Source organism: Methylobacterium soli (assembly GCF_008806385.1).
In the GTDB taxonomy this organism is placed as follows: domain Bacteria; phylum Pseudomonadota; class Alphaproteobacteria; order Rhizobiales; family Beijerinckiaceae; genus Methylobacterium; species Methylobacterium soli.
Map to the genome: position 1 here is coordinate 55144 of NZ_VZZK01000026.1, position 43328 is coordinate 98471.

The following is a 43328-nucleotide window of genomic DNA, read 5'->3' on the forward strand; positions in this document are numbered from 1 at the left end:
ACCAGCCGGTGCGCAAGGTGGTGCTGAGCGGGCGCCCGGTGCTGCGAGGCTCGACCCGGCGCGGGGCCCCGGGATCGGGGGCCCGCGCCTGAGCCTCAGGCGCGGCCTGCGCGGCTCCCGAGCCGCAGCAGCACCGCGACCGGGATCAGCCCCACCAGCACGATCAGGAGCGCCGCCACGGTGCCGTCCTCGTAGGTGCCCCGCGCGGCCTCGCCGTAGAGATGCGTCGCCAGGGTCTCGACGTTGAGGGGGCGCAGCAGCAGGGTCGCGGGCAGTTCCTTGACGCAATCGACGAAGACCAGGAGGGCGCCGCTCATCAGGGCCGGCCAGGTCAGGGGCAGCTGCACCCGCGCGAGGGTCGCCAGCGGCCCGCGGCCGAGCATCCGGGCGGCGTCGGGCAGGCTGGCGGGCAGCCGCGCGAGCCCGGCCTCGCAGGTGCCGATGGCGACCGCGAGGAAGCGCACCAGGTAGGCGATGACGAGGGCGCCCCCGGTGCCGAGCCCGATCAGGGCGGGGGCGGCGCCGAACATCGCCGTGGAGGCCGAGGCGAAGGCCGAATCGGCGAGCGCCAGGGGCCCCAGGAGGCCGATCGCCAGGATCGTGCCCGGCAGGGCGTAGCCGAGGCTCGCGACCCGGATCAGCCCGGGCCCGAGGCGCCGCGACAGCAGCCTCGGGCTCGCCGCCACCAGGAAGCCGATGGCCCCCGCGATCAGGGTGGCGCTGCCGGCATAGAGCACGGTGCTGAGGATCTCGCCGGGCAGGCGCTCGGGCAGGCCGGCGCGGGAGAGGCGCCCCGCGGCGGCGTGGGCGAGGTAGGCGGCCGGGATCAGGAAGCCGAGGGCGACGGGGGCGAGGCCGAGGCCGAGGGCCGCGAGCGCCCGGGCGCCCGTCAGCGGCTGGCGGGCCAGGGTGCGGGGGCGCTGGGCCGAGCCCGAGAAGCCGCGCCCGCGCCGGGCCCAGCGCTCGGCCGCCACGAGGCCGATCACCACGACGAGCATCACCAGGGCGATCTGGGCCGCCCCCGCGAGATCCTGGCGGTTGACCCAGGTGGCGTAGACCTGGACCGTCAGGGTGCGCACCCCCAGGAATTCGGCCGCCCCGATGTCGTTGAGCGCCTCCATCAGGGCGAGGCTGGCTCCGAGCGCGATGGCGGGGCGCGCGAGCGGCAGCGCCACCCGGGCGAACACCCCGGCCGGCCCCCGGCCGAGGGTGCGGGCCGCCTCCAGCAGGTTGCCGGTCTGCATCAGGAACAGCGCCCGCGTCGGCAGGTAGACGTAGGGGTAGAGCACGAAGCCCAGCAGCAGGATGCAGCCGGGCAGCGAGCGCAGCTCCGGCAGGCGCAGGTCGCGCGGGCTCGTCAGGCCGAGGAGATCCCGCAGCCCACCCTGGACCGGCCCGAGGGGGTGGAGCAGGTCGAGATAGGCGTAGGCGACGATGTAGGTCGGGACGGCGAGCGGCAGCAGCAGCCCGATCTCGAGGAGGCGCCGGCCCGGGAACTCGTAGGCCGCCACCAGCCAGGCCGTGCCGGTGCCGATCACCGTCACCACGAGCCCGACCCCGAGGAGGAGCCCGGCCGTCTGCGCCACCGCCTGCGGCAGCACGTAGGCGAGGAGGTGCGGCCACAATTCGCCCGAGCCCTGCACGGCTTCGAGGGTGAGCGACACCAGGGGGCTGAGGATGAGCCCGCACAGCGCCAGCGCCGCGAGGGCCCAGGGAACGGGCAAATGGACGGACCAAGGAACGGACCAAGGGGCGAACCGGGGGCGCGCCGAAAGATCGGCCGGCCGCCGGGCGCCCTGGGCCGCCGGCGCCGTCATCTCCGGCTTCGGCGCAGGCGGCCCCGTCTCCCGGACCGGAGCGGGGATCGGCGCCGGGCGCGATCCCGCCATGGTTCCGGGCTCACTGATCGAAGCCGACCTTGTCGACCAGCAGGCTCGCGGCCTTGCGGTTGCGGGCGATCTCGGCGACCGGCACGGCGTCGATGGTCAGCGGGCCGAGGGCGGTGAGCAGCGGGTCGATGGGCGCGCCGGCCTTCACCGGGTACTCGTAATCGGTCTTGGCGTAGAGGCCCTGCGCCTCGTCCGAGACGAGGTATTCGAGGAGCTTCACGGCGTCGGCCCGGTTCGGGGCGTTCTTGGCCACCGCCGCGCCCGAGACGTTCACGTGGGTGCCGCCGCCCGCGAAGGTCGGCAGCACCACTCGGATGGCCTCGCCCCATTTCTGCTGCTCGGGGCCGCCGCGCCCGGAGCGCATCAGGCCGACATAGTAGGAATTGCCGAGGCCGAGCTCGCAGCTCTCGGCCAGGATGTCGCGGGCGACGTCCCGGTCGCCGCCGGCCGGCTTCTTGGCGAGGTTCGCCTTGACGCCGCGCAGCCACGCCTCGGTCTTCTCCGCCCCGTGCTTGACGAGGTGGTGGGCGATCAGCGCCGTGTTGTAGGGGTGCTGGCCCGAGCGCAGGCAGAGCTTGCCCTTCCATTTCGGGTCAGCGAGGTCCTCGTAGGTCAGCGCCTTCAGGTCGGCGAGGTCCTTGGCGTCCGCGTAGGCGACGCGGGCGCGGGTCGAGAGGGCGAACCAGCGCCCGTCCGCGTCCCGGAGCGCGGCCGGCACGGCGGCCTCGAGGGTGGGCGATTGCACCGGCTGGGCGAGGCCCCGATCGACGATGTCGATGAGGTTGCCGATATCGACCGTCATCAGGACGTCCGCATTGGCGCGGGCGCCCTCGGCGGCGACGCGCTCGGCCAGGCCCTTCTCGACGAAGACGGTGTTCACCGTGGTGCCGGTCCGGGCCGTGAAGGCGTCGAGGAGCGGGCGGATCAGGCCCGGCTCGCGGGTGGTGTAGAGGTTGACCTCCGCGGCCCCGGCCGGGGCGGCGCCGAGCGCGAGGCCGAGCGCGAGGCCGGCCGCCCCGACGGGATGGCGCGAGACGAGGCCTTGCAAGAACTGGCCCTGCAAGAACCGGCTCGGCCGGAGCCGGCTTTGATCGAATCGAACCCGCATGAACCTGCCCCGCATGATGCGTCTCCCCGCACGTGTTGCGGCAGGTTCAGACGGATCGCGCGCGGAAAATCAAGCGCGAAGTCTTTGATTTATTACAGTTAAAAACTAAACCCGCCTGAAACCCGAGAAAACCCGTCCCACGTCGGCAGGTTTGCTTTTAATCCGCCGCGTCGGGGAAAATAAAGGCGCCGGTCTCGGCCCGCGCGAGCCCGACCGCGTCGCCCTCCTGCCGCGCATCGTCGGCGCCCACCGCGAGGAGGAGGGGCTCGGCGAGGCCCGCGACGGCGATCTCCAGGCGGGCCTGCGCGCCGAGATAGCGGCGGCTGAGGACGCGCCCGGGCGCGCCCGTGCCGGCCGAGGCCAGGCGGATCGCCTCCGGGCGCAGGCAGACCCGGACGGGCGCGCCCTCCGGGAAGCCCGGCGCCGGCAGGGTGCCGAAGGGCGTGTCGACGCCCCCGTCGCGGCAGCGGCCCGGCATCTCCACGAGGTCGCCGAAGAAGCGGGCGGAAAAGCGCGAGGTCGGGCGCTCGTAGAGGTCGGGGCCGGTGCCGGCCTGGACCACGCGGCCCCCGCGCATCAGGGCGATGCGGTCGCAGAAGGCCAGGGCCTCCTCGGGGTCGTGGGTGACGAGGAGCGTCGTCGTGCCGGCGGCCCGCACCACCGCGAGGGTGTCGGCCCGGACCCGATCGCGGGTGCGCCGGTCGAGATTCGAGAACGGCTCGTCGAGGAGGAGGATGCGGGGGCCGGGCGCCAGCGCGCGGGCGAGCGCCACCCGCTGCCCCTCGCCCCCCGACAGGGTCGCGGGGTAGCGGTCCGCCCGGTCGGCGAGGCCGACCTGCGCGAGGCGCGCCGCCGCGATCGCCTCCGCCTCGCGCCGGGGGCGGCGGGCGAGGCCGAAGCGCACGTTCTCGGCCACCGTGAGATGGGGAAACAGCGCGTAATCCTGGAACATCAATCCGACGCCGCGCGCCTCGGGGGGCGTCCCGGGATCGATTGCGTGCCCATCGAAGCCGATCTCGCCCCGGTCCGGCCGCTCCAATCCGGCCACGATCCGCAGCAGGGTGCTCTTGCCGCAGCCGGAATCCCCGAGGAGGCCGAGGATCTCCCCCGGCCGGGCGCTGAGCGAGACGCGGTCGAGGGCCCGCACCGGCCCGAACCGGCAGCCGATTCCGACGAGCTCCAGGCGGGACGGCGCCTCGGCGGCCTCCGGCTCGGGGCGGGCAGGGGAGATCAATCTGGACATGGCCCGCCGGTCCATAGCGGATGGGCGGCGCGAGGCAATGCGGGGCGCGGCGCGGGATCCGGGATAGGCCGGCCGCCGAGGACGGCGTGCCGGTTGGACGCATCCGCGCCCGATGCTCTAAGGCAAGGGCCAAGGGATGAGGCAAGGGCTGAGGGACGAGGCAGGGGGCATGTCCGGGGCATGAGGCATGTCGGGGGCGGCGCAGCGGCGGGCGCGGGCGGGGGGCTCGCCCGCTTCCTCCTGCTCTACGGCGCCCTCTACGGGGCCTATGGCAGCCTGTCGCCGGTGATGCCGAACGTGCTGGCCGGGCGCGGCTTGTCGCCCGCCGAGATCGGCCTCGTCCTGGCGGGCGCGACCCTGACGCGGCTCGTGGCCGGGCCGCTCGCGGGCCGCGCCGCGGACCGGCGGGGCGCGGCGCGGACGATCCTGGCGGCGGCGGCCGGGCTCGCGGGGCTCGCCGCCCTGGCGCATCTTGCCGGGCACGGCTTCCCGGCTCTGCTCGCCCTCGGCCTCGCCTACGCGGTGGCGACCGCGCCGCTGGCGCCGCTCGCCGACGCGCTGGCGCTCGCCGGGGCGCAGGGCGGGCGCGCCTTCCAGTATGGCTGGGTCCGGGGGGCGGGCTCGGCCGCCTTCATCGGGGCGACGATCCTCGTCGGCTGGCTGATCGCGGCGCAGGGCCTCGCGGCGGCCCTGATCGTCGGCGGGATCCTGTTCCTCGCCACCGGGCTCGCCGCCCGTCTGCTGCCGGCGGGGACGGGTTCGGGGGTGGGTTCGGAGCCCGGATCCGAGCCCGCGCCCCCCGAGGGGATCTGGCGGGGCTTTGCCGCATTGCTGCGGCTGCCGGGCTTTCGCCGCACCGTGCTGGTCGCGGGCCTCGTGGTCGGGGCGCACGCGATGCACGACGCCTTCGCGATGATCCTCTGGCGCGCCTCCGGCATCGGCCCGGCGCTTGCGGGCCTGCTCTGGTCCGAGGCCGTGGCCGCCGAGGTGCTGGTGTTCCTCGCCGTCGGCCCCTGGCTCCTCGCCCGGATCGGGCTTGCCGGCGGCCTCGTCCTGGCGGCGGGGGCGGGGGCCCTGCGCTGGGGCGTGATGGCCGAGACCACGGCCTTGCCCTGGCTCGCCGCGGTCCAGCTCCTGCACGGGCTGACCTTCGCGCTCCTGCACCTCGCCTGCCTCGGCCTGATCGAGCGGGCGGTGCCGGCGCGGTTGCGCGCCACCGCCCTGACCCTCTACGGCACCGTCGGGCTCGGCCTCGCGGGGGCGGCGTTGACCCTCGCCTCCGGTCCCCTCTACGCGGGATTCGGGGCGCGCGGCTTCTGGGTCATGGCGGCGCTGAGCCTGCTGGCCGTGCCGCTCGCCATCCGCTTGCGATTGCAACCATGAGCGAAACAGTGCCGTTCTGGCGAACGTCTCGCGTCCATATATAGAACAAAACGCTTACAGAGCTCAGACCTGATGTTGCAGCAGCGCCCATGCCCGTCACCGCCGAGATCCTGATCCCCCTGGCGATCGACACGGCCTACAGCTACGCCGTGCCGGAGGGGCTGGCGCTGGCCGAGGGCGACATCGTGCAGGTGCCGCTGGGCCCCCGCGAGACGGTCGGCGTGGTCTGGGGGCTGGCCGAGAGCCCGGGCGGCTCGAACCTGCGGCCCGTCACCGGCCGGCTCGCGGTGCCGCCCCTGTCCGAGCCCCTGCGCCGGCTCGTCGACTGGCTTTCTCGCTACACCCTGGCGCCGAAGGGCTCGGCGCTCGCCATGGCCCTGCGCCTGCCCGACGAGGCCGCCGCCCGCGAGAGCCTGCGGGTCGGGGTGCGCGCCAGCGGGAAGCCCCCCGCCCGCGCCACCCCGGCGCGCGGCAAGGTCCTGGCCGTGGCGGCCGACGGCGCGCTGCGCGGCAAGAGCGCGCTCGCCAAGGAGGCCGGCGTCTCGCTGAGCGTGGTCGACGGGCTGGTCGACGACGGGGCGCTGGAGGCGGTGGCCCTCGAGCCCGAGCCCGTGGCGCTGCCCCCCGATCCCGACCATCCCCGGGTGCCTCTCTCCGAGGCGCAGGGCCGGGCCGCCGCCGAGCTCCTGCCCCCGGAGGGCGATCCCGGGGCGACGCTCCTCGAAGGCGTCACGGGCTCGGGCAAGACCGAGGTCTATTTCGAGGCGGTGGCGGAATGCGTGCGCGCCGGGCGCCAGGCCCTGATCCTGATGCCCGAGATCGCCCTGACGGCGCAGTTCCTCGACCGCTTCGCGGCGCGCTTCGGCGTGCGCCCCGCCGCCTGGCATTCGGGCATCGGCGGCAAGCGCCGCGAGCGCATCCGGGCGGGCGTGGCGGCGGGCGAGATCGGCGTCGTGGTCGGCGCCCGCTCGGCCCTGTTCCTGCCCTTCGCCCGGCTCGGCCTCATCGTGGTCGATGAGGAGCACGAATCCGCCTACAAGCAGGAGGACGGGGTGCATTACCACGCCCGCGACATGGCGGTGGTGCGCGGGCGCCTCGAGGGCTGCCCGGTGGTGCTCGCCTCCGCCACGCCCTCGATCGAGACCCGGGTGAACGCGGCGCGCGGGCGCTATCGCCACGTCGCCCTGCCGGAGCGCTTCGGCGGGCGCCGCCTGCCCGACATCCGGGCGATCGACATGCGCCTCGACAAGCCCGAGCGCGGCCGCTTCCTGGCGCCGCCGATGATCCACGCCCTCAAGCACAACCTCGCGGCGGGGGAGCAATCCCTGCTGTTCCTGAACCGGCGGGGCTACGCGCCGCTGACGCTGTGCCGCGCCTGCGGCCACCGCTACCAGTGCCGCAACTGCTCGACCTGGCTCGTGGAGCACCGCTTCCGCCGGGCCCTGGTCTGCCACCAATGCGGCTATGCCGAGCGCAAGCCGGAGGCCTGCGTCGAATGCGGCGCCTTCGAGCACCTCACCCCCTGCGGCCCCGGCGTCGAGCGCATCGCCGAGGAGGTCGCCGAGCTGTTTCCGCAGCAGCGCATCGTCGTCCTGTCGAGCGATTTTCCCGGCGGCGCCGAGCGCCTGCGGGCCGAGTTGCAGATGGTGGCGGACGGCGCCTGCGACATCGTCATCGGCACGCAGCTCGTGGCCAAGGGCCACAACTTCCCGCACCTGACGCTGGTGGGCGTGCTCGACGCCGATATCGGCCTCACCTCGGGCGATCCGCGGGCGGCCGAGCGCACCTTCCAGCTGCTCCAGCAGGTCACCGGCCGGGCGGGGCGCGGCGAGAGGCCCGGCCGGGCCCTGGTCCAGACCTACCAGCCCGAGCACCCGGTCATCGCCGCGCTCCTCTCGGGCGATGCCGAGCGCTTCTACGAGGAGGAGATCGCGGCCCGGGAACTCGCCGGGCTGCCGCCCTTCGGGCGCCTCGCGGCCCTCATCGTCTCGGCCAACGAGCGGGAGGTGGCCGAGGCCCACGGGCAGGCGCTCGCCCGCGCCGCCGAGCCGCCGCCGGGCGTGATGGTGCTCGGCCCCGCCGAGGCGCCGCTGGCGCTGATCCGCGGGCGCTGGCGCTTCCGCCTCCTCGTGAAGACCGAGCGGGCGATCGACCTGCAATCCTACCTGCGCGACTGGCTCGCCCGCGGCCCCAAGGTGCGCGGCAACGTCAAGGTGACGATCGACGTCGACCCGCAGAGCTTCCTCTGACGGCGCGGGCGGGCGCCCTCGCCGGGAGGGAGCGGCGCCCGCCCGGGATCGCGGCGGATCGGCGCAGCGCCGAGGCTCATCCTCGCCGATCGACCGGGCCTCCCGGATTTCCCGAAGCGCCGGGTCCGGGTCGGAACCCGCACCCGAACGCAAAGGCGGACATCGACCCGCCGCATTTTTTGTAGGATGACAGGGCGCGTGGGAGCACGAGCCTCCCCCGGACGGCCCCCGATGCGACGACCCATGAGGAGCGCTGACGTGCTGAGCTACGAGAAGAAGCCGGATTCCAACATCGCCGAGATCGTCGTCGACGGGAAAATCGCGGACGCGGAGATGAACGCCGTCATGACGGCGATGCAGGCCGATCTCGACAAGGGCGGCAAGATCAAGCTCCTGGAGGACATCCGCGCCTTCCAGGGCATGGAGCCGGCGGCCTTCTTCAAGGATCCGCGCTTCGGCCTGGCGATGATGAAGGGCGTGAGCCACGTGGCGCTCGTGACCGACGCGCAATGGCTCAAGGTGCTGGCCGAGACCTTCAGCTTCGTCTCGCCGGCCCAGATCAAGGTGTTCGAGCGCGCCCGCATCGACGAGGCGCGCAGCTGGCTCGCCAGCGCGGCGTGAAGGGCGAAGGCGCGGCCCCGGCCGCGCCTCGTCTGCGATGATGTCACCCGCGCGACCGGCGCGGGTGTTACCCGGCCTGCGCGAGCCTACCCCGCCTGCGCGACCTTACTCCGCCTGCGCGATCTTCACTCCGCCTGCGCGACTTGCGAACCGTGGCGGCGGGCGGTCCAGCGGCCGGAGCAGAGGGCCGAGACCTTCCAGGTGCCGCCGCCGGAGCGGGCCTGGAGCCGGCCCGAGACCGCGCCGTTCGCCGAGCCGTTCGAGACGCTGAGGCCGACGGTGCCGTCCGCGCCGACGCGCCCGCTCATGCGGGTCGAGGCATCCGCGCCCGAGACGAGGCGGACATTCCCCTCCTGCACCGACACCGCGTAATTGTAGCGGCTGTCGCAGAGGCCGCTCTCGGTCACGAGCTCGACCGACCAGGTGCCGTTGAAGTTGCGCGACGCCGCCGCATCCGCCGCGCGCGCGGGAGCGAGGGCCGGCCCGGCGAAACCGGTTGCGAGCGCGACGAGCGTGACAACCTTCAACATGCGACTCCCTTCGGACAAGACGACGAGGCGGCGGGCGCGCGGAGGCGGGCCGCTGTGATCGTTGGCTCGGGCCCAGAAGCCCGACGTGATGTGAATGAAATCAGAATATTTGCCGGAAGCGGCAAGAATATGACGCGCTGTGCGTCACGTCACCCGAAGTCGGGAACCGTCGAGCTTGGCTGTTCTGGCGGGCGTTGCTTGAGGTCAACGCGCGGATCGGGCTCCCGGACACTTCGGAACTGCTACGCTCCTCGCGTCGTTCTTAGAGCCGCTTCCTTCGAACGCGATCAGGAGATCTCGATGCGCCTCATCCTCGCCGCCGCGACGCTCGCGGCCCTTACGGGTCCCGCCCTGGCCCAGACCACCATCATCGAGCGCGAGGCGCCCCCGCGCGCCGTGGTGATCGAGCGCGAGCCGGTGGTGGTGGAGCGGCGCGCCGTGCCGGTCGAGCGCGAGGGCGGCTGCGAGACGAAGACGGTCACCCGCACGGAGGAGGACGGCTCCTCGACCACTGTGCGGCGCGAGCGCTGCGACTGAGGCGCCGGGCGGGGGCGGCCTGCTTGGGCCGTCCCGTTGGCCCGCCTGGGCCGCCCGGGCGGGAACCGCCCGCCTCAATCCACCAGCGGGCGGGCTTCCTCGGGCAGCATGATCGGGATGCCGTCGCGGATCGGGTAGGCGAGCTTGGCGGAGCGGCTGATCAGCTCCTGGCGCTCGGCATCGTATTCCAGCGTGCCCTTGGTGAGCGGGCAGACCAGGATTTCGAGGAGCTTCGGGTCGACCCGGGTGGCCTCGATGGTGGCGGGATTGTCGTCGGACATGGCGTGTGCGCCTCTCAGGGTTGGGGTTACTGCAGCGTCGGCTCGGAGCCTGAGCTGCGCACCAACTCCATCTCGGTCACGGCGATCAAGACCTCCGCGCGGGTTTTCAGGTCCGGCGCTTCGAGCATCGCCTGCTTCTCGCGCACGCCGAAGGGGCTCATCATGCAGAGCGCGTTGACCAGCGCCTCGTTCGGCGCCTCCTCGATGCCGGCCCAATCGACCTGCAGCTCGTTCGATTCGACGAAGTCGCGCAACGCCTTCAGGACGCCCTCGCGGTCCACCGCGTCCTCGCCGGCGCGCGCCTCGAAATCCGTCGCGAAGGCATCGAAGGAGACCTGGCAGCGCCGGTAGGCCGTGGTGGTGGCGAGCTCGCTCTCGACCCGGAAGCGGCTGATGCCCGTGAGCGAGATCAGGTAGCGCCCGTCGCCGGTCTCGGCGAACTGGGTGACGCGCCCGGCGCAGCCGACCCGGTAGAGCCGCGGCACCATCGGCGAGCCGCCCCCCTCCGCGTCCGGCTGGATCATCCCGATGATCCGGTCGGTGCGCAGGGCATCGTCGATCATCGCGAGGTAGCGCGGCTCGAAGATGTTCAGCGGCATCTGGCCCCGCGGCAGCAGGAGCGCGCCGGGAAGGGGGAAGACCGGGATCACGCCGGGGCAATCCGCCGGACCCTTGTAGCCCGCATGGGTGCTCATCTCATCTCCCCCTGCCCGGACCCGGGCGTCAGGCGAACAGCAACGTGGAGAGCTTGCGCCGCCCCCGGATGGCGTCGGGGTCCATCGGCCCCCAGGCCTCGAAGAACTGAAGCAGCTGCTTGCGCGCGCCGTCGTCGTTCCAGTCCTTGTCGCGCCGACGGATCTCGATCAGGTGGTCGACCGCCTGCGCCCGCTCGCCCCGGGCGTTGAGGCCGAGCGCCAGGTCGAACCGGGCCTGGTGCGCGTCGGGATTCGCCGTGACCTCGGCCTGGAGACCCGCGAGGTCCCCGAGCGAGGCCGCCTGCTCGGCGAGCTCAATCGCGGCGCGGATGCCGGCGAGGCCCGGATCATTGGCCTTGGCCTCCGGCACCATGGCGAGCACCTGCTTGGCGTTCTCCAGTTCGCCCGCGTCGAGCTGGATCTTGGCGAGGCCCGCGAGCGCCGCGACGTTGTCGGGCTCCTGGCCGAGGACCGCCGCGTAGAGCTCGGAGGCGCCCGCGAGGTCGCCCTCCGCCAGCGCCGCGCCGGCCTCGGTCATCAGCTCGTCGATCGGGCTCGGACCGGCCGGGCCGGCGAGGCGCTCGATGAAGCTCTTCACCTGGCTCTCCGGCACGGCGCCCATGAACCCGTCCACCGGCTGGCCCTGCTGGAAGGCGATGACGGCGGGGATCGACTGGATGCCGAGCTGCCCCGCGATCGAGGGATGCTCGTCGATGTTCATCTTGGCGAGCACGACCGCGCCGCCGGCCGCCGTGACGGCCTTCTCGAGGATCGGGGTCAGCTGCTTGCAAGGGCCGCACCAGGGCGCCCAGAAATCCACCAGGACCGGCCGGTTCATCGATTCCGCGATGACGTCCTGGCGGAAGCTCGCGGTCGTGGTGTCCCGGATCACGTCGGCGGTGGCGCCGCCGGGGGCGGAGCCGGGCAAGGGGGCATCGTTCAGCATCGGATCCTCGCGGGGACGGACGTTGGCGAGTGCGCAGGGCGACTCGCGAAATCGCGAGGGCTTACATGGGGTCCGGACGGGGGCCTGACCACCCCGTTCCGGCCACGCTCCACCGGGTTCCGGGCCCTTCGCGCAGCATCGCGCGGGCTCCGGAGCGGAGCCTCGGGGCGCCTCAGGGCTTCGGAGCGTCCGGCGCCGGCTTGGCGTCGGTCAGGAAGGTCGCGGCGTAGCGGCCCTTCTCGGCGGAGTTCGCCTCGCAGACGATCTCGGTCTTGCCCGGCGACGGCGCCGTGAAGCGGCAGGCGCCCACCGCCATCACGGGGTTCTGCACTACGCCCTCCGGGGTCTTCTTGCCCGGGATCACGAGGCTGATCGGCTGCAGCGGGTCGGATTCCTCGGTGCGCTCCTGCTGGGCGCCGGTGCCGCTGAAGCTCAGGGTCTGGCCGTCGCGCGAGGCGAAATCGAAGCTCGTGCGGGTGCGCGCCGCGGTGTTCATCAGCGTGCCCGAACAGCTGCCGCTGAGATCCTGGCCGGCGATCACGAGCTGGGAGCAGGTGCCCTCGAGCTTCACAGCGGCCTGGGCCCGGGCCGAGCCGGTGGCGGCCGCCAGGGCAAAGGGTGCGACGGCGAGCGGCGCGAGAAGGAGGGCGAGGCGGGGAAGGGATCGGGTCGTCATGGCGTCCATGAAAGTTGCTGGCATTCATCTATGGCGTGGGGCGCGTCCGTCGAGGGCGGGGCCTCACGCGCAGAAGCGCAGGGCCCGGTCGTTTGGGGCGTCGAAGTCGAGGGTGGGGCCCAGCGGCACGATGCCGGTCGGGTTGATGCCCGGGTGGCTCTCGTAATAGTGCCGCTTGATGTGGGTCAGGTTCACGGTCGCGGCCACCCCCGGCAGGGCGTAGAGGTCGCGCAGGTAGTTCGAGAGGTTCGGGTAGTCGGCGATGCGCTGCCGGTTGCACTTGAAGTGGCCGACATAGACCGCGTCGAAACGCACCAGGGTGGTGAACAGGCGGATATCGGCCTCGGTGAGCCGGGCGCCGAAGAGGTAGCGGCCCGCATCGAGGCGCGCCTCCAGCGCGTCGAGCTCGGCGAACAGCGCCCCGAATGCCTCCGCGTAGGCCGCCTGGCTCGTGGCGAATCCCGCCTTGTAGACCCCGTTATTGACCCGGTCGTAGACCCGCGCGTTGACGGCATCGATCGCCCCGCGCAGATCCTCCGGGTAGAGGTCCGGGCCCGAGCCGCCGAAGGCGTCGTTGAGCATCCGGATGATCTCGGCCGATTCGTTCGAGACGATCGTCGCCCGCGCCTTGTCCCAGAGCACCGGCACGGTGACGCGGCCGGTGACATGCGGGTCGGCCTTCAGGTAGATCTCGGAGAGGCGGGTGGCGCCGTTGACGGCGTCGGGCGTCGCCCCCGGCGTGTCCCCGAAGACCCAGCCCTGCGCGCCCATATGCGGGTCCACCACCGAGACCGTGATCGCCTCCTCGAGGCCCTTGAGGGCGCGCACGATCAGGGTGCGGTGGGCCCAGGGGCAGGCGAGCGCGACGTAGAGGTGGTAGCGCCCGGCCTCGCCGGGAAAGCCCGCGACCCCGGAGGGGCCGGCGCTGCCGTCCCGCGTCACCCAGTTGCGGAACGCGGAGGGCTTGCGCTCGAAGCGGCCCCCGGTCGAGGCCGTGTCGTACCATTGATCCTGCCAGATGCCGTCGACGAGCAATCCCATCGCCTCGAGACCTTCCCGCATGCGCCCGGCCTGACGGCCCGGCTTCGCTGTGCTGAAATGGGCGCGCATGGCGGCGTGGAAAGTCCCTTTGGCCGGCGCCCGTCCCAGTTGCCGGCGGATGTGCGACCGTTTGGACACAACCTTGAGTGTATTCAATCCGTCGGCTTGCTTGGCGATAGACTTCACTTAAGCTCAGGCCTGCCCGCCTCGGATTCGGAGGGGGGCAACCTCCATCTCGGGTGCGTCGGAAACGGCGCTCCCTTTTTTTCGTTGAGGCCCTGTCTCACCCGGAGATCGATCGCCTTGGCCGTCACCCTCGTCCTGCCTCTGGCCGAAGCCGCCATGTTCACGGCGGGCTGTCTCGTCATCCACACGCAGAGGCGGCGGGCCGATCAGGTCACGGTCGCGCTCGCCTGCATCGCCGTGCTCCTCGCCTTCGTGCTCGGCCTCGCGCTCACCCCCGACAGCTTCCTGGGCGACCAGTTGATGGTCGCCATCGAGAACGGCGAGCTCGGCCAGCAGATCGATTGAGAGGCGGCCGGGAGGCCGCTCAAGCCGGGTCGGATCTGGCCTCCCTCCGAGGCGGCGCGGCCTTGGCGCGGCGGGCGGCGGCGACGTCGTAATCGTCCCGCGGCACCCGCGCGAGGAAGCGCTCGGCCAGCTCGAACACCAGCAGGTCCGGCCGCACCCGCTCGATGTAGCCCCAGTCGAGGCTCGACGACCAGACGAAGTGCACCTCGGCGAAGCTCTCCGCCAGGAGCCCGGTCAGCATGATCGGGGCGAAATGCGCGTAGGAATCCCCGAACAGGACGAGGCGCCGCCGGTCGATGCTGGGATCGGCGTTGCGATAGATCACGTGGGCGCCGGTATGCAGCGCGCTCGCGCGCCCCTCCGCCTCGTAGGCCTCCACCAGGGCGCCCGCATGGACGCGCTCGGCGGCGCGCGGGATCACGAGGTGGCTCACCGTCTCCCGCGGCTGGCCGGGGGCCTTCTCGCCGAGGTCCATCAGCCGCTCGGCCTCGAAGCGGGGGCGGGCGCCGATCTCGGGCGGGGGCACCGCCCCGAGCGCCCGCATCAGCTCCCGATAGGCCAGGAGATAACCCTCGACCGACCAATGCGTGTCGGTCCGCAGGTAGAGGGGGGCGCCGTCGCGGGCCGCGCGGAAGGGCTGGAGCAGGTCGAGATAGGCCGCGTTGCGGGCAAGGCGCCGGGCGAGCACCCGCGTCGGGGCCCGGCCCGGATCGTAGGCGAGGTCACCGGCCAGGTTGTCGTAGACGGAGAGCTTCTCGGGCACGATCAGGGTGGCCGAGCGGATGCCCAGGCGCGCGGCCCGCGCGGCGCGCGCCTCGATCAGCCGCGCCCAGGCGCGCAGGCGCCACCAGCGCCCGAGCCCGTGCCCGTACTGGTCCATGACGCGGTTGCTGCCCCCCGTGAGGAAGAGCCAGCCGTCCCGCCCGGCATGCACTGGATCCCATCTTCTGGACAACATCAGGCGTCTTTAGCCAGACCGGAGGGGAAGCGAAACCGGGGCGCGGCCCGCCTCCGCCGGCCTGCGAGGAGGGCGCCGAGGCCGCATTCCGCGCTTTTAGCCGCCTTCCGAAGCGGGCAGGCGTCGCAGGAAGCGGTCCGGGTCCGCTGGACCTCGCGCCCGCTTGCGCCATTTGGGCCGGCAGCGCCGCCCAATCCGGATCCGATGTCCCACGCCGAACCCACGCCCGATCCGCTGATCCTGACCCTCGCCTTCGACGAGCCCACCTTCGCGCGCTTCGACGGGCTGCGCCGGCGTCACTTCCCGGAGGCGCTCAACCACATTCCGGCCCACGCCACCCTGTTCCACCACCTGCCCGGCCTGCACGAGCCCGGCGTGCGCGAGACCATCGCGAGCCTCGTGCGCACGCAGGCGCCCCCCGAGGTGGCGGTGACGGGCCTGCGCTTCATCGGGCGCGGCGTCGTCTACACGCTGGAATCCGAGGCGCTGTCGGGCTTCCGGACTCGCCTCGCCCAGGCCTTCTCGGCCCATCTCACCGCGCAGGACCGGCAGGGCTGGCGCCCGCACGTCACCGTCCAGAACAAGGCGAAGCCGGAGGTGGCGCGCGCGCTCCACGCCGCGCTGGCGCAGGATTTCATGCCGTTCCGCTTCGTCGCACCCGGATTGCGGCTGTGGCGTTATCTCGGCGGGCCCTGGGACGAGCGGGCCCGCTTCGCCTTCGGAGAGAACTCGTGATGCCCCCCGCCCTGCCGCGAAACGTCCGGAGGATGCGACCGTGAAGGCGCTCCACTCCGCGCGCGGAAACCCGCTCTTCAGCCATGCCACCGCGGTCTGGCTGCGCTTTCGCCTCAACGAGGTCGGGCCGCTGGCCGCCCTCCTGACGCTGAGTTTCCTCGGCTACGGCTTCTTCTACCTCGCGGACGAGGTCGGCGAGGGCTCGACCGCGGCGCTCGACCGCAAGATCCTCCTGGCCCTGCGCAATCCCGCCGACCTCTCCGACCCGATCGGGCCGCGCTGGCTCGAGGAGACGATGCGGGACATCACCGGCCTCGGCAGCGTCTTCACCATCGTGTTCGTGACGGCCGCGGTCGCGGTCTACCTGGCGCTCGCCAACAAGCGCCGCATCGCCCTGTTCGTGGTCGCGGCGGTGGGCGGGGGCGAACTCGTCTCGACGGTGCTCAAGCTGTTCTATCACCGGCCCCGGCCCGACCTCGTGCCCCACGGCATGGAGGTGTTCACCGCGAGCTTCCCGAGCGGCCACGCCATGATGTCGGCCATCGCCTACCTGACGCTGGCGACGCTGATCGCCCGCATCGATCCGCATCGGCGCGTCAAGGCTCTGGTCCTGTTCCTCGGCGTGTTCGTCACCCTCTGCGTCGGGGTCAGCCGGGTCTATCTCGGGGTGCATTGGCCGAGCGACGTGCTGGCCGGCTGGTGCGTCGGCGCGGCCTGGGCGGCCCTGTGCTGGTTCGTCGCGCTTCAGCTCCAGCGCAAGGGCGAGGTCGAGGCCCCGGACCCGCCCCCGCCGGCCTGACCCGGCGGAACACAGCCTCCCGGGCTGGCGTTCGAGGAGCCAAGGGGGCGCCCCAACCGGGCATCGCCCCGCACGGGGCAGCGCGCCCCGCACGGGGCATCGCCCCGCGGCATCCACCCAGCATCGGCGAGGCCCATGGCGGACGACGACACGAACCTGTCCCGGCGCAACCTCCTGCGGGCCGGCGGCGCCACGCTGACGGGCGCGGCCTTCGCGATGGCGGCCCCGGCCTCCGCCGCCCAGAACCCGCCCGGCGGCCCCGCGGTGCCGGCCGATACCGGCGCGGTGCAGGGCGGCAAGATCGTGTTCCCGAACTGGCGCGGCCCCGGCGACCGCACGCCCCCGCCGCCTCCGGCCCCGATGCCGCCGGAGAAGCGGGTCGGGTTCTGCGTCGTCGGGCTCGGGCGGCTCAGCCTGGAGGAGATCCTGCCGGCCCTGGCGCAGTGCAAGCGGGCGCGCCTGACGGCCCTGATGTCGGGCAGCCCCGACAAGGCCCGGCTCGTGGCCGAGCAATACGGAATCGCCCCGGAGGCGGTCTACGGCTACGGCGACTGGGACCGGCTGCGGCAGAACCCGGCGGTGCAGGCCGTCTACGTCGTGACCCCGAACGCGCTGCACCGCGACCACGTGCTGGCGGCGGCGGGGGCGGGCAAGGCGGTGCTCTGCGAGAAGCCGATGGCGGCCTCCTCCGCGCAGGCCCGCGAGATGATCGCGGCCTGCGAGAAGGCCAATGTCAGGCTGATGATCGCCTATCGCTGCCAGTACGAGCCCTATAACCGCGAGGTGACGCGGCTTTCCCGGTCCGGCACCCTCGGCAAGCCCCGCCTGATCCAGGCCTTCAACGGCCAGACCACGGGCCTGCCCGAGCAGTGGCGGCTCAAGAAGGCGCTGGCGGGCGGGGGCGCCCTGCCGGATATCGGGCTCTACTGCCTCAACGGCACCCGGGCGCTCCTGGGCGAGGAGCCGGTCTCGGTCCAGGCCCAGATCATCTCGCCGCCCGAAGACCCGAAATTCGGCGAGGTCGAGGAGAGCGTCGCCTTCACCCTGCGCTTCCCCTCCGGCGTCATCGCCCAGTGCCTGACGAGCTACGGCGTGCACGAATCCCGCCGCCTGACGGTGCACACGGCCGGCGCCGACATCGATCTCGAGAACGCCTTCGCGTATGAGGGCCAGCGCCTGATCGTCTCCCACAAGGACGGCAAGCAGGAATCGCGCGACAACCGGGTGCTCGCGCAGAAGAACCAGTTCGCCCTGGAGATCGACCACTTCGCCCGCTGCCTGCAGGAGAACCGCCGCCCGCGCACGCCCGGCGAGGAGGGCCTGCAGGACCATGTCCTGATGGAGGCGATCTACGAGGCGGCCCGCAGCGGCGCCATCGTGGCGGTCGGCCCGCCGCCGGGAGCCGCCGAGGGCCTCGACGTCACCCGCGGGCCGGAACTCGACGAAGCCGGCTGAGGCCGCGCCCTCAATAATGCGGGGGCGGCGGCTCCGGGGCGCGCGGGTCGCCGCCGCGCTCCCCCGCCTCCTCGACGCGCTCCCGCAGGGCCGCCACCTGCCGGGTCAGGCGGTCGATCAGGCGCCACTGGTCGGTGATCGTCCGGTTCAGGTCCTCGATCGCGCGGTCCTGCTCGGTCAGGCGCATCTCCAGCCGGTCGATCCGGGCGGCGTCGTCCAGCCCGGCGCTCATCGCAGGGCCTCCGGCGGGTGGTCGGGCCGCTCGTCGAGGCCGTGGCCGAGCGCGATGCGCCCGTCGAACACGAAGCAATCGCCCTGCCAGCGGCTCTCCCCTTCCGGCACGCGCTCGAGATATTTCAGGATGCCGCCCTGGAGCAGGTGCACCTCGGCAAAGCCCTTGGCCTTCAGGTAGGCCCCGGCCTTCTCGCAGCGGATGCCCCCGGTGCAGAACAGGGCCACGGCCGGCTGCGCCGCCGGATCGAGCCGATCGGCGTAATCGCGAAAATCGCCGAAGCGGCGAATCCCCGGATCGACCGCGCCCCGGAAGGTGCCGAGCCCGACCTCGAAGGCGTTGCGGGTGTCGATCACCAGGAGGTCCGGCCGGTCGAGGAGGGCGTTCCAATCCTCCGGTGCGACGCGGGTGCCGACATCGCCCGTGGGGTCGGTGGTGCCGCAATCGAAGGTGACGATCTCGGGCTTGAACTTCACCTTCATGTGCCGGAAGGGCGGCGCCTGCGCTCCCGACAGCTTGCATTCCAGCCCATCGAGCCGCCCGGCGAGGAGCGGCCCCTCGCGAAGCGCGCCGAGGAACGCCGCGATGGCGTCCTGCGTGCCCGCGACCGTGCCGTTGATCCCCTCGCGGGCGATCAGCAGCGTGCCGGTGAGGCCGAGAGATTCGCACAACGCCAGCAGCGGCGCCCGGAGGGCCTCCGCATCGGGAAGCGGCGTGAACTGGTAGAGGGCGGCGACGGTGTAGGACATCGACCGGGGGTTTAGCAGGCGATGGCCGGGGGCGACACTGGCCCGGTGCTCCGGGCGCTGTCCTCGCTCCAGGCTGTGCTCGCGGGCGATGGTCGCGGGCTGCCGCTTCTTCAGCCTGCCGTGCCGGTTCGGCTGATCGCGCGCGATAATCGGGCCTCTCGTGCCTCGGATCGAGGCCGGCGTCTAGACGCGTGCGTAGGCGCTCATGATTGCCGACAGCAGGCCTGGAAAGCGGGCATCCACCTCGGTGCAGCGCGAATGGTTCCGCATCTCCACGCCGTGGCGCTCGCAACGGATCAATCCCGCCTCGCGCAGCACCTTGAAGTGGCTGGACAACGACGATTTCGGGATGACCCGGTCACCCACCGCGGAGACGGCCCTGCAGGCATCGACGCAGCCCGTGCCCGCGATCCTGGCGAAGATCGCCGCGCGTACGGGATCGGACAGCGCGTGCAGGATCGCTTCCGGTTGGACGTCCTCCAGCGCAGGGTGGAACAGGGGCCTCATGTTTTATCCATATGGGGGCTTGATCTCAGCTTCGGTAGTTCCGAAATTCCGAACTATGGGACTAAGGCGACCATCCCGGAGCCGGCCCATCGCGAAGGCTAGCACACATGTCAAAGCTTGAGGGCAAGGTCGCCGTGGTGACCGGCGCATCGAAGGGCATCGGCGCGGCGATCGCCAAGACATTGGCGAAGGAGGGCGCGGCGATCGTGGTGAACTACGCGTCGAGCAAGGCGGGCGCGGAGGCGGTCGTGGCGGCCATCACGTCTGCCGGGGGCCGGGCCGTCGCGGTCCAGGGCGACGTCTCCCAAGCCGCAGAGGCGCAAGCCTTGATCGAGGCGGCGGTGCAGCAATTCGGCCGGCTCGACGTGCTGGTCAACAATTCCGGCGTCTATGAATTCGCACCCATCGAGGACGTGACCGAGGCGCATTATCGCCGTCTCTTCGACGTCAACGTGCTGGGCGTCCTGCTGGCGACCCAAGCCGCGTCGAAGCATCTCGGGGACGGCGGCAGCATCATCAACATCTCGTCGGCCATCACCCATGTGCATACGCCGAGTGCGGCGGTCTATGCGGGGACCAAGGGCGCTCTGAACGCGATCTCGGGTGTCCTCGCCAACGAGCTGGCTCCGCGCAGGATCCGGGTCAACGTGGTCAGCCCCGGCTTCGTGGTGACCGAGGGCACGCATACCGCCGGCGTCGTCGGCTCCGACATGGAGGCGGGCTTCGTCGCACAGACGCCGCTCGGCCGGGCCGGCCAACCTGACGACATCGCCGGCGTCGTCGCGTTCCTGGCATCCGACGATGCCCGCTGGCTGACCGGCGAGGACATCACCGCGAGCGGCGGTATTCGCTGACGCGCGGCGATGGTGCCTGCCTGCGCTCACGCATGGGGCGCGCAGGCGCAGGATCCGAACGCCTGATGAGGGCGGGCAGGCGGCTCTCGGCCGAGGTCATGCTGGCTGCCACATGTCCGCCTCTCCGGCCTCGCCTCCGAAAGGGTAGGGTGGCCCAACCCACCCGGGGCGGGTGTTTCCTCATACACGTCCGCGACGCGGACCCGGCCGGAAGACGCGGCGCGCGAGCCGTTGCCGGGTCCGGCCAGGTCCGAGTACGGGGAAGCCGGCATTCGCGAAGCGGGAACGGGCATGGCGGAAGGTCAGGTCATCACCCTGAGGCTCAGGATCCTGGATCCGCTCCCCGGCGTGGCCTACAGCCTGCAGAACCGGAAGAGCGAGCCGGTGGGGCAGGTCACCGCGGGTAATGGACCCATCGCGTTCGATGTGCCGGTCCGGGTCGCGCCGGGGCCGAGGCTCGCGGGGGATTTCGTCCGCCGCGAGGGGGCGGGTCGATGCTTCGTCTACATCGCGATCGGCGAGCAGGCCGGGCAGCACCCCTCCGCATGGAGCCGGCGCGCCAAGGTCGACATCCCTGCGCTCTCCGCCGCGCTGCTGGACCAGGCCCTGGCCGGCGCCGTGCTCGAGGCCGAGCTTCCCGGCAGGGCGAAGGATGGCGGACCGGCCTGCGCGACGTTGCACCCGATCGCAGGCTGGCAACCCGTCGCCTGACCACGCCCCGATGATCTGAGATCCGCGCGCCGCCTTGAGCGCAGATGGCCGCGTCAGGGGCGGTGAGACCGCGTCAAGGGCGGCGACGATCGGTTTCCAAGCTTTCGGTCCTGGTCCTCAACCGTGTTTCGACGGCCTCCCTTCGAGGGCTGAACCCGGACCGCCAGTCCTCAATGCGCCTCCTCCCAGTTCCCCGCGGCCCGGGCCTCGACGGCGAGCGGCACGCGCAGCGTGATGCCGGGGGAGGGGGCTTCCTCCATCACCCGCGAGATCACGGGCAGCGCGCGCGCGACCTCCTCCTCGGGGGCCTCGAAGACGAGCTCGTCATGCACCTGCAGCAGCATGCGCACGTTGAGCCGCTCGGCCGCGAGCGCGCCCTCCATCCGGGTCATGGCCCGGCGGATGATGTCGGCGGCGGTGCCCTGGATCGGGGCGTTGATGGCTTGGCGCTCGACGCTGGCGCGCTCCTGCGGGTTGTTCGAGCGGATCTGCGGGTAGTGGCAGACGCGGCCGAACAGGGTGGTGACGTAGCCCTTGTCGCGGCAGAACTTCTTGGTGTCGTCGATATAGGCGCGGATGCCGGGGAATCGCTCGAAATACTGCTTGATGAAGGCCGAGGCCTCCCCCTGCGGGATGCCGAGGCGGTCGGCGAGGCCGAAGGCCGAGATGCCGTAGATGATGCCGAAATTGATGGTCTTGGCGCGCCGGCGCAAATCCGGCGTCATCTCGGCAAGGGGCACCCCGAACATCGCCGAGGCGGTCGCCGCGTGGATGTCGATGCCGTCCGCGAAGGCCTGGCGCAATTGCGGGATGTCGGCGATGTGGGCCAGCAGCCTGAGCTCGATCTGCGAGTAATCGGCCGAGATCAGCTTGTTGCCCTCCGCCGCCACGAAGGCGCGGCGGATGCGCCGGCCCTCCTCGGTGCGGATCGGGATGTTCTGCAGGTTCGGGTCGGAGGAGGAGAGCCGGCCCGTGGTGGTGGCGGCGAGCGAGAACGAGGTGTGCACCCGGTTGGTGTCGCGCTCGGCATGCTCCTGCAGCGAATCCGTGTAGGTGGATTTCAGCTTCGCGAGCTGGCGCCATTCGAGGATCTTCTTCGGGAGCGGGTGGCCCGCCTGCGCCAGCTCCTCGAGCAGCGTCGCGGGGGTCGCCCACTGGCCGGACGGCGTCTTCTTGGCGCCGGGCAGGCCCATCTTGCCGAACAGGATGTCGCCGATCTGCTTGGGCGAGGAGACCGAGAAGGTCTCGCCCGCATCCTCCTGGATCTCCTCCTCCAGCCGCGCCAGCGTCTGGGCGAAATCGCCCGAGAGCCGGCTCAGCATGTTGCGGTCGACCCGGATGCCGCGGCCCTCCATCCGGGCCACGACGGGCACGAGCGGGCGCTCCAGGGTCTCGTAGACGGCCACGCGCCGCTCGGCCACGAGGCGGGGCTTCATCATCCGCCACAGGCGCAGGGTCACGTCCGCGTCCTCGGCCGCGTAGGCGGTGGCCTTGTCGAGGGGCACCTTGTCGAAGCTGACCTTGGCGCGCCCCGTGCCGGCCACGTCCGCGAAGGTGATGGGCTGGTGGCCGAGATGGCGGCGGGCGAGCTCGTCCATGCCGTGTCCGCCCTTGCCGGCATCGAGCACGTAGGAGATCAGCATGGTGTCGTCGAAGGGCGCCACCGTGATCCCGTAGCGCGAGAGCACGAGCCAGTCGTATTTGAGGTTCTGGCCGACCTTGAGCACGCCCGGATTCTCGAGGAGCGGCTTCAGCAGCGCCAGCGCCTCGTCGAGGGGGATCTGGCCGGGCAGCAGGCCCTCGCCGAACAGGTCCTCGCCGCCCCGATGCGTCAGCGGGATGTAGGCGGCGCGCCCCGGGGCGGTGGCCAGCGAGACGCCGACGAGGCCGGCGCGGTTGGCATCGAGCGCGTCGGTCTCGGTGTCGACCGCGATCACGCCCGCCGCCTCGGCCTCGGCGATCCAGGCCTGCAGCTGCGCCGCCGACCCGATCGTCTCGTAGGCCGCCGTGTCGAAGGGCTTGACGGATTCGGCCGCGCGCGCCGCCACCACGTTCGAGGGCGTCGGCTCGGCCGGGCCCCGCGGCCTGGCGGGCGCGTCCGGCAGGTTCAGGTCGGCGAAGGGGTCGATCTCGGGGGGCGCCTCGCCGTCGCGGCGCTCGGCTCCGGCCGCCCCGGTCTCGGGATCGGGCGGCACGCTGTCGCCGAAGAACGGCACCGGGTCGCTGCCGCCCTCCGGGTTGGCGTAGCCGTGCGGCGTGCCGCCGGGCAGGAGGCTCGGGTCGGGGCGCACGGCCTCGGGGTCGACATGCAGCATCTGGGCGATGCGGCGCGTCAGGGTGTTGAACTCCATCGCCTTGAGGAAGCCGACGAGCTTCTCCGGGTCGGGCGCGGGCAGGCGCAGGGCGTCGAGCGGCACCGGGACCGGCACGTCCTCGATCAGCGCCACGAGCTTGCGCGAGAGCTTCGCCTGATCGATGTTGGCGAGCAGCGTCTCGCGGCGCTTGGGCTGCTTGATCTCGCCCGCCCGCTCCAGGAGGGCGTCGAGGCTTCCGAACTCCTTGATCAGGGCGGCGGCGGTCTTCAGGCCGATCCCGGGCACGCCCGGCACGTTGTCGGAGGTGTCGCCGATCAGCGCCAGCGCGTCGCCGATCTGGTTCGGCTGCAGGCCCTCCCACTTGGCCACGATCGCGTCCACGTCGAGGTTGCGCTCGGGCCGGTAGCCGGGCTTACCCTTGGCGCCGGACTCGAAATCGTAGAATCGCACCAGGGGCCCGACGAGCTGCATCAGGTCCTTGTCGGAGGAGACGATGATGACGCCCGCGCCCCGCGCCTCGGCCTGGCGCGCGTAGGTGGCGATGAGGTCGTCGGCCTCGTAGCGCTCCAGCTCCACCGCGTGCAGCCCGAAGGCCCGCACCGCCTCGCGCATCAGCGGCATCTGGCGCTTGAGGTCGTCGGGCGCGTCCGGCCGGTGGCCCTTGTAATCGGGGAACATCTCCTTGCGGAACGAGCCCTCGGACTTGTCGAAGACAATGCCGAGATGGGTCGGGCAGGTCCCGGCCGCGCCCTCCTGCACGAATTGCGCGATCTTGGCGCAGAACAGCCGCACCGCGCCGGTGGGGAGCCCGTCCGAGGGCCGGAAATTGTAGCGCTCGGGCTGGTTGATCGACTGGAAATAGGCCCGGAAGATGAACGACGAGCCGTCCACCAGGATGATCTGGTCGCCGGGCCCGACGGGCTTGTCGTCGGGGGCGGGCGCGGCGGTGGTGGAGGCGGCGTTCGTCATGCGCGATGGTCTGCGGGAAAAACGGCGTTTCGTCGAGGGCGCGAGACCGTATCGATAGCGTCCGCTCCACGCCGTCAGTTCGGGCACAAATGACGCAACGCGCCCCCTCTCCCGTGCGGGAGAGGGTTGGGGTGAGGGATGCGCGCTATCCGGAGAGGTCGCATCCCTCACCGTGCCGCCCTCGCGGCTTCGACCACTCCCGGACGGGGGAGGTGAGGCGTGCGCGCGACTGGCAGCGCGGGTGTCAGGACCAGCCCGGATAGCGCGACCGGCCCCCTCTCCCGTGCGGGAGAGGGTTGGGGTGAGGGGTGAGCGCTGTCCGGAAAAGTCGCACCCCTCACCCGTTCCGCTTTCGCGGATTCGACCACTCCCGGACGGGAGAGGTGGGGCGTGCGCGCGACTGGCAGCGAGGGTGTCAGGACCAGCCCGGATAGCGCGACCGGCCCCCTCTCCCGTGCTGGAGAGGGTTGGGGTGAGGGATGCGACCTCTCCGGAAAAGTCGCACCCCTCGCCCGGTCGGCCCACGCCGACTCGACCTCTCCCGGATGGGAGCGGTGGGGCGTCCGGGCGACTGGCAGCGAGGGTGTCAGGACCAGCCCGGAGAGAGCCGGGGCCTCGTTCACGGGAGCTCCGGCCCTCAGGTCGCCGCCCCCACCGTGTCGGCCATCTTGGCCCGGCGCGTGCCCAGCGGCTGGGGCTGGCCGACCGTGGTGTCCGTCGCGGTCTGGTGCTCCATCTCGGCGTTGATCTCGGCGCCCACCAGCACGATGATGGTCGAGATCCAGATCCAGGTCATGAAGCCGATCGCGGCGCCGAGCGAGCCGTAGGTCTCGTTGTACTTTCCGAAATTCGAGACGTACCACGAGAACAGAACCGAGGTGACGAGCCACAGGGCCGCCGCGATGGCGCTGCCCCAGGTGACCCAGCGCCAGCGCGGCGCGTCCCGGCTCGGGCCGTAGCGGTAGATCAGCGCGAGGCCGAGCAGCACGACGAGGTAGAGGACCGGCCAGCGCAGGAGCGCGATGTACCAGGCATCCCCGGAGAGCCCGATCGTGTTCAGCACCACCGGCACCACCACGATTCCGACGAGCGCGACGACGATGAACAGCAGCGCGCCGGCCGTGAAGGTGAGCGAGCGCAGGTTGAGCCAGAGGAAGTTCCGCTTCTCGCGCTCCTCGTAGACGATGTTGAGGGCGTCGAAGACGGCCTTCATGCCGCCATTGGCGCTCCAGATCGAGAGGGCGAGGCCGGTGAAGAAGGTGATGCCCAGGGTGGTGTCGCCCTTGGCGGCGATGCGCTTCACCTGCTCGCCGACGATCTCGAGGGCGCCCGAGGGCAGCACCCCCTGCAGGCTCGCCAGATGCTCGTTGATGGTGCCCACATCGGCGACGAGCCCGTAGGAGGAGACCAGCGCCGCGGCCGCCGGGAAGATCGCCAGCAGCACGTAGAAGGTCACGCCCGCCGCGACCAGGACGAGGCGGTTCTCGCCGATGTCGTGGAACACCCGCAGGCCGATGTCCTTCCAGCCGCTCGCCGGGATCTCGGAGGGCGTCGAGGCCTGGCGGCCGCGCTCCCCTTGCGTCCGCGCCACCTGCTGGGCCTCCGGCCCGGCGTGAGAGGGGGAGGGCGCGCGGGGATCCTCGGAGCGCCCGCCCGCAGCCTGGCCCGGATCCGGGCTCCGGCGGCGCGGCATCGCCACGAGGCCGAGCAGCGCGGTTGCCAACGCCACCGTCCAGACGGTGGAGTTGCGGCTTTCCCGGCTGTCGACCCGCCCCAGAGCCTCCCGCCGCATGATTTCGTCCCGCGTCGTCATCGCCGCCTCGCTGGGCCGCACCCGATGAGGTGCATGATCCAGGGCGACAACGGAGCATTGCACGCTCCGGTTTCACGAAAACGTGTCGTGGCGGGCACGGAGGACCTTGCAAGCTCTGCGCTTATCCTTGCTCGCCCTGGATTGGCCCGCATCGTTGCTCCCGCAACCCGGCGCGAAATCTTGCGCGAAACCGGGGCCTCCGGGCGCGTTATCGTATCGGCGGCTCAACCGTCCGGCGCGGTTCCGACGTGGCTCTGTGCGGTGGGGCTGTGCGCTGGGGCTGTGCGCTGGGGCACCGCGGGTGCAGTCCGGCACGGATTTTGAGGAAGGTCTCGGTTAGGAAGGTGTCCGGTGCCGCGGGTCCGCCCGAACCCGGCCGCGCCGCCCCCGGAATGCCAGTCCTGCCCTCAGCCCAGGAGACGAGAGACCCGTGCCGCACGCGACCGAGTTGATCGCCATCATCGCCCTCGGGCTCGTGCTCGCCTTCCTGTGCGGGATGGCCGCCCAGCGCCTGCGGCTGCCGCCGCTGGTCGGCTACCTGCTGGCGGGGGTCCTCGTCGGGCCCTACACGCCGGGCTTCGTCGGCAATAGCGGGCTCGCCGGGCAGCTCGCCGAGATCGGCGTGATCCTGCTGATGTTCGGGGTCGGCCTGCATTTCTCGATCAAGGACCTGATGGCGGTGCGCAGCATCGCGCTGCCGGGCGCCGTGGTGCAGATCGGGGTGGCGACCATCATGGGGGGCGGCCTGGCGCTCGCCTGGGGCTGGAGCCTCGGAGCCGGCCTCGTCTTCGGCCTCGCGCTCTCCGTGGCCAGCACCGTGGTGCTGCTGCGGGCCCTGGAGGAGCGCAACCTCCTCGACAGCGACAAGGGCCGGATCGCGGTGGGCTGGCTCATCGTCGAGGACCTCGCCATGGTGCTGGCCCTGGTGCTGCTGCCGGCGCTCGCGCCCTCGCTCGGCGGCAGCGCCGGCGGGGCGGGCCACCATGGCGCGGGCGGCGGCATCTGGCTCACCCTCGGGCTGACGCTGGCCAAGGTCGCGGTCTTCACCGCCGTGATGCTCGTCGGCGGGCGCCGCATCGTGCCCTGGCTCCTCGATCAGGCGGCCCGCACCGGCTCGCGGGAATTGTTCACCCTCGCGGTCCTGGCGCTGGCGCTCGGCATCGCCTTCGGCTCGGCGGAGCTGTTCGGGGTCTCCTTCGCGCTCGGCGCCTTCTTCGCCGGCATGGTGCTCGCCGAATCCGACCTCAGCCATCAGGCGGCGGCCGATTCGCTGCCGCTGCAGGACGCCTTCGCGGTCCTGTTCTTCGTCTCCGTCGGCATGCTGTTCGATCCCGGCATCCTGATCCGGGAGCCGCTCTCGGTGCTGGCGGTCCTGGGCGTGATCATGCTCGGCAAGTCGGTCGCCGCGGTGGCGATCGTGCTGGCCTTCCGCCACCCGGTTGGCACCGCCCTGACCATCGCCGCGAGCCTGGCGCAGATCGGCGAGTTCTCCTTCATCCTCGTCGGCCTCGGCCTGTCGCTCAAGCTCCTGCCCGAGGAGGGCCGCGACCTCATCCTCGGAGGCGCGCTCCTGTCGATCACCCTCAACCCGCTCTTCTTCGCCCTCGCGGCGCGGGTCGAGCGCGCGCTGTCCGAGCGCCCGACCCTCGCCGCCCGCTTCGAGCGGCAGGGCGCCGGCCAGGTCGCGATGGCGAGCGAGGCCGGGCCGCGCCGCGACCACGCGGTCGTCATCGGCTACGGCCGGGTCGGCAGCAGCATCGGCACGGCGCTCCGGGCCTGGGACCTGCCCTACGTGGTGGTCGACCGCGACCGGCGCCGGGTCCTGGAGCTGCGCGCGCAGGGCGTCGACGCGGTCTTCGGCGATGCCGCCGCCCCGGGCATCCTGGAGGCCGCCGATATCGGCAGCGCCCGGCTCCTCGTGCTCGCGACGCCGGATTCGCACCAGACCCGCCGCCTGATCGAGATCGCGCGGGGCGCCAATCCGGGGATCGACACCGTCATCCGCACCCACAGCGACAGCGAGCGCCGGCGCCTGGAGGAGGAGCGGGTCGGCCTCGTGCTGATGGGCGAGCGGGAACTGGCGCTCGGCATGACCCTCTACGCGCTGCGCAGCCTCGGCGTGAAGGAGGGCGAGGCCCGCCTCTTCGTCGATTCGAGCCGCCAGGAGAGCCGCGCCGCGCCGGAGGCGGAGGTCGAGGCCGGCCCGGTCGCCCCGGAGCTGCGCCCGCACAAGGAGGCGGACGCCGCGAAGGCGTGAGCGCTCAGGCTGCGCGCGAGGACGTCCGGACCGTCTGGGTCGCCGCGTCCACCCGCTCCGTCGAGCGGGCGATCTCGCCGAGGCTGCCGGTGATCTCGGCCACGCCCCGCGAGGCCGTCTGCATGCTGGCCGACATCTCGCGGGTCACGGCGGATTGCTCCTCGACGGCGGCCGAGATCGTGCTGGCCACCTCGTTCAGCGCCAGGATGGTGGATTGGATCGAGTCGATGGCGCCGACCGCGTCCTGGGTGACCTGCTGGGTCGCCGCGATCTGCGCCCCGATCTGCTCGGTCGCCTTCGAGGTCTGAGCCGCCAGCGCCTTCACCTCGGTGGCCACCACGGCAAAGCCCCGCCCCGCCTCGCCGGCCCGCGCCGCCTCGATGGTGGCGTTGAGGGCCAGCAGGTTCGTCTGCGCGGCGATGCCCTGGATCAGGGCCACCACCTCGCCGATCCGGGTGGCGGCGTCGCTCAGGCCCGAGATGATGGCGCCGGTCTCCCGGGCCTGCGCGACGGCCTTGCCGGAAATCTCGGAGGCATGCGTGACCTGCTGGCTGATCTCCGAGACCGAGGCGGCGAGTTCCTCCGCCCCGGAGGCGACGGTCTGGATGTCCGAGGAGACCTGCGTGGAGGCCTGGGCGGCCTGCCCCGCCTGGCGCGAGGCGCCGGACGCGGCCTCCGCGATGTCGTTCAGCCCGAGGGCGATGGCGGCCTGGGTCTCGGCGCGGCGACGGCGCTCGAGCACCTGCGCGGTCACGTCGGTGGCGAACTTGACGACCTTCACGAGCCGGCCGTCGCAATCGAAGATCGGGTTGTAGGAGCCCTGGATGAAGACCTCGCGCCCGCCCTTGGCGATGCGCCGGTACTCGCCGGCCTGGTACTCGCCCCGGCCGAGGCTGTCCCAGAAGCTCCGGTAGGCGGGGCCGGCCCGGTCCTCGGCATCGACGAACAGGCTGTGATGGCGCCCCTGGATCTCGTCCAGGCGGTAGCCGACGACCGCGAGGAAATTCGCGTTGGCCGTGACGATGCTGCCGTCGAGGGTGAACTCGATGACCGCCTGCGAGCGCTGCAGCGCCTTGATCTGGCCTTCGTGATCGGTGGTCCGCAGCACCTGCGCGGTCACGTCGGTGGCGAACTTGACCACCTTCACGGGCTTGCCGCCGCGCCCCAGGACGGGATTGTAGGTCGCCCGCAGCCAGATCTCGCGCCCATCCTTGGCGATCCGCTTGAACTCGCCGGATTGGTGCTCGCCGCGGCCGAGGGCCGCCCAGAAGGCGCGGTACGCGTCGCTGTCGCGCAGGCGCGGCTCGACCATCAGGGCGTGGGGTTTGCCCCGGATCTCGTCCAGCGCGTACCCGACCGCGTCGAGGAAGTTCTGGTTCGCGGCCAGGATCGTGCCGTCGAGCGTGAACTCGATGACCGCCTGCGAGCGGTTCAGCGCCTCGATCTTGGAACGGACGTCGCCATCGTTGAGGAAGTTCATCGTCGCATCTCGCGCGGAAGACCCAGTCCAGACCGCCGCGCTCGGATCCGGAGCCATTCTGTACAAGCTGATCCTCGCTGAAACCTCGTTAACGACCCGTGTAAATTGCCGCCTTCTGAATCAAAACACATCAAATTGATGAGCACATACGGGTCAATTCAGTGATCTGGAGTCACAAAGCGTCGCGTGAGTGGTCGATCTTCGCGCTTAGGTTGTATTCGCGTGGGCCGCGCCCCGCGGAACCGGGGCCGGTCGCGGGGTGATCAGGCCGCCAGCTCCTGCGCCAGCGCCTCCACCCGGCGCAGGTCGTCGACGAATTGCGCGTAGGCCTCGGCCTTGGCCTCGTCGGGCAGCCGCAGCAGGTAGGAGGGGTGGACCGTGATGAAGCCCTGGAAGCGGTTGTCGAACCGCTCGAAGCGGAACGGCCCCCGGGCCCGGGTGATCGGCACAGCCTTGCCGGTGAGCGCCAGCACCGCCGTCGCGCCGAGCGCCACCACGAGCTTCGGGGCGACGAATTCGAGCTCCCGGTCGAGCCACCAGCGGTAATGGCTGACCTCCCCGGCGGTGGGCTTCTGGTGGATGCGGCGCTTGCCGCGCTCCTCGAACTTGAAGTGCTTGACGGCATTCGTCAGGTAGGCCTCGCCGCGCACGAGGCCGGCCTCCGCCATGGCGCGGGCGAGGAGCTGGCCCGCCGGACCCACGAAGGGCCGGCCCTGCCGGTCCTCCTGGTCGCCCGGCTGCTCGCCCACGAACGCCACCGTGGCGCCGACCGGCCCCTCGCCGAGCACGGCCTGGGTGGCGCCCGGCACGAGGGGCTCGGTGCGGCGGATGATGGCGTTGAGTTCGTCGAGCGAGGTCGGGTCCTGCTCGGCCATGGCGGCCACCGCGCGGGCGGGCTGGCGCTTCGTCGGCATCTGCGGCTCCCTCTCGATCATCGCGGCGGTGCGGGCGCCCGCCGCCCGGATCAGGCCCGGAATCGCGGCGGTCTCGGGCATGTTGTGCCAGTATTTCTTGGGCATCTCGGCCCGCATCGCCCGCAGGTTGGTGCGGGCCGGGTTGAAGGTGCTCTCATAGTAATCCCGCCAGCCCGCCTCGAAGCCGTCGCCGGGCGGCACGTCCTCGCGCCGGCCCGGCGGGCCGAAGCGGAGCGCCGCCCCGTCCCAGAGGGCGGAGCCCTCCGGCGTCAGGATGGTCCAGCGCAGGGCCCGGAAGCGCTCCACGAAGAAGGGGGCGGCCGCCTCCAGGATGTGGTGCTCCGGCTCGAACCACGCGACGAAGCGCTCGGTTCCCGCATTCTCCGGCACGCGGCGGAAGCGCAGGAAGGCGTGCATCTTGTGCAGGTCGCGCTGGATCGCCTTGCGCATCAGGGCGAGGCGATGAACCAAAGGGTCGCTCGCGACCTCCAGGAGCTGGCGCTCGCCCCTCAGGATCCGCCAGATCAGGGCGTGGAGCAGGGCGTAGCGCTCGGGATCGCGATGGGGCACCACCATGGGCACGAGATCCGCCACCGCGCGGGGCAGCGGCACCGGCGCGCCGGCGGCCGGCGCCTCGGTGGCCCCGAACAATTCCGGCGCCGCCCCGCTCGACCAGGCCACGCGCTCGGGCGGCACGCCCTCGGCCACGAGGCCGCGCAGGGCGGCCCGGAAGCCCGCGAGGTCGGCCCCGGGCGCGAGCAGGATCGTGCGCAGGGGGGCGCCCGCGCGCGGCGCCGGCCGGTCCTCCGCGTCCGTTCGGGCGAGGTCGCGCCCGCGAAGCGGACCGGGCGATGGGGCCTGTCGCGGGGCGCGCGCCTTCATCTCAGAACAGGCTCAGCTGCTCTGCCGGCTCGGCGAGCCGGGCGCGCAGGTCGAGGCGGTCGGTGAGCCCGGCCGGGCGGTAATCGGCGGCGATCAGGAAGGGCCGGGCGCGCTTCAGGCCCGAGGTGAGCCGGGCGACGTCGTCGAGGCGCAGGCTGGTGTGGCGGCGCGCCTTGATGATCTTGTCGACGGCGCGGGCGCCCAGGCCCGGCACCCGCAGCAGCATCTCCCGGTCGGCCCGGTTCACGTCGACGGGGAAGCGATCCCGGTTCTTCAGCGCCCAGGCGAGCTTCGGATCGACGTCGAGGGCGAACATGCCGTCATCGGTGGCGTCCGCCACGTCGTCGGGGGTGAACGCGTAATAGCGCAGCAGCCAATCCGCCTGGTAGAGCCGGTGCTCGCGCTGGAGCGGCGGGGATTTCAGGGGCAGGATCGTCGAGCCGTCGGGAATCGGGCTGAAGGCCGAGTAATAGACCCGCTTCAGCCCGAAGCTGTCGTAGAGATGCGCGCTCTTGCGGATCAGCGCCTCGTCCGAGGTCGCGTCGGCGCCCACGATCACCTGCGTCGATTGCCCGGCCGGCGCGAAGCGGCGGCGCTCGGCCTTGGCCTCGGCGATGCGGCCGCCGATCTGCGCCATCGCCCCCTGGATCGAGGCGCCGTCCTTCTCGGGCGCCAGGCGCTCCAGGCTCGCCTCCGTCGGCAATTCGAGGTTGATCGAGAGCCGGTCGGCGTAGAGCCCCGCCTCCTCGATCAGCCACGGGCTCGCCTCGGGGATCGACTTCAGGTGGATGTAGCCGCGAAAGCCGTGGTCGCGCCGCAGGGCCTTCGCCACCCGCGTCAGCAACTCCATGGTGTGGTCCGGTGACTTGATGATGCCCGAGGAGAGGAACAAACCCTCGATGTAGTTGCGCTTGTAGAACTCCACCGTGAGGGTCACCACCTCCTCGACCGTGAACTTCGCCCGCCGCACGTTCGAGGAGCGCCGGTTGACGCAATAGGCACAGTCGAACAGGCAGTAATTGGTCAGCAGGATCTTCAGGAGCGAGATGCAGCGCCCGTCCGGCGTGTAGGCGTGGCAGATGCCCGCCCCCGTGGTCGAGCCGAGCCCATCCGGCCCGGCCGCCCGCTTCGGCGCCCCCGAGGAGGAGCAGGACGCATCGTACTTGGCGGCATCGGCGAGGATGCGCAGCTTCTTGGCCAGAATCTCGTCCATGCGGATAAAATGCCGCTCGTTCGCGTTTTGTTCAAGGCACGCGAGCGCCCCATCCCGCGCCGTGGCGCCGCACCCGCGGGCCGCGCGGTCGGCGCGACCGGCCCCCTCTCCCGTTAGGGAGAGGGTTGGGGTGAGGGGTGCGCGTTGTCCGGAGAAGTCGCACCCCTCACCCGGTCGGCTCGCGCCGACTCGACCTCTCCCGGACGGGAGAGGTGGCGTGCAGCGTTGTCCCAGGGCTCCGCTTCAGCCCGGAGATAAAGGCGCGGGCAGCGCGACGGGCCCCCTCTCCCGTGCGGGAGAGGGTTGGGGTGAGGGGTGCGCGTCGTCCGGAGAGGTCGCACCCCTCACCCGGTCGGCTCGCGCCGACTCGACCTCTCCCGGACGGGAGAGGTGGGGTGCAGCGTTGTCCCAGGGCTCCGCTTCGCAGCCCGGAGAGAATGGCGCGGGCAGCGCGACGCGCCCCCTCTCCCGTGCGGGAGAGGGTTGGGGTGAGGGGCGCGACCTATCCCGAAAAGTCGCACCCCTCACCGTTCCGCGATCGCGGATTCGACCGCTCCCGAACGGGAGAGATGGGGCGCAATCCCCTCCACGCCGTCGGCGAGGGGGGCTCAGCCCTGCTTGAGCGTGGCGTTCAGGGTGATCTCGGCGTTGAGCACCTTGGAGATCGGGCAGCCGGTCTCGGCGGCGTGGGCCAGTTCCTCGAACTTCGCCTGGTCGATGCCCGGGATCGTGGCCGTGAGGGTGAGGGCGGATTTCGTCACCTTGAAGCCGGCGCCGTCCTTCTCGAGGGTGACGACCGATTCGGTGGTCATCTCGGTGGCGGCGAGACCCGCCTCCTGGAGCTGGAAGGCCAGCGCCATGGTGAAGCAGCCCGCATGCGCCGCCGCGATCAGCTCCTCGGGATTCGTGCCGGGCTTGTCCTCGAACCGGGTGTTGAAGCCGTAGGGCTGGTCCGAGAGCACGCCCGACTGGGTCGTGATCCGGCCCTTGCCCTCGCGGCCATTGCCCTGCCAAACGGCGTGCGCCTTGCGGTTGATCATGGCTCTGTCCTGCGTCGCGGGGCGGCGCCGACGCGGATCTGCGCGGGCTCGGCTCCCTGTGCCCCATCGAGGTGGGGCGGGCCCCGGCGAAATCCAGCGCGAGCCGGAAACAGCCCGGGCCGGGGCTCATGCGTCGTCCGTCTCCGCCTCCGCCTCGATGGTCGCGCGGGCAAGGCCGTAGGGGAAGCCGGCGCGCGCCAGGGCGGCGAGGTCCCGGTCGCGGTTCGCCGCGCGGGTGCCGGGCCGGCGGAAGGGCCCGAGGCGGCGGCGCTTGGCGTAGGCGCGGGCGGCCTGCGCCTCGATGGCGTCGGCCTCGCCCTCCGGCGCCGCCTCCCGCTCGGCCTCCATGGCGGTCTCGATCGCCTCCCGCGAGACCCCCTTGGCGGCGAGCTTGGCCGAGGCGCCCCGGGCCGAGCTGCCGCGCCGCCGCAGGGTCGCGAGGCGGGCGGCGGTGAAGCGGGCATCGTCCACGAGGCCGCTGCGCAAAGCGCGGGCCACCACCGTCTCGATCATCGGCGCGAAGGCCTCGGGCGCCTCGCCCCGGGCGCGGGCGCGCTTCTCCACCCGCCGCCGCAGGGTCCGGCGCAGCATCTCGGTCGAGGCGCTGTAGCGCTCGAGATAGTGCAGCGCGGCCCGCTCCAGGTAGGCGGCCGTCACGGGCGGCGTGGGCCGTTCTGGTTTGGATCTTGCAGGCTCTCGACCTGCAAGATCCGGCCTTGCAAGGTCGGGCTTTGCGTCTGCGGCCTCGGGATTGTGACCCGGCCGTTCTGCAACGTTTCGCACGGACATCAGTTCTTCACGATCTGGACAGGTTTACGTTCCATGAATCGGGGATGGAAAGCACGCAACGCCGCAGGGGCTTCCACGGTGCCGCCGATCGCGACGCAACCCGGAACGGCAGCCGCATGCCGGCCGTCCTGTTGAGACGCGAGTGGCTCCTCGTCCTGCTCGCCCTCGGGCTCGCCGCCATCGCGGCGGCCGTGGTGTACCTGTCGCGCCCCACCACCCTCACGGTCGCGGTCGGGCCCCGCGACGGGGCCGAGGCCACCCTGATGGAGGCCTATGCCAACGCGCTCGCCCGCGGGCGCGAGGATGTCCGCCTCAAGATCCTGCCCTTCGACGACGTGCGCGACAGCGCCGCCGCGCTCCAGCGCAACAAGGCCGACCTCGCCGTGGTGCGGCCCGACGTCTACCTGCCTGAGAACGGGCTGACGCTCGCCATCCTGCACGACGAGGCCCTCGTCATCGTGGCGCCGGACGCGGCCGAGATCGAGAGCTTCCCCGACCTCGCCCGCAAGCGCCTCGGCATCGTGGTGCGCCACAGCGCCGACACGCCCTTCCTCAACAACCTCCTGGCCTTCTACGACCTCGCCGCCGAGGAGAATCCGGACGGGGCCGAGCTCGGCCCGGGCCGGGTCGCCCTCGTGCCCCTCCGGCCCGCCGAGGTCACGGCGGCCATCGCGGAGAAGCGCGTGGACGCGGTCGCGGTGATCGCCAACCCCGCCTCGAAGGCCGCCACCGCCACCGTGCGGGCGGTGGAGCTCGGCACCCCCGACAAGAAGATCGACTTCGTGGCCGTCGCGGACGGCGAGGCGATCCTGACGCGCTTTCCGGAATTGCAGGCGGTGACGATCCCGGCCGGCACCTTCGGGGGCCGTCCCAAGCGCCCGGAGGACGAGGTCAAGACGGTCGGCGCCTCCTACCGGCTGATGGCGCGGGGCTCGGTCAGCCGGGTCGCGGTGGCCTCCGCCACGCAGCACCTGTTCGAGTGGCGCTCGAAGCTCGCGGCGGCGGCCCCCATCGCCAAGCTGATGAAGGCGCCGGATTTCGACACCACGGTTGCGGCGACCTCGGCCCGGCTCCCGAACCATCCGGGCGCGGTGGATTATTTCGAGCGCGAGCAGCAGACCTTCCTCGATCGCTACGAGGATTACATCTACCTGTTCGCCTTCTTCGGCGGCACCATCGGCTCCGGCATCGCCTGGCTCGGCCAGCGCCTCGCCCGCAAGCGGCGCGAGCGCGTCGACATCGTGCTCGACCGGCTCCTCGACATCCTGCGCGAGGTCCGGGCCGCCACCGCGAAGGCCGAGCTCGACGCCATCGCGGTGGAGACGGACGAGCTCGTCGCCGACGTGGTGCGCCACGCCCGCGAGCGCACCATCGACAACCGCACCGTCAGCGCCCTGATCCTCGCGGTGGACGCGGTCCATGCCGCGATCGGCGATGCCCGCCGCCAGATCGGCGCGGCCGCCGAGGACGAGACCCGCGCCGGCGCCCGCGCCCGCACCGCGCGCCTCCTGGCCCTGCACGTTCCGGCGGCGGAGTAGGCGCGGCGCGAAGCGCCCGCTCACGTCGCTTCGGAGGGGGCCTGCCGCAGGGGCAGGCACACCGTGAAGGTGGTGCCGCTGCCCAGGGTGGAATGCAGGTCGATGCGGCCGTCGAGGGCGCGGACCAGGGCGCGGACATGGGCGAGCCCGATGCCCTCGCCCGGCTGCTCCTGGCTGCCGGCGCGGCGGAACAGCTCGAAGACCCGGCCGTGGTCGGCCTCGGCGATGCCCCGCCCGTTGTCGCTCACCGTGTAGAGGGCGCCGCCGCCGGCGCTCCGGCCCGCGATCCGGATCCGGCCGGGCCGGGCCGGATCGAGATACTTGATGGCGTTGTCCAGGAGGTTGCCGAAGATCTGCTCCACCGCGAGCCGGTCGGCCAGGAGGTCGGGCATCGGCCCGATCTCGACCGCGGCGCCGCCGCGCTCGGCCTGGTGGCGCTGCACGTCCGCGAGGCCGCGCAGGATCGCCCCCATGTCGAGGGGTTCGGGCCGGAACTGGCGCTTGCCCTCGCGCGAGAGGCGCAGGATCGCCCCGATGAGGCGCTCCATCTTGCCCACCGCCGCCTGGATGAAGCCGAGGGATTCGGTGAAATCCGCGTCGAGGGCGGCCGCCCGCGGGTCGTCCCCCAGCGCCGCCGCGATGTCCTGGCGCAGGAGGTCGAGCTCGCTCGAGAAGCCCATGATGTTGACGAGCGGCGCCCGCAGGTCGTGGCTGACGATGTAGGCGTAGCGCTGCACCTCCTCGTTCGCCTCGGCGAGCGCCAGGCGCGCGCCGCGCTCGGCGGTGATGTCGGTGTTGGTGCCGAACCAGCGCGAGATCGCGCCTTGCGCGTCGCGGATCGGCAGGGCGCGGGACAGGAACCAGCGGTACTGGCCGTCGGCCCCGCGCAGCGGGAAGGTGTCCTCCCAGGGCGTGCCGGTCGCGACGGCGTGGGCGAATTTGGCCGCCGCCGCCTCCAGGTGGTCGGGATGGTGGACGCTCCGCCAGCCGTCATTGACCATGGCGGGGAGGTCGCTGCCGGTATAGTCGAACCAGCGCTGATTGTACCAGTAGAGCGCACCCGTCGCGTCGGCCATCCAGGCGAGCTGCGGGATCGCGTCGGCCATCACCCGGAAATCGCTCTCGCGGGCGAAGAGGTCGGCCTCGGCCCGCTTGCGGTCCTCGATGTCGATGCAGACGCCGCCCCATTCGAGGATCTCGCCCGCCTCGTCGAGGACCGGCGCCGCGCGGGCGTTGAACCAGCGATAGCTCCCGTCCCGCATCCGGATCCGGTACTCGACGGCGTAGCGCTCATGGCCGGCCAATGCGGCGTTCCAGGCCTCGGCCGTCCCGGGCCGGTCGTCGGGATGCACGGCGTCGAGCCAGCCCCAGCCCCGCACCGCCTCGGGCGTCTGGCCCGTATAGGCGCGCCATTCCGGCATGTCCGCGACCTGACCGTCGGCGGCGGTGGTCCAGGTGATCTCCGCGATCGCGGCGACGAGGGCGCGGTAGCGCTTCTCGGTGAGCGTGGGCACGGCGGGTCGTCTCCGGGGCGGGGCGGCGGCCCAAGCTATAGGAACTTCGCTCTCCCCGAGAAAGGCGCCGCCCGATTTGCCGGGCCGCCGCTTCCTGCTAGATCTGCGGCGGAAGACCGGGAGCGCACTCCCCCCGGGGCCATGGGGCCCGGCTTCGGGAGAGCACGGCGTGAACCCGGTTCACATCATCATGATCGAGGACGATGAGGGCCATGCCCGCCTCATCGAGCGCAACATCCGCCGGGCCGGGGTCAACAACGACATCACGGCCTTCCGGGACGGCACCTCGGCCCTCGCCCATCTCCTCGGGCCCGACGGCTCCGGCCAGGCGCAGGCCGGGCGCTCCCTCCTGATCCTGCTCGATCTCAATTTGCCGGACATGACCGGGCTCGACATCCTGGCGGCCGTGAAGGGCAACGAGCACCTGCGCCGCTCCCCCGTGGTGGTGCTGACCACCACCGACGACCAGCGCGAGATCCAGCGCTGCTACGATCTCGGCTGCAACGTCTACGTGACGAAGCCGGTGAACTACGAGGGCTTCGCCAACGCGATCCGCCAGCTCGGCCTGTTCTTCTCGGTCATGCAGGTGCCCGAGACGGCCTGATCCCCGCGGCCCCGCGACCCTGCCCTGCAACTGCTGCAATTGCCCGCGATGGATCGGCGTCGCGCGGGCCCGGCCATCCGGTCTGCCGATGGAGCCTGAAATCGGCTTTGGCCCTGCACCTTCTCTACATCGATGACGATCCGGGCCTGGTCCGCCTCGTGGCCCGGAGCCTGCGGGCCCGCGACTGCACGGTCGAGCACGCGCCCGACGGCGCGGCCGGGCTCGCCCGGATCGCCCGCGGCGGCGTCGACGCGATCGCCCTCGACCATCACCTGCCCGGCGAGACCGGTCTCGACATCCTGGCGCGCATCCGCGCCCTGCCGGAGCCGCCGCCGGTCATCTACGTCACGGGCTCGGAGGATCTGCGCATCGCGGTCGCGGCCCTGAAGGCGGGCGCGGCCGATTACGTGCTGAAGGACGTGGCCGGGCATTTCCGCGAGCTTCTGGCTCAGGCGATCGAGACCGCGCTCGCCCAGGAGCGCCTGCGCCGGGAGAAGACGGAGGCCGAGCAGCGCCTCGCCGCCAGCCAGGAGCGCCTCGGCCTCGCTCTCGGGGCCGCCGGGATGATCGGCACCTGGGACTGGGATCTGTCCGCGGACCTGATCTACGCGGATGCGAATTTCGCCCGGATCTACGCCGTCGACCCGGAGGATGCGGCGCGCGGCGCCCCGCTCGCGCAGTATATCCGCAACTTCCACCCCGACGACAGGCCGGCCTTCCAGGCCGAGCTCGACCGCACCTTCGCGGGGGCCGGCGACTTCAGCTGCGAGTACCGCATCCTGCAGGCCGACGGCTCGGTGCGCTGGATCCTGGCGCGCGGGCGCTTCATCCGCGACCCGGAGGGCGTGCCCCAGCGCTTCGCCGGCGCCTCGGTGGACATCACCGAGCGCAAGCAGGCGGAGGAGCGCCAGCGCCTGCTGATGCAGGAACTCGCCCACCGGGTGAAGAACACCCTGACGCTGGTCCAGGCGATCTGCCTGCAGACCCTGCGGGGTGACGCCACGCTCGCGGAGGCGCGCGAGACCATCACGGCGCGCCTGCTGGCGCTCGCCCAGGCCCACGACCTCCTGCTCCAGGGCAGCTGGACGGAGGCGAGCCTCCTCACCCTGGTGGAGGGCGCTGCGCGCCTGCACGGCCACGGCGCGACCGGGCGCTTCCACATCGCGGGGCCCGACGTCACCCTCGGCCCCAAGGCGGCCCTGTCCATCGCCCTGGTGCTGCACGAGCTCGGCACCAACGCGGCGAAATACGGGGCGCTCTCGACGCCCGACGGGCATGTCGCGGTGACCTGGGCGCGCGATCCCGCCGAGGCCGAGCCGATGCTGCGGTTCCGCTGGCGCGAGGTCGGCGGCCCCCCGGTCAGCCCGCCGAGCCGGCGCGGCTTCGGCTCCCGCCTGATCGAGCGCAGCCTCGCGGACGGCCTCGGCGCGAAGGTCCGCCTCAGCTATCCCACGACCGGCGTCACCCTGAGCCTCGACGCGCCGCTCTCCGCGTTCCGCGAGAGCTGAGGCCGGCTTTTCCGCGCGACCGGATCGGCAGATCTCGGCATGACAAGTTTCGGCATGACAGATCTCGGCACCAAAGGTCTCGCATGGGGCTCGATCGCCTCGGAGCATCTCGCTCTGAGTGTATTTATGTAAAGTCAAGCAGTTTCAAGTTGTTTTTTGCCGAAATTGCCGTCTCTCATTGCCGTTTTTGCCTGATCCAAGGCATTTAGACCAGTTAAAATGTTGCCCGGAAAGCACGGGACTCGGTTGATGGACTAATCGACCCCGCGCGAGTGGATCAAAATTTTCGTGATCTCGTTGCGTGCCGGGCGATATAGTTCATGACTTAGGCAGTGCCGTCGAACGAGCGGCGAACTAGTCTTGGGTCACGGAACACAATGCCGACAATCAGACGGGGCTTGGCGGCGTCGGTATCGGCGCTGCCCTGGTTGGTGCTGCCCGGCGCGGCGTCCGCTCAGCAATCGGTCCGGCTCGACGAGATCAGCGTCGTGGCGACGACCCCGGTCGGGGCCGGCGGCCCCTCGCGCTTCGCGCAGGATCTCGACGCGGCGGGCATCCCCGCGCCGACGGGGCCGGCCTCGCCCGGACCCGGCCTCCCGCCGCGCCTGCGCGGCGGCGAGCTGCCGCTGTACAAGATTCCCAGCACCGTCGAGACCGTCACGGCGGCTGACATCGCGGTCGATCGCGGCACCGGCAACGTCCTGGCCACGCTCGCCCGGCGCACGCCCGGCATCAATCTCAACGATTCGCAGGGCAATTCGAACCGGGTCGACGTGACCTATCGCGGGTTCACGGCCTCGCCGGTGGCGGGCGTGCCGCAGGGTCTGGCGGTCTACCAGAACGGCGTGCGCATCAACGAGGCCTTCGGCGACGTCGTCAATTTCGACCTGATCCCGCCGCAGGCGATCCAGCGCATCGACGTGGTCACGGGCAACCCGGTCTTCGGCCTCAACGCGCTCGGCGGCGCGGTCAACATCCAGATGAAGAACGGCTTCACCTGGCAGGGGACCGAGATCACCGCGCTCGGCGGCTCGGACGGCCGCATCGCCGGCTCGATCGAGTACGGCAAGATGATCGGCCCGTGGAGCTTCTACGTCACCGGCGACGGGCTGAACGACCGCGGCTGCGCTACCAGAGCCCGAGCACGATCGGCCGGCTCTACGCCGATCTCGGCTATCGCACCCCGGATTCCGAGTTCCACCTGATCGGGCTCGCCGCGCGCAGCTTCTACGGCGCGGCGGCCGCGACGCCGGTCGACCTCACGCATGTCAACAATCGCGCGATCTTCACCTATCCGCAGACCACCACGACGGATGTCGGGAGCCTTCAGGTGACCGGCCGGGTCGACATCTCGCCGAGCTGGGATCTCGCCGGGAACGCCTATTTCCGCCGCTACGACCAGAACTACGTCGACGGCAATCAGGGCAATTTCGAGCAATGCAGCCGGCAATCGAGCTTTCGCGGCTTCCTCTGCCTGCAGGATGACGCCTACAACGTGAATGCGCCCCCGACCGGAACCGCCGCCCGGACGGCCTTTGCCAACCAGTTCGTGATCCGGGGCCTGAACGGGCAGACCATCCCGTTCGTGTCCCGGACGACCCCGTACGGGACGGTCGACACGACCAGGACGCAGGCCACGGGCTATGGCGGCTCGCTGCAGGCGGCCAACCATGACCGCATCTTCGGCCTCAGCAACAACTTCGTGATCGGCGGCAGTATCGATGCTGCCAATTACACGTTCAAATCGTCGAGCACGCTCGGCGTCATCAACCCCGACCTGTCGGTCACGACCGATCCGAACAACCCCTATTACGGCCTCGTTCCGGGGCTCGGCACCACCTATCTGCGCACCCAAGGGGCGCTCGGCCTCGCCCCGAGTTCGGTCAGCGGCTCGAACCTCTATCTGGGCGTCTTCGCGACGGACACGCTCGACCTGACCGATCGTCTCTCGCTGACGGCGGGGGCACGGCTCAACTTCGCGCGCATCGCGACCCAGGATCAATCCGGTCTCTCGCCGGACGTCACCGGCACGCATTACTACAACAAGGTCAACCCGGTCGCCGGCCTGACCTATCGCTTCTTCGACGCTCTCGCGCTCTACGGCGGCTATTCCGAGTCCAACCGGGCCCCGACCCCCTTGGAGCTGTCCTGCGCCAATCCGAACCAGCCCTGTCTCCTGCCGAACTCCCTCATCGCCGATCCGAAGCTGAAACAGGTGACCGGCCAGACCTACGAGGTCGGCTTCCGCGGAAACCTTCCGAACTTCTATGATGCCGGTCTGGTGACCTACAAGATCGGCACCTTCCGGACGGATCTGGCCAACGACATCATCTCGCTCGCGACCCCCGGCAACGCCGCGCGCGCCTATTTCGTGAACGTGCCCTCCACCCGGCGGCAAGGCGTCGAGGTCGGGGCCGAGTACACGGCGGATTGGCTGCGCGTCTACGCGAACTACGCCCTTGTCGACGCCACCTTCCAGTTCAACGGGACCCTGTCGTCGCCGAACAACCCCCTGGCGAGCGCCGGGCAGGCGGGTGGTGCGGTCGGCGGCGATCTGATCCCGAATGGCGGCATCCGCGTGCGCCCCGGCGACAAGGTTCCGCTGATCCCGGCCCACCAGATCAAGGGCGGCTTCGATGTCTACATCACGCCGCAATGGAAGGTGGGCCTCAACGTGTCGGCCTTCTCCTCGTCCTACTATCGGGGCGACGAGTCGAACCTGAACCGCAAGCTGCCCGCCTATTACGTGATGAACCTGACCACGAGCTACCAGGTGACCAAGAACCTGGAGGTCTTCGGGCTCGTCACCAACCTGACCAACAACCGCTATGCCACGTTCGGCACCTTCGCGGAGACCGGGGCGGTCACGAACACTTTCTCGATCTCGGATCCCCGCACCACCACCCTGGCACAGCCCCTGTCGATCTATGGCGGCATCCGGTACGCCTTCGGCCCCGATCCGGTCCCGATGTCGCCGGAGCCGATCATCCGCAAGTATTGATCCTCCGGCCGGACCCCGTCCGATCGCGGATCGCGGGTCCCTCCGCGGCCTGCACGCACCGACAAAGATCTTGACATAATTCCTATTCCGTGCTTTCTCTCTCGAACCTGCCGCCCACCTGTTGGGGGCCTGCCCGGGGCCGACCGGGCGGGCACGGACGGTGGGGCGGTGCCCGCGTCGGTGGTCTCGGCCATCACCGCCCCGGGCGGCGGCTCGACGCAACGCCGGCTCGGAGCGCGGCGGTGGACCGGTGGAGGAAATGCCCCGGCCCCCGACCCTCGTCTGGGCGGTACGGACAGATACTGCGGCGCCGCCCACGACGAGGCGGCGTGCGACGCAGGCTCGCTCGGATCTCCACGGGGACGATACGCAACCCGCTGGATCGATAGCGCAGGTCGAGTTGGCCGGAAGACACCGCGACGCGACAAGGCGGCCCGCGCCGGACGGCGCGGTCCGTGGGACGCCGGGAGACCGGATTGATTGTTGCGCTTGAGTGGTCTCGCGGCGTCCCGCGTCCCCCTCGACGCTCCCGAAGCCATCGCCCCGGAGCGCATCCGCTCGCGGGGCCGAAGGCGCGTGCCGGTTCCGGGACGCGAAAGGATGATTCTTTCCGGAATCGGCGCCCCTAGAGCCGCGCCCGATCGCGTTGCAACGGGCTGGAAAATCGGCAGCCCCGGTCCGGTTCGGCGCGACGGCCCCCTCTCCCGTGCGGGAGAGGGTTGGGGTGAGGGGTGCGCGTTGTCCGGAGAAGTCGCACCCCT

Annotated in this window: 36 protein-coding genes and 1 pseudogene (1 of these 37 running past the window's edge); 16 read left to right on the top strand and 21 right to left on the bottom strand. The window is 71.6% G+C overall.

Annotated features, from left to right (window positions below):
- A protein-coding gene (locus F6X53_RS21535; protein WP_151002411.1) for a LacI family DNA-binding transcriptional regulator crosses the window boundary here: on the top strand, positions 1–92 show its 3' portion. Its footprint begins 916 nt before the window's first position; only the last 92 of its 1008 coding nucleotides appear in the window; the start codon falls outside the window, past its left edge; the stop codon is at positions 90–92.
- 3 nt (positions 93–95) lie between these two features.
- Here the strand turns inward: F6X53_RS21535 and F6X53_RS21540 are convergent, their stop codons facing one another.
- The 3 genes from F6X53_RS21540 to F6X53_RS21550 all read right to left on the bottom strand — a co-directional run bounded on the left by F6X53_RS21540 (position 96) and on the right by F6X53_RS21550 (position 4240).
- Positions 96–1817: an ABC transporter permease gene (locus F6X53_RS21540; RefSeq protein ID WP_151002412.1), complete on the bottom strand. Its 1722-nt coding sequence runs from the start codon at positions 1815–1817 to the stop codon at positions 96–98.
- Between the two features lie 82 nt (positions 1818–1899).
- Positions 1900–2952, bottom strand: a complete 1053-nt coding sequence (locus tag F6X53_RS21545; protein ID WP_238296862.1) for an extracellular solute-binding protein — start codon at positions 2950–2952, stop codon at positions 1900–1902.
- A 202-nt stretch (positions 2953–3154) separates the two neighbouring features.
- Positions 3155–4240, bottom strand: a complete 1086-nt coding sequence (locus tag F6X53_RS21550) for an ABC transporter ATP-binding protein (protein ID WP_151002413.1) — start codon at positions 4238–4240, stop codon at positions 3155–3157.
- 180 nt (positions 4241–4420) lie between these two features.
- Between F6X53_RS21550 and F6X53_RS21555 the strand changes: the two genes are divergently transcribed.
- The 3 genes from F6X53_RS21555 (at position 4421) to F6X53_RS21565 (ending at position 8493) form a co-directional block, all read left to right on the top strand.
- Positions 4421–5623, top strand: coding sequence for an MFS transporter (locus F6X53_RS21555; RefSeq protein WP_151002414.1), 1203 nt, complete (start codon positions 4421–4423; stop codon positions 5621–5623).
- Between the two features lie 89 nt (positions 5624–5712).
- A complete protein-coding gene (locus F6X53_RS21560) occupies positions 5713–7872 on the top strand; it encodes a primosomal protein N' (RefSeq protein WP_151002415.1) in 2160 nt (719 codons plus the stop codon).
- A 258-nt stretch (positions 7873–8130) separates the two neighbouring features.
- Positions 8131–8493 carry a SpoIIAA family protein gene (locus F6X53_RS21565; protein ID WP_151002444.1) on the top strand — a complete coding sequence of 121 codons (363 nt, stop codon included), beginning with the start codon at positions 8131–8133 and terminating at the stop codon, positions 8491–8493.
- Positions 8494–8618: 125 nt separating this feature from the next.
- Here F6X53_RS21565 and F6X53_RS21570 read toward each other — a convergent pair whose 3' ends face one another.
- On the bottom strand, positions 8619–9023 hold the full coding sequence (locus tag F6X53_RS21570) for a hypothetical protein (protein ID WP_151002416.1): 405 nt from the start codon (positions 9021–9023) through the stop codon (positions 8619–8621).
- 300 nt (positions 9024–9323) lie between these two features.
- On the opposite strand from F6X53_RS21570, the gene F6X53_RS21575 reads away from it, so the two are divergent.
- Positions 9324–9560: a hypothetical protein gene (locus F6X53_RS21575; RefSeq protein ID WP_151002417.1), complete on the top strand. Its 237-nt coding sequence runs from the start codon at positions 9324–9326 to the stop codon at positions 9558–9560.
- A gap of 74 nt (positions 9561–9634) precedes the next feature.
- Here F6X53_RS21575 and F6X53_RS21580 read toward each other — a convergent pair whose 3' ends face one another.
- From F6X53_RS21580 to F6X53_RS21600, 5 genes are all read right to left on the bottom strand, one after another.
- Positions 9635–9841, bottom strand: a complete 207-nt coding sequence (locus F6X53_RS21580; protein ID WP_151002418.1) for a Trm112 family protein — start codon at positions 9839–9841, stop codon at positions 9635–9637.
- A 26-nt stretch (positions 9842–9867) separates the two neighbouring features.
- The gene (locus F6X53_RS21585; protein WP_151002419.1) at positions 9868–10536 is read right to left on the bottom strand and encodes an LON peptidase substrate-binding domain-containing protein; all 669 of its coding nucleotides are present in this window, start codon (positions 10534–10536) and stop codon (positions 9868–9870) included.
- A gap of 28 nt (positions 10537–10564) precedes the next feature.
- Positions 10565–11482 (bottom strand): thioredoxin, encoded by a 918-nt coding sequence (trxA, locus tag F6X53_RS21590; RefSeq protein WP_151002420.1) that lies wholly within the window; start codon positions 11480–11482, stop codon positions 10565–10567.
- Positions 11483–11654: 172 nt separating this feature from the next.
- Positions 11655–12158, bottom strand: coding sequence for a hypothetical protein (locus F6X53_RS21595; protein WP_151002421.1), 504 nt, complete (start codon positions 12156–12158; stop codon positions 11655–11657).
- Positions 12159–12221: 63 nt separating this feature from the next.
- Complete coding sequence (locus F6X53_RS21600) at positions 12222–13199, bottom strand: glutathione S-transferase family protein (RefSeq protein WP_151002445.1); 978 nt, start codon at positions 13197–13199, stop codon at positions 12222–12224.
- A gap of 303 nt (positions 13200–13502) precedes the next feature.
- Between F6X53_RS21600 and F6X53_RS21605 the strand changes: the two genes are divergently transcribed.
- A complete protein-coding gene (locus F6X53_RS21605; RefSeq protein WP_238298377.1) occupies positions 13503–13730 on the top strand; it encodes a hypothetical protein in 228 nt (75 codons plus the stop codon).
- A 19-nt stretch (positions 13731–13749) separates the two neighbouring features.
- Here F6X53_RS21605 and F6X53_RS21610 read toward each other — a convergent pair whose 3' ends face one another.
- Positions 13750–14688, bottom strand: coding sequence for an alginate O-acetyltransferase AlgX-related protein (locus F6X53_RS21610; RefSeq protein WP_151002422.1), 939 nt, complete (start codon positions 14686–14688; stop codon positions 13750–13752).
- 204 nt (positions 14689–14892) lie between these two features.
- On the opposite strand from F6X53_RS21610, the gene F6X53_RS21615 reads away from it, so the two are divergent.
- The 3 genes from F6X53_RS21615 (at position 14893) to F6X53_RS21625 (ending at position 17677) form a co-directional block, all read left to right on the top strand.
- On the top strand, positions 14893–15423 hold the full coding sequence (locus F6X53_RS21615) for a 2'-5' RNA ligase family protein (RefSeq protein ID WP_151002423.1): 531 nt from the start codon (positions 14893–14895) through the stop codon (positions 15421–15423).
- A 40-nt stretch (positions 15424–15463) separates the two neighbouring features.
- Complete coding sequence (locus tag F6X53_RS21620) at positions 15464–16222, top strand: phosphatase PAP2 family protein (RefSeq protein ID WP_151002424.1); 759 nt, start codon at positions 15464–15466, stop codon at positions 16220–16222.
- A 135-nt stretch (positions 16223–16357) separates the two neighbouring features.
- Positions 16358–17677: a Gfo/Idh/MocA family protein gene (locus tag F6X53_RS21625; protein WP_151002425.1), complete on the top strand. Its 1320-nt coding sequence runs from the start codon at positions 16358–16360 to the stop codon at positions 17675–17677.
- A gap of 10 nt (positions 17678–17687) precedes the next feature.
- On the opposite strand, the gene F6X53_RS21630 is transcribed toward F6X53_RS21625, so the two are convergent.
- From F6X53_RS21630 to F6X53_RS21640, 3 genes are all read right to left on the bottom strand, one after another.
- Positions 17688–17909 carry a SlyX family protein gene (locus F6X53_RS21630; RefSeq protein WP_191970935.1) on the bottom strand — a complete coding sequence of 74 codons (222 nt, stop codon included), beginning with the start codon at positions 17907–17909 and terminating at the stop codon, positions 17688–17690.
- Positions 17906–18658: an oxygen-dependent tRNA uridine(34) hydroxylase TrhO gene (trhO, locus tag F6X53_RS21635; RefSeq protein WP_151002426.1), complete on the bottom strand. Its 753-nt coding sequence runs from the start codon at positions 18656–18658 to the stop codon at positions 17906–17908. Before trhO ends, F6X53_RS21630 begins: the two co-directional genes overlap by 4 nt.
- 183 nt (positions 18659–18841) lie before the next feature.
- Positions 18842–19165: a winged helix-turn-helix domain-containing protein gene (locus tag F6X53_RS21640; RefSeq protein WP_151002427.1), complete on the bottom strand. Its 324-nt coding sequence runs from the start codon at positions 19163–19165 to the stop codon at positions 18842–18844.
- A 107-nt stretch (positions 19166–19272) separates the two neighbouring features.
- On the opposite strand from F6X53_RS21640, the gene F6X53_RS21645 reads away from it, so the two are divergent.
- Together F6X53_RS21645 and F6X53_RS21650 are read left to right on the top strand one after the other, a co-directional pair.
- Positions 19273–20019: a glucose 1-dehydrogenase gene (locus F6X53_RS21645; RefSeq protein WP_151002428.1), complete on the top strand. Its 747-nt coding sequence runs from the start codon at positions 19273–19275 to the stop codon at positions 20017–20019.
- Positions 20020–20310: 291 nt separating this feature from the next.
- Positions 20311–20730: a DUF5990 family protein gene (locus F6X53_RS21650; RefSeq protein WP_151002429.1), complete on the top strand. Its 420-nt coding sequence runs from the start codon at positions 20311–20313 to the stop codon at positions 20728–20730.
- A 170-nt stretch (positions 20731–20900) separates the two neighbouring features.
- Here F6X53_RS21650 and polA read toward each other — a convergent pair whose 3' ends face one another.
- Together polA and F6X53_RS21660 are read right to left on the bottom strand one after the other, a co-directional pair.
- Positions 20901–24014, bottom strand: a complete 3114-nt coding sequence (gene polA / locus F6X53_RS21655; RefSeq protein ID WP_151002430.1) for a DNA polymerase I — start codon at positions 24012–24014, stop codon at positions 20901–20903.
- A gap of 637 nt (positions 24015–24651) precedes the next feature.
- Positions 24652–25707 carry a YihY/virulence factor BrkB family protein gene (locus F6X53_RS21660; RefSeq protein ID WP_373876037.1) on the bottom strand — a complete coding sequence of 352 codons (1056 nt, stop codon included), beginning with the start codon at positions 25705–25707 and terminating at the stop codon, positions 24652–24654.
- A gap of 550 nt (positions 25708–26257) precedes the next feature.
- Here F6X53_RS21660 and F6X53_RS21665 point away from each other — a divergent pair.
- On the top strand, positions 26258–28084 hold the full coding sequence (locus tag F6X53_RS21665; RefSeq protein ID WP_151002432.1) for a cation:proton antiporter domain-containing protein: 1827 nt from the start codon (positions 26258–26260) through the stop codon (positions 28082–28084).
- A gap of 4 nt (positions 28085–28088) precedes the next feature.
- On the opposite strand, the gene F6X53_RS21670 is transcribed toward F6X53_RS21665, so the two are convergent.
- From F6X53_RS21670 to F6X53_RS21695, 5 genes are all read right to left on the bottom strand, one after another.
- The gene (locus tag F6X53_RS21670; RefSeq protein WP_151002433.1) at positions 28089–29564 is read right to left on the bottom strand and encodes a methyl-accepting chemotaxis protein; all 1476 of its coding nucleotides are present in this window, start codon (positions 29562–29564) and stop codon (positions 28089–28091) included.
- A 263-nt stretch (positions 29565–29827) separates the two neighbouring features.
- Positions 29828–31360, bottom strand: a complete 1533-nt coding sequence (locus F6X53_RS21675; protein WP_151002434.1) for a UdgX family uracil-DNA binding protein — start codon at positions 31358–31360, stop codon at positions 29828–29830.
- 1 nt (position 31361) lies between these two features.
- Positions 31362–32573: a putative DNA modification/repair radical SAM protein gene (locus F6X53_RS21680; RefSeq protein ID WP_151002435.1), complete on the bottom strand. Its 1212-nt coding sequence runs from the start codon at positions 32571–32573 to the stop codon at positions 31362–31364.
- 608 nt (positions 32574–33181) lie between these two features.
- A complete protein-coding gene (locus F6X53_RS21690) occupies positions 33182–33613 on the bottom strand; it encodes an OsmC family protein (RefSeq protein ID WP_151002437.1) in 432 nt (143 codons plus the stop codon).
- A gap of 126 nt (positions 33614–33739) precedes the next feature.
- Positions 33740–34270 (bottom strand): regulatory protein RecX, encoded by a 531-nt coding sequence (locus tag F6X53_RS21695; protein ID WP_238297014.1) that lies wholly within the window; start codon positions 34268–34270, stop codon positions 33740–33742.
- Positions 34271–34518: 248 nt separating this feature from the next.
- Here F6X53_RS21695 and F6X53_RS21700 point away from each other — a divergent pair, with 248 nt between their 5' ends.
- On the top strand, positions 34519–35940 hold the full coding sequence (locus F6X53_RS21700; protein ID WP_151002448.1) for a TAXI family TRAP transporter solute-binding subunit: 1422 nt from the start codon (positions 34519–34521) through the stop codon (positions 35938–35940).
- Positions 35941–35960: 20 nt separating this feature from the next.
- Here F6X53_RS21700 and F6X53_RS21705 read toward each other — a convergent pair whose 3' ends face one another.
- A complete protein-coding gene (locus F6X53_RS21705; RefSeq protein ID WP_151002439.1) occupies positions 35961–37454 on the bottom strand; it encodes a sensor histidine kinase in 1494 nt (497 codons plus the stop codon).
- Between the two features lie 190 nt (positions 37455–37644).
- Here F6X53_RS21705 and F6X53_RS21710 point away from each other — a divergent pair, with 190 nt between their 5' ends.
- The 3 genes and pseudogenes from F6X53_RS21710 to F6X53_RS21720 all read left to right on the top strand — a co-directional run bounded on the left by F6X53_RS21710 (position 37645) and on the right by F6X53_RS21720 (position 42567).
- The gene (locus F6X53_RS21710) at positions 37645–38058 is read left to right on the top strand and encodes a response regulator (protein WP_151002449.1); all 414 of its coding nucleotides are present in this window, start codon (positions 37645–37647) and stop codon (positions 38056–38058) included.
- 107 nt (positions 38059–38165) lie between these two features.
- Positions 38166–39566: a sensor histidine kinase gene (locus tag F6X53_RS21715; RefSeq protein ID WP_151002440.1), complete on the top strand. Its 1401-nt coding sequence runs from the start codon at positions 38166–38168 to the stop codon at positions 39564–39566.
- Between the two features lie 377 nt (positions 39567–39943).
- Positions 39944–42567 (top strand): annotated as a pseudogene (locus F6X53_RS21720) (TonB-dependent receptor).
- Positions 42568–43328: the final 761 nt, after the last annotated feature.

Excerpts from the sequence above, each read along its gene's own strand:
- F6X53_RS21540 (WP_151002412.1), bottom strand. The coding sequence starts at position 1,817 with ATGACGGCGCCGGCGGCCCAGGGCGCCCGGCGGCCGGCCGATCTTTCG.
- F6X53_RS21550 (WP_151002413.1), bottom strand. The coding sequence starts at position 4,240 with ATGTCCAGATTGATCTCCCCTGCCCGCCCCGAGCCGGAGGCCGCCGAG.
- F6X53_RS21555 (WP_151002414.1), top strand. The coding sequence starts at position 4,421 with ATGAGGCATGTCGGGGGCGGCGCAGCGGCGGGCGCGGGCGGGGGGCTC.
- F6X53_RS21560 (WP_151002415.1), top strand. The coding sequence starts at position 5,713 with ATGCCCGTCACCGCCGAGATCCTGATCCCCCTGGCGATCGACACGGCC.
- F6X53_RS21570 (WP_151002416.1), bottom strand. The coding sequence starts at position 9,023 with ATGTTGAAGGTTGTCACGCTCGTCGCGCTCGCAACCGGTTTCGCCGGG.
- F6X53_RS21575 (WP_151002417.1), top strand. The coding sequence starts at position 9,324 with ATGCGCCTCATCCTCGCCGCCGCGACGCTCGCGGCCCTTACGGGTCCC.
- F6X53_RS21580 (WP_151002418.1), bottom strand. The coding sequence starts at position 9,841 with ATGTCCGACGACAATCCCGCCACCATCGAGGCCACCCGGGTCGACCCG.
- F6X53_RS21585 (WP_151002419.1), bottom strand. The coding sequence starts at position 10,536 with ATGAGCACCCATGCGGGCTACAAGGGTCCGGCGGATTGCCCCGGCGTG.
- trxA (WP_151002420.1), bottom strand. The coding sequence starts at position 11,482 with ATGCTGAACGATGCCCCCTTGCCCGGCTCCGCCCCCGGCGGCGCCACC.
- F6X53_RS21595 (WP_151002421.1), bottom strand. The coding sequence starts at position 12,158 with ATGACGACCCGATCCCTTCCCCGCCTCGCCCTCCTTCTCGCGCCGCTC.
- F6X53_RS21600 (WP_151002445.1), bottom strand. The coding sequence starts at position 13,199 with ATGGGATTGCTCGTCGACGGCATCTGGCAGGATCAATGGTACGACACG.
- F6X53_RS21610 (WP_151002422.1), bottom strand. The coding sequence starts at position 14,688 with ATGTTGTCCAGAAGATGGGATCCAGTGCATGCCGGGCGGGACGGCTGG.
- F6X53_RS21615 (WP_151002423.1), top strand. The coding sequence starts at position 14,893 with ATGTCCCACGCCGAACCCACGCCCGATCCGCTGATCCTGACCCTCGCC.
- F6X53_RS21625 (WP_151002425.1), top strand. The coding sequence starts at position 16,358 with ATGGCGGACGACGACACGAACCTGTCCCGGCGCAACCTCCTGCGGGCC.
- F6X53_RS21630 (WP_191970935.1), bottom strand. The coding sequence starts at position 17,909 with ATGAGCGCCGGGCTGGACGACGCCGCCCGGATCGACCGGCTGGAGATG.
- trhO (WP_151002426.1), bottom strand. The coding sequence starts at position 18,658 with ATGTCCTACACCGTCGCCGCCCTCTACCAGTTCACGCCGCTTCCCGAT.
- F6X53_RS21640 (WP_151002427.1), bottom strand. The coding sequence starts at position 19,165 with ATGAGGCCCCTGTTCCACCCTGCGCTGGAGGACGTCCAACCGGAAGCG.
- F6X53_RS21645 (WP_151002428.1), top strand. The coding sequence starts at position 19,273 with ATGTCAAAGCTTGAGGGCAAGGTCGCCGTGGTGACCGGCGCATCGAAG.
- F6X53_RS21650 (WP_151002429.1), top strand. The coding sequence starts at position 20,311 with ATGGCGGAAGGTCAGGTCATCACCCTGAGGCTCAGGATCCTGGATCCG.
- polA (WP_151002430.1), bottom strand. The coding sequence starts at position 24,014 with ATGACGAACGCCGCCTCCACCACCGCCGCGCCCGCCCCCGACGACAAG.
- F6X53_RS21660 (WP_373876037.1), bottom strand. The coding sequence starts at position 25,707 with ATGCCGCGCCGCCGGAGCCCGGATCCGGGCCAGGCTGCGGGCGGGCGC.
- F6X53_RS21670 (WP_151002433.1), bottom strand. The coding sequence starts at position 29,564 with ATGAACTTCCTCAACGATGGCGACGTCCGTTCCAAGATCGAGGCGCTG.
- F6X53_RS21675 (WP_151002434.1), bottom strand. The coding sequence starts at position 31,360 with ATGAAGGCGCGCGCCCCGCGACAGGCCCCATCGCCCGGTCCGCTTCGC.
- F6X53_RS21680 (WP_151002435.1), bottom strand. The coding sequence starts at position 32,573 with ATGGACGAGATTCTGGCCAAGAAGCTGCGCATCCTCGCCGATGCCGCC.
- F6X53_RS21690 (WP_151002437.1), bottom strand. The coding sequence starts at position 33,613 with ATGATCAACCGCAAGGCGCACGCCGTTTGGCAGGGCAATGGCCGCGAG.
- F6X53_RS21700 (WP_151002448.1), top strand. The coding sequence starts at position 34,519 with ATGCCGGCCGTCCTGTTGAGACGCGAGTGGCTCCTCGTCCTGCTCGCC.
- F6X53_RS21710 (WP_151002449.1), top strand. The coding sequence starts at position 37,645 with ATGATCGAGGACGATGAGGGCCATGCCCGCCTCATCGAGCGCAACATC.